The 56,011-nt window shown below is 71.6% G+C and carries 55 protein-coding genes (1 of these 55 only partly in view); 38 read left to right on the plus strand and 17 right to left on the minus strand.

What is annotated here, in order from left to right; all coding sequences use genetic code 11:
• The 7 genes from A6P39_RS30310 to A6P39_RS30340 all read left to right on the plus strand — a co-directional run.
• Window positions 1-793, plus strand: the 3' portion of a protein-coding gene (locus A6P39_RS30310; RefSeq protein WP_067042983.1) for a cell division protein FtsQ/DivIB. The gene continues 2 nt to the left of window position 1, outside the view; the window shows 793 of its 795 coding nt (coding positions 3-795); the start codon is cut by the window's left edge — 1 of its three bases falls inside, at window position 1; it ends in the stop codon at window positions 791-793.
• A 279-nt stretch (window positions 794-1,072) separates the two neighbouring features.
• On the plus strand, window positions 1,073-2,281 hold the full coding sequence (ftsZ, locus tag A6P39_RS30315) for a cell division protein FtsZ (RefSeq protein ID WP_067042588.1): 1,209 nt from the start codon (window positions 1,073-1,075) through the stop codon (window positions 2,279-2,281).
• Window positions 2,278-3,006 (plus strand): peptidoglycan editing factor PgeF, encoded by a 729-nt coding sequence (gene pgeF / locus A6P39_RS30320; protein ID WP_067042591.1) that lies wholly within the window; start codon window positions 2,278-2,280, stop codon window positions 3,004-3,006. Before ftsZ ends, pgeF begins: the two co-directional genes overlap by 4 nt.
• Before the next feature lie 5 nt (window positions 3,007-3,011).
• A complete protein-coding gene (locus A6P39_RS30325) occupies window positions 3,012-3,731 on the plus strand; it encodes a YggS family pyridoxal phosphate-dependent enzyme (protein ID WP_067042987.1) in 720 nt (239 codons plus the stop codon).
• Window positions 3,732-3,859: 128 nt separating this feature from the next.
• Complete coding sequence (locus tag A6P39_RS30330; protein ID WP_023551436.1) at window positions 3,860-4,501, plus strand: cell division protein SepF; 642 nt, start codon at window positions 3,860-3,862, stop codon at window positions 4,499-4,501.
• 60 nt (window positions 4,502-4,561) lie between these two features.
• Window positions 4,562-4,849, plus strand: coding sequence for a YggT family protein (locus A6P39_RS30335; protein WP_067042594.1), 288 nt, complete (start codon window positions 4,562-4,564; stop codon window positions 4,847-4,849).
• Between the two features lie 55 nt (window positions 4,850-4,904).
• Window positions 4,905-6,077: a DivIVA domain-containing protein gene (locus tag A6P39_RS30340; RefSeq protein ID WP_067042597.1), complete on the plus strand. Its 1,173-nt coding sequence runs from the start codon at window positions 4,905-4,907 to the stop codon at window positions 6,075-6,077.
• 180 nt (window positions 6,078-6,257) lie between these two features.
• Here the strand turns inward: A6P39_RS30340 and ileS are convergent, their stop codons facing one another.
• On the minus strand, window positions 6,258-9,401 hold the full coding sequence (gene ileS / locus A6P39_RS30345) for an isoleucine--tRNA ligase (RefSeq protein ID WP_067042599.1): 3,144 nt from the start codon (window positions 9,399-9,401) through the stop codon (window positions 6,258-6,260).
• A 605-nt stretch (window positions 9,402-10,006) separates the two neighbouring features.
• Here ileS and A6P39_RS30350 point away from each other — a divergent pair.
• From A6P39_RS30350 to A6P39_RS30375, 6 genes are all read left to right on the plus strand, one after another.
• Window positions 10,007-11,122 carry a TraR/DksA family transcriptional regulator gene (locus A6P39_RS30350; protein ID WP_067042602.1) on the plus strand — a complete coding sequence of 372 codons (1,116 nt, stop codon included), beginning with the start codon at window positions 10,007-10,009 and terminating at the stop codon, window positions 11,120-11,122.
• Window positions 11,123-11,189: 67 nt separating this feature from the next.
• Entirely contained in the window at window positions 11,190-11,843 is a 654-nt protein-coding gene (gene lspA, locus A6P39_RS30355) for a signal peptidase II (RefSeq protein ID WP_067042605.1), read from the plus strand.
• A 66-nt stretch (window positions 11,844-11,909) separates the two neighbouring features.
• Entirely contained in the window at window positions 11,910-12,854 is a 945-nt protein-coding gene (locus A6P39_RS30360) for an RluA family pseudouridine synthase (RefSeq protein WP_067042608.1), read from the plus strand.
• Window positions 12,851-13,321 carry a GNAT family N-acetyltransferase gene (locus A6P39_RS30365; protein WP_067042611.1) on the plus strand — a complete coding sequence of 157 codons (471 nt, stop codon included), beginning with the start codon at window positions 12,851-12,853 and terminating at the stop codon, window positions 13,319-13,321. The genes A6P39_RS30360 and A6P39_RS30365 overlap by 4 nt, the downstream gene beginning before the upstream one ends.
• A 74-nt stretch (window positions 13,322-13,395) precedes the next feature.
• On the plus strand, window positions 13,396-14,982 hold the full coding sequence (locus A6P39_RS30370; protein ID WP_067042613.1) for a Na+/H+ antiporter: 1,587 nt from the start codon (window positions 13,396-13,398) through the stop codon (window positions 14,980-14,982).
• A gap of 168 nt (window positions 14,983-15,150) precedes the next feature.
• Window positions 15,151-15,891 (plus strand): SDR family NAD(P)-dependent oxidoreductase, encoded by a 741-nt coding sequence (locus A6P39_RS30375; protein WP_067042617.1) that lies wholly within the window; start codon window positions 15,151-15,153, stop codon window positions 15,889-15,891.
• A 66-nt stretch (window positions 15,892-15,957) separates the two neighbouring features.
• Here the strand turns inward: A6P39_RS30375 and A6P39_RS30380 are convergent, their stop codons facing one another.
• Entirely contained in the window at window positions 15,958-17,064 is a 1,107-nt protein-coding gene (locus A6P39_RS30380; protein ID WP_067042620.1) for a mechanosensitive ion channel family protein, read from the minus strand.
• 104 nt (window positions 17,065-17,168) lie between these two features.
• Between A6P39_RS30380 and A6P39_RS30385 the strand changes: the two genes are divergently transcribed.
• A complete protein-coding gene (locus A6P39_RS30385) occupies window positions 17,169-17,747 on the plus strand; it encodes a dienelactone hydrolase family protein (RefSeq protein ID WP_067042623.1) in 579 nt (192 codons plus the stop codon).
• A gap of 9 nt (window positions 17,748-17,756) precedes the next feature.
• Here A6P39_RS30385 and A6P39_RS30390 read toward each other — a convergent pair whose 3' ends face one another.
• The 4 genes from A6P39_RS30390 to A6P39_RS30405 form a co-directional block, all read right to left on the minus strand.
• The gene (locus tag A6P39_RS30390) at window positions 17,757-19,427 is read right to left on the minus strand and encodes an alkaline phosphatase D family protein (RefSeq protein WP_067042627.1); all 1,671 of its coding nucleotides are present in this window, start codon (window positions 19,425-19,427) and stop codon (window positions 17,757-17,759) included.
• Window positions 19,428-19,521: 94 nt separating this feature from the next.
• Window positions 19,522-20,331, minus strand: a complete 810-nt coding sequence (locus A6P39_RS30395) for a thioredoxin domain-containing protein (protein ID WP_067042630.1) — start codon at window positions 20,329-20,331, stop codon at window positions 19,522-19,524.
• Window positions 20,332-20,397: 66 nt separating this feature from the next.
• Entirely contained in the window at window positions 20,398-21,087 is a 690-nt protein-coding gene (locus A6P39_RS30400) for a hypothetical protein (protein ID WP_067042632.1), read from the minus strand.
• A 68-nt stretch (window positions 21,088-21,155) separates the two neighbouring features.
• Window positions 21,156-22,496 carry a DUF2252 domain-containing protein gene (locus A6P39_RS30405; RefSeq protein ID WP_067042636.1) on the minus strand — a complete coding sequence of 447 codons (1,341 nt, stop codon included), beginning with the start codon at window positions 22,494-22,496 and terminating at the stop codon, window positions 21,156-21,158.
• Between the two features lie 217 nt (window positions 22,497-22,713).
• Between A6P39_RS30405 and dnaE the strand changes: the two genes are divergently transcribed.
• On the plus strand, window positions 22,714-26,253 hold the full coding sequence (gene dnaE, locus A6P39_RS30410) for a DNA polymerase III subunit alpha (protein WP_067042640.1): 3,540 nt from the start codon (window positions 22,714-22,716) through the stop codon (window positions 26,251-26,253).
• A 132-nt stretch (window positions 26,254-26,385) separates the two neighbouring features.
• Here the strand turns inward: dnaE and A6P39_RS30415 are convergent, their stop codons facing one another.
• Complete coding sequence (locus A6P39_RS30415; protein ID WP_199840741.1) at window positions 26,386-26,562, minus strand: hypothetical protein; 177 nt, start codon at window positions 26,560-26,562, stop codon at window positions 26,386-26,388.
• 226 nt (window positions 26,563-26,788) lie between these two features.
• On the opposite strand from A6P39_RS30415, the gene A6P39_RS30420 reads away from it, so the two are divergent.
• The 4 genes from A6P39_RS30420 to A6P39_RS30435 all read left to right on the plus strand — a co-directional run bounded on the left by A6P39_RS30420 (window position 26,789) and on the right by A6P39_RS30435 (window position 30,650).
• Window positions 26,789-28,045, plus strand: a complete 1,257-nt coding sequence (locus tag A6P39_RS30420) for an NYN domain-containing protein (RefSeq protein ID WP_067042643.1) — start codon at window positions 26,789-26,791, stop codon at window positions 28,043-28,045.
• Between the two features lie 29 nt (window positions 28,046-28,074).
• On the plus strand, window positions 28,075-29,088 hold the full coding sequence (locus tag A6P39_RS30425; RefSeq protein WP_079133244.1) for an ABC transporter ATP-binding protein: 1,014 nt from the start codon (window positions 28,075-28,077) through the stop codon (window positions 29,086-29,088).
• Window positions 29,089-29,152: 64 nt separating this feature from the next.
• Window positions 29,153-29,974, plus strand: a complete 822-nt coding sequence (locus A6P39_RS30430) for an ABC transporter permease (protein WP_067042649.1) — start codon at window positions 29,153-29,155, stop codon at window positions 29,972-29,974.
• A gap of 34 nt (window positions 29,975-30,008) precedes the next feature.
• Complete coding sequence (locus A6P39_RS30435) at window positions 30,009-30,650, plus strand: AAA family ATPase (RefSeq protein ID WP_067042652.1); 642 nt, start codon at window positions 30,009-30,011, stop codon at window positions 30,648-30,650.
• 403 nt (window positions 30,651-31,053) lie between these two features.
• Here the strand turns inward: A6P39_RS30435 and ybaK are convergent, their stop codons facing one another.
• The 4 genes from ybaK to A6P39_RS30455 form a co-directional block, all read right to left on the minus strand.
• Complete coding sequence (ybaK, locus tag A6P39_RS30440) at window positions 31,054-31,557, minus strand: Cys-tRNA(Pro) deacylase (protein ID WP_067042655.1); 504 nt, start codon at window positions 31,555-31,557, stop codon at window positions 31,054-31,056.
• 9 nt (window positions 31,558-31,566) lie between these two features.
• Window positions 31,567-32,307, minus strand: a complete 741-nt coding sequence (locus A6P39_RS30445) for an LON peptidase substrate-binding domain-containing protein (RefSeq protein ID WP_067042657.1) — start codon at window positions 32,305-32,307, stop codon at window positions 31,567-31,569.
• 11 nt (window positions 32,308-32,318) lie between these two features.
• Window positions 32,319-33,371, minus strand: a complete 1,053-nt coding sequence (locus A6P39_RS30450) for a hypothetical protein (protein ID WP_199840742.1) — start codon at window positions 33,369-33,371, stop codon at window positions 32,319-32,321.
• A gap of 122 nt (window positions 33,372-33,493) precedes the next feature.
• On the minus strand, window positions 33,494-35,071 hold the full coding sequence (locus A6P39_RS30455; RefSeq protein WP_067042660.1) for an oxidoreductase: 1,578 nt from the start codon (window positions 35,069-35,071) through the stop codon (window positions 33,494-33,496).
• Window positions 35,072-35,234: 163 nt separating this feature from the next.
• Here A6P39_RS30455 and hisD point away from each other — a divergent pair, with 163 nt between their 5' ends.
• The 8 genes from hisD to hisF are packed head-to-tail and all read left to right on the plus strand — an operon-like array spanning window position 35,235 to window position 40,953.
• On the plus strand, window positions 35,235-36,560 hold the full coding sequence (hisD, locus tag A6P39_RS30460; protein ID WP_067042662.1) for a histidinol dehydrogenase: 1,326 nt from the start codon (window positions 35,235-35,237) through the stop codon (window positions 36,558-36,560).
• On the plus strand, window positions 36,557-37,669 hold the full coding sequence (locus tag A6P39_RS30465; protein ID WP_067042665.1) for a histidinol-phosphate transaminase: 1,113 nt from the start codon (window positions 36,557-36,559) through the stop codon (window positions 37,667-37,669). The genes hisD and A6P39_RS30465 overlap by 4 nt, the downstream gene beginning before the upstream one ends.
• A complete protein-coding gene (gene hisB / locus A6P39_RS30470) occupies window positions 37,666-38,259 on the plus strand; it encodes an imidazoleglycerol-phosphate dehydratase HisB (RefSeq protein WP_067042668.1) in 594 nt (197 codons plus the stop codon). The genes A6P39_RS30465 and hisB overlap by 4 nt, the downstream gene beginning before the upstream one ends.
• A 4-nt stretch (window positions 38,260-38,263) precedes the next feature.
• Window positions 38,264-38,428, plus strand: coding sequence for a hypothetical protein (locus tag A6P39_RS30475; protein WP_199840743.1), 165 nt, complete (start codon window positions 38,264-38,266; stop codon window positions 38,426-38,428).
• The gene (gene hisH / locus A6P39_RS30480) at window positions 38,425-39,069 is read left to right on the plus strand and encodes an imidazole glycerol phosphate synthase subunit HisH (RefSeq protein WP_079133245.1); all 645 of its coding nucleotides are present in this window, start codon (window positions 38,425-38,427) and stop codon (window positions 39,067-39,069) included. Before A6P39_RS30475 ends, hisH begins: the two co-directional genes overlap by 4 nt.
• A 4-nt stretch (window positions 39,070-39,073) precedes the next feature.
• Window positions 39,074-39,799 (plus strand): bifunctional 1-(5-phosphoribosyl)-5-((5-phosphoribosylamino)methylideneamino)imidazole-4-carboxamide isomerase/phosphoribosylanthranilate isomerase PriA, encoded by a 726-nt coding sequence (gene priA / locus A6P39_RS30485; protein ID WP_067042674.1) that lies wholly within the window; start codon window positions 39,074-39,076, stop codon window positions 39,797-39,799.
• The gene (locus A6P39_RS30490; protein ID WP_067042677.1) at window positions 39,796-40,191 is read left to right on the plus strand and encodes a RidA family protein; all 396 of its coding nucleotides are present in this window, start codon (window positions 39,796-39,798) and stop codon (window positions 40,189-40,191) included. The genes priA and A6P39_RS30490 overlap by 4 nt, the downstream gene beginning before the upstream one ends.
• A 6-nt stretch (window positions 40,192-40,197) precedes the next feature.
• Window positions 40,198-40,953 (plus strand): imidazole glycerol phosphate synthase subunit HisF, encoded by a 756-nt coding sequence (gene hisF / locus A6P39_RS30495; RefSeq protein WP_067042680.1) that lies wholly within the window; start codon window positions 40,198-40,200, stop codon window positions 40,951-40,953.
• 108 nt (window positions 40,954-41,061) lie between these two features.
• On the opposite strand, the gene A6P39_RS30500 is transcribed toward hisF, so the two are convergent.
• Both A6P39_RS30500 and A6P39_RS30505 read right to left on the minus strand, forming a co-directional pair.
• Entirely contained in the window at window positions 41,062-41,460 is a 399-nt protein-coding gene (locus A6P39_RS30500) for a glyoxalase/bleomycin resistance/extradiol dioxygenase family protein (RefSeq protein ID WP_067042683.1), read from the minus strand.
• Window positions 41,461-41,480: 20 nt separating this feature from the next.
• Entirely contained in the window at window positions 41,481-42,116 is a 636-nt protein-coding gene (locus A6P39_RS30505; RefSeq protein ID WP_067042686.1) for a TIGR03085 family metal-binding protein, read from the minus strand.
• 84 nt (window positions 42,117-42,200) lie between these two features.
• Between A6P39_RS30505 and hisI the strand changes: the two genes are divergently transcribed.
• From hisI to lgt, 11 genes are all read left to right on the plus strand, one after another.
• Window positions 42,201-42,617 carry a phosphoribosyl-AMP cyclohydrolase gene (gene hisI / locus A6P39_RS30510; protein WP_067042993.1) on the plus strand — a complete coding sequence of 139 codons (417 nt, stop codon included), beginning with the start codon at window positions 42,201-42,203 and terminating at the stop codon, window positions 42,615-42,617.
• Between the two features lie 11 nt (window positions 42,618-42,628).
• A complete protein-coding gene (locus tag A6P39_RS30515; protein ID WP_067042689.1) occupies window positions 42,629-44,122 on the plus strand; it encodes an anthranilate synthase component I in 1,494 nt (497 codons plus the stop codon).
• Window positions 44,123-44,192: 70 nt separating this feature from the next.
• Window positions 44,193-44,831 carry a TIGR02234 family membrane protein gene (locus A6P39_RS30520; RefSeq protein WP_067042693.1) on the plus strand — a complete coding sequence of 213 codons (639 nt, stop codon included), beginning with the start codon at window positions 44,193-44,195 and terminating at the stop codon, window positions 44,829-44,831.
• Between the two features lie 236 nt (window positions 44,832-45,067).
• Window positions 45,068-45,328 (plus strand): HGxxPAAW family protein, encoded by a 261-nt coding sequence (locus A6P39_RS30525; RefSeq protein WP_067042696.1) that lies wholly within the window; start codon window positions 45,068-45,070, stop codon window positions 45,326-45,328.
• Between the two features lie 179 nt (window positions 45,329-45,507).
• Window positions 45,508-45,951, plus strand: coding sequence for a DUF2752 domain-containing protein (locus A6P39_RS30530; RefSeq protein ID WP_234378801.1), 444 nt, complete (start codon window positions 45,508-45,510; stop codon window positions 45,949-45,951).
• A gap of 135 nt (window positions 45,952-46,086) precedes the next feature.
• Window positions 46,087-46,896, plus strand: coding sequence for an indole-3-glycerol phosphate synthase TrpC (trpC, locus tag A6P39_RS30535; protein WP_067042702.1), 810 nt, complete (start codon window positions 46,087-46,089; stop codon window positions 46,894-46,896).
• 21 nt (window positions 46,897-46,917) lie between these two features.
• A complete protein-coding gene (gene trpM, locus A6P39_RS45585) occupies window positions 46,918-47,085 on the plus strand; it encodes a tryptophan biosynthesis modulator TrpM (RefSeq protein ID WP_443052998.1) in 168 nt (55 codons plus the stop codon).
• A gap of 138 nt (window positions 47,086-47,223) precedes the next feature.
• On the plus strand, window positions 47,224-48,507 hold the full coding sequence (gene trpB, locus A6P39_RS30540) for a tryptophan synthase subunit beta (RefSeq protein ID WP_067042705.1): 1,284 nt from the start codon (window positions 47,224-47,226) through the stop codon (window positions 48,505-48,507).
• Window positions 48,504-49,322, plus strand: coding sequence for a tryptophan synthase subunit alpha (trpA, locus tag A6P39_RS30545; RefSeq protein ID WP_067042707.1), 819 nt, complete (start codon window positions 48,504-48,506; stop codon window positions 49,320-49,322). The genes trpB and trpA overlap by 4 nt, the downstream gene beginning before the upstream one ends.
• Window positions 49,323-49,441: 119 nt before the next feature.
• Window positions 49,442-50,215, plus strand: a complete 774-nt coding sequence (locus A6P39_RS30550; protein WP_067042710.1) for a DsbA family protein — start codon at window positions 49,442-49,444, stop codon at window positions 50,213-50,215.
• 86 nt (window positions 50,216-50,301) lie between these two features.
• Window positions 50,302-51,312, plus strand: coding sequence for a prolipoprotein diacylglyceryl transferase (gene lgt / locus A6P39_RS30555; RefSeq protein ID WP_067042713.1), 1,011 nt, complete (start codon window positions 50,302-50,304; stop codon window positions 51,310-51,312).
• Window positions 51,313-51,483: 171 nt separating this feature from the next.
• On the opposite strand, the gene rbsK is transcribed toward lgt, so the two are convergent.
• The 4 genes from rbsK to A6P39_RS30575 are packed head-to-tail and all read right to left on the minus strand — an operon-like array spanning window position 51,484 to window position 55,815.
• Window positions 51,484-52,377 (minus strand): ribokinase, encoded by an 894-nt coding sequence (gene rbsK, locus A6P39_RS30560; protein WP_067042716.1) that lies wholly within the window; start codon window positions 52,375-52,377, stop codon window positions 51,484-51,486.
• Entirely contained in the window at window positions 52,374-53,732 is a 1,359-nt protein-coding gene (locus A6P39_RS30565; RefSeq protein ID WP_067042719.1) for an ADP-ribosylglycohydrolase family protein, read from the minus strand. Before A6P39_RS30565 ends, rbsK begins: the two co-directional genes overlap by 4 nt.
• A complete protein-coding gene (locus A6P39_RS30570) occupies window positions 53,720-54,688 on the minus strand; it encodes an ADP-ribosylglycohydrolase family protein (protein ID WP_067042722.1) in 969 nt (322 codons plus the stop codon). The genes A6P39_RS30565 and A6P39_RS30570 overlap by 13 nt, the downstream gene beginning before the upstream one ends.
• A gap of 8 nt (window positions 54,689-54,696) precedes the next feature.
• Window positions 54,697-55,815: an ADP-ribosylglycohydrolase family protein gene (locus A6P39_RS30575; RefSeq protein ID WP_067042725.1), complete on the minus strand. Its 1,119-nt coding sequence runs from the start codon at window positions 55,813-55,815 to the stop codon at window positions 54,697-54,699.
• Window positions 55,816-56,011 lie beyond the last annotated feature (196 nt).

Here is a 56,011-nt window from a genome sequence, read left to right on the forward strand (position 1 = left end):
GGCCGGACCGACGACCGCCGAGCGCGGGGAACGCCAGCAGGAGTCGTCCGGCCCGCCGTCCGCCCGGCGGTTCGGAAGAGCGCGCCTTCGTACGATCGTCATCCTGGCCGTCACCGCCCTGCTCCTCGGGGCCGGTGTCACTTGGGTGTTGTACGGCTCGAGCTGGCTGCGCGTCGAGCACGTCTCGGTGTCCGGCACGCGCGTGCTGACCCCCGCCGAGGTGCGCGACGTGGCCGACGTACCGGTCGGGGTGCCGATGGTGTCCGTCGACACCGACGGCATCCAAGCCCGACTTCGCCAAAAATTGCCCCGAATTGACACGGTTGACGTGGTTCGCTCCTGGCCGCATGGAATCGGCCTGAAAGTGACCGAGCGCACTCCGGTTCTGCTGCTGGGAAACGACGGGAAGTTCGTCGAAGTCGACGGCGAAGGTGTCCGGTTCGCTACGGTTTCGCAGGCACCGAAAGGCATTCCGGCCCTGGAATTGTCCGTCTCCCGCAAGGGTTCCGCGGCCGCGAGCCTGAGGCGCTTCGGCATCGACCGGCTGGTGCGCGAGGCGGTCCGGGTCGCCGGTGACCTGCCGGCCGCGGTCGCCGCGGACACCCGGACCGTCCAAGTCCGTTCCTACGACGACATCTCGCTGAAGTTGGGCGACGGCCGCGTGGTGGCATGGGGCAGCAGCGAGAGCGGCCGTGCCAAGGCACGGGCCCTCACAGCTCTCATGAAAGCAGCTCCCGGCGCACGGCACTTCGATGTCAGTGTCCCCACCGCCCCTGCGTCATCGGGGAGTTGACGCACATCAGCGCAGGCCAGCACCCTGGTTGGGCACTGCTATGGCTGATCACATAGGGTGAAAAGAAAAACGGGAGGTTCGGCGTGTTCGTTGAACGGGCGCCACTTGTCGACTTAGTGTCCTGTTCAGAAGACTTCAGGGAACAGACACACTGGTAACCCTAAACTTCAGGGTTAGGGTTCGGGTCGGCGCTACGGACCGTCCCATTCGGCATCTGCCGTCCCGGCGCGGGGCACCGCGCGGCGACGGCAACGTAATTCGAGGCGAGAGGCCTTCGACGTGGCAGCACCGCAGAACTACCTCGCAGTCATCAAGGTCATCGGTGTCGGCGGCGGTGGTGTCAATGCCATCAACCGGATGATCGAGGTCGGTCTCAAGGGTGTCGAGTTCATCGCCATCAACACCGACGCACAGGCGCTGTTGATGAGCGACGCCGACGTCAAGCTGGACGTAGGCCGTGAACTCACCCGCGGACTCGGCGCCGGTGCCAATCCGGCAGTCGGCCGCAAGGCCGCGGAGGACCACCGCGAGGAGATCGAGGAGGTCCTCAAGGGGGCCGACATGGTCTTCGTGACGGCCGGTGAAGGCGGCGGCACCGGCACCGGCGGCGCGCCCGTCGTGGCCAACATCGCGCGCTCGCTCGGCGCCCTCACCATCGGCGTGGTCACGCGCCCGTTCACCTTCGAGGGACGGCGCCGCGCGAACCAGGCCGAGGACGGCATCGCCGAACTGCGCGAAGAGGTCGACACCCTCATCGTCATCCCCAACGACCGGCTGCTGTCCATCTCGGACCGCCAGGTCTCGGTCCTGGACGCCTTCAAGTCCGCCGACCAGGTCCTGCTCTCCGGTGTCCAGGGCATCACCGACCTCATCACCACCCCCGGCCTGATCAACCTCGACTTCGCCGACGTCAAGTCGGTCATGTCGGAGGCCGGTTCGGCCCTCATGGGCATCGGCTCGGCCCGCGGCGACGACCGCGCGGTGGCCGCGGCCGAGATGGCGATCTCCTCGCCGCTGCTCGAGGCGTCCATCGACGGCGCCCGCGGCGTCCTCCTGTCCATCTCCGGCGGCTCCGACCTCGGCCTGTTCGAGATCAACGAGGCCGCCCAGCTGGTCAGCGAGGCCGCCCACCCGGAGGCCAACATCATCTTCGGCGCGGTCATCGACGACGCCCTCGGCGACGAGGTCCGGGTCACCGTGATCGCGGCCGGTTTCGACGGCGGCCAGCCGCCGGCCCGCCGGGACAACGTCATCGGCTCGGCCTCGGCGTCGGCGTCCACCCGCCGCGAGGAGCCCGCTCCGGTACGGCAGTCCGAGCCCAGCCGGCCGACCTTCGGCTCGCTCGGCAGCGTGACGCCGAAGGAGGAGCCCGAGCCGGCGCCCGAGCCGGTGGCCGACCTCCCGGCCGCTCCGGCGATGCCCCCGGCCCCGCGCAGCTACGCGGACAGCGCCGCCGAGGAGCTGGACGTGCCGGATTTCCTGAAGTGATAGGACGGCGCGAGAGCGTGAGCGGCGCGCACTTCGCCTTCACCGACCGGTGGGGCGGGGTGAGCGCCGCTCCGTATGAGGAGCTGAACCTCGGCGGCGCGGTCGGCGACGACCCCGGGGCCGTACGGGCCAACCGGGACATCGCCGCCAAGTCACTCGGCCTCGAACCGGGCCGGGTCGTCTGGATGAACCAGGTGCACGGCGCCGACGTGGCCGTCGTGGACGAACCGTGGGGCGAGCGTCCCGTGCCGGAGGTCGACGCGATCGTCACCGTCCGCCGCGGGCTCGCCCTCGCCGTCCTCACCGCCGACTGCGTGCCGGTGCTGCTGGCCGACCCGGTCGCCGGGATCGCCGCCGCGGCCCACGCGGGCCGGCCCGGCATGGTCAAGGGGATCGTCCCCGCCGCCGTACGGGCCATGGCCGAACTCGGCGCCGAGCCCGGCCGGATCGTCGCCCGCACCGGACCCGCGGTGTGCGGCCGGTGCTACGAGGTGCCGGAGGCGATGCGCGCCGAGGTGGGCGCCGTCGAGCCGGCGGCGTACGCCGAGACGAGCTGGGGCACGCCCGCGGTCGACGTGAGCGCCGGCGTGCTCGCGCAGCTCGACCGGCTCGGGGTGTGCGACCGGGCGCAATCGCCGGTGTGCACGCTGGAGTCGGAGGACCACTTCTCGTACCGCCGTGACCGCACCACCGGGCGGCTCGCGGGCTATGTCTGGCTGGACTGATGGGCATGACGGACCGTAAGACCGAACTCGCCGCAAATCTGGCGAAAGTGGAGGAGCGCATCGCCGCCGCGTGCATCGCGGCCGGGCGCGAGCGGGAGGAGGTGACCCTCATCGTGGTCACCAAGACCTACCCGGCGAGCGATGTGCGGATCCTGTCGGAACTCGGTGTGCGCCATGTCGCCGAGAACCGCGACCAGGATGCCGCGCCGAAGGCCGCCGCGTGTGCGGATCTGCCGCTTAAGTGGCATTTTGTCGGCCAGTTGCAGACCAACAAGGTGCGTTCCGTGGTCGGTTACGCCGATGTCGTGCAGTCCGTGGACCGTTCCCGTCTCGTCACGGCCCTGTCGAAGGAGGCGGTGCGGGCCGGGCGTGAGGTGGGCTGCCTGGTCCAGGTCGCGCTCGACGCGGGGGCCGGCGGCCGGGGCGAGCGCGGTGGCGTCGGACCGGACGGAATCGAAGAGTTGGCCGACCTCGTCGGTGCGGCGCCGGGACTGCGGCTCGACGGTCTGATGACCGTCGCGCCGCTCGCCGGGGAGTACGCGGGGCGCGAACAGGCGGCGTTCGAGCGGCTCATGGATTTGTCGACTGACCTGCGCCGAGCCCATCCGGCTGCAACCATGGTGTCGGCAGGGATGAGTGCGGACCTCGAACAGGCCGTGGCCGCCGGGGCGACACATGTGCGCGTCGGCACCGCGGTACTCGGAGTCCGCCCCAGGCTCGGGTAACGTCGCCAGGAAGTCGGACCACAGCAGAAAATATGGTCAATGCGCGCGAAGGCGAGCACAACGACCACGTGGATCGCGGGCACTTGGCAGTCGTCAGCCGATCCACCACAGAGCGGAGGACTCAGAGAATGGCCGGCGCGATGCGCAAGATGGCGGTCTACCTCGGCCTCGTGGAGGACGATGGGTACGACGGCCGCGGATTCGATCCCGACGACGACTTCGAACCCGAGTTGGACCCGGAGCCGGAGCGGGACCACCGGCGGCACGAATCGTCACACCAGTCGCACAGCGCACACCAGTCCCAAAGGGACGAAGAGGTGCGAATCGTGCAACCGCCCGCGCCGCGCGAGCCGGTGGCCCGTTCGACTTCGCTCGCCGCGGAATCCGGACGTCCGGCGCGGATCGCGCCCGTGGCATCCATCACACAAGAACGTCAGTCCCTCGAGAAGAACGCACCGGTGATCATGCCCAAGGTTGTGTCCGAGCGAGAGCCTTACCGGATCACCACGCTTCACCCCCGGACCTACAACGAGGCCCGTACCATCGGGGAACACTTCCGTGAGGGCACCCCGGTGATCATGAATCTGACTGAGATGGACGACACAGACGCGAAGCGACTTGTCGACTTTGCGGCCGGTTTGGTGTTTGGTCTTCACGGCAGCATCGAGCGGGTGACGCAGAAGGTGTTCCTGTTGTCTCCTGCTAACGTCGATGTCACGGCGGAGGACAAGGCCCGCATCGCAGAGGGCGGGTTCTTCAACCAGAGCTGAGACGCACGACCAGATCGACGTTCGGAAGAGCACGGAGCAGGGGAGAGGGAAGCGCAGGCCATGAGCGTGTTCGCACAGGTGGTCCACATCGCGCTGTTGGCGTTCCTCGCCGTGCTCATTTTCCGGCTCGTCATGGATTATGTGTTCCAGTTCGCCCGCTCGTGGCAACCCGGCAAGGCGATGGTGGTCGTACTGGAGGCCACCTACACTGTCACCGATCCACCGTTGAAGCTTCTGCGGCGGTTCATCCCGCCGCTGCGTCTCGGGGGCGTGGCGCTCGACCTGTCCTTCTTCGTACTGATGATCATCGTCTACATCCTCCTCTCCATCACGGGGAGCTTCGTGTGATGAGGGTGGACGATACGGTCTTGCCGACTGCCGATGACTACGTTGAGGTGAAGAGATGCCGTTGACCCCCGAGGACGTGCGGAACAAGCAGTTCACGACCGTCCGCCTCCGAGAAGGCTATGACGAGGACGAGGTCGATGCCTTCCTCGACGAGGTCGAAGCCGAGCTGACCCGTCTGCTCCGCGAGAACGAGGACCTGCGCGCCAAGCTGGCCGCGGCCACCCGTGCGGCCGCGCAGAACCAGCAGAACATGCGCAAGGGCCCGCCGGAGCAGGACCAGCAGCAGCACCCTCAGCAGCAGGGCATGCGAGGTCCCGGCGCGCCGGTGCCCGCCGGGATATCGGGCCCGCCGCAGCAGCAGATGGGCGGCCCCATGGGTGGCCCGCCCCAGCTGCCGAGCGGTGCCCCGCAGCTGCCCGCCGGTCCCGGCGGTGGTCAGGGTGGTCCGCAGGGTCCCGGTCCGATGGGCCAGGGGCCGATGGGCCAGGGCCCCATGGGTCAGGGTCCGATGGGTCAGGGACCCATGGGCCAGGGCCCGATGGGCGGTCAGCCCCCCATGCAGCAGCAGATGGGTGGTCCGATGGGCGGCCCCATGGGCGGTCCGATGGGCGGCCCCGGTCAGGGCCCCGGTGGCGACAGCGCCGCCCGAGTCCTCTCGCTGGCCCAGCAGACCGCCGACCAGGCGATCGCCGAGGCCCGCTCCGAGGCCAACAAGATCGTCGGCGAGGCCCGCAGCCGCGCCGAGGGTCTGGAGCGTGACGCCCGTGCCAAGGCCGACGCCCTGGAGCGGGACGCGCAGGAGAAGCACCGCGTCGCGATGGGCTCCCTGGAGTCCGCCCGCGCCACGCTGGAGCGCAAGGTCGAGGACCTGCGCGGCTTCGAGCGCGAGTACCGCACGCGCCTGAAGTCGTACCTCGAGTCCCAGCTGCGCCAGCTGGAGACCCAGGCCGACGACTCCCTGGCTCCGCCGCGCACCCCGGCCACCGCGTCCCTGCCGCCGTCCCCGGCGCCTTCCATGGCTCCGGCCGGCGCGAGCGCCCCGTCCTACGGCGGCAACCAGACGATGGGCGGCAACCCCGCTCCGTCCGCCCCGTCCTACGGCGGTCAGCAGCAGATGACCCCGGCCATGACCCAGCCCATGGCTCCGGTCCGCCCGCAGGGCCCGTCCCCGATGGGTCAGGCACCCTCGCCGATGCGCGGGTTCCTGATCGACGAGGACGACAACTGAGCACCGGGCACGGTGAGTAGTACGCCTTAGGCGTCGGCAGCGTTCAAAGGGGCGGGGCCCCGGACTTCGGTCCGGGGCCCCGCCCCTTTTACGCGGGTTGACTGCAGTAACCCCAGGCGGTGCATGAGAAAGGCCCGGCCTGCGCAGCGCAGACCGGGCCCTTCCCGAACCACCCGGCGCTTACACCTTCCGCAGCCGGAACGTGAGGGACAGCCCCTCGTCGGTGAACGGCTCACCGAAGCTGTCGTCGGCCGCACCCTGCTGGAAGTCCGTCGACAAGACCTCGTCGGCGATCAGTCCGGCATGCTCGGCCAGCGCGGCGGCCACCGCAGGGTCGGTCGACGCCCAGCGCAGCGCGATCCGGTCGGCCACGTCCAGGCCGCTGTTCTTGCGTGCCTCCTGGATCAGCCGGATCGCGTCACGGGCCAGGCCCGCCTGCCGCAGCTCCTCGGTGATCTCCAGGTCCAGCGCCACCGTGGCACCGGAGTCGGACGCCACCGACCAGCCCTCGCGCGGGGTCTCGGTGATGATCACCTCGTCCGGGGCGAGGGCGACCGTCTCACCGTCGACCTCCACCGACGCCCTGCCCTCACGCAGCGCGAGGGACAGCGCGGCGGCATCCGCGTTCGCGATCGCCTTCGCCACGTCCTGCACCCGCTTGCCGAACCGCTTGCCGAGCGCACGGAAGTTGGCCTTGGCGGTGGTGTCCACCAGCGAGCCGCCCACCTCGGCGAGTGAGGCCAGCGAGGAGACGTTCAGCTCCTCGGTGATCTGGGTGTGCAGCTCCGGGTCCAGGGACTCGAAACCGGCCGCGGCGATCAGCGCGCGGGACAGCGGCTGACGCGTCTTGACGCCCGACTCCGCGCGTGTGGCACGGCCCAGCTCCACCAGCCGGCGGACCAGGACCATCTGCTTCGACAGCTCCGGGTCGATCGCCGACAGGTCCGCCTGCGGCCAGGCGGCCAGGTGCACCGACTCCGGCGCGCCCGGGGTCACCGGCACGATCAGGTCCTGCCACACTCGCTCGGTGATGAACGGGGTGATCGGCGCCATCAGCTTGGTGACCGTCTCCAGCACCTCGTGCAGCGTGCGCAGCGCGGCCTTGTCGCCCTGCCAGAAGCGGCGGCGCGAGCGGCGGACGTACCAGTTGGACAGGTCGTCGACGAACGCGGACAGCAGCTTGCCGGCACGCTGGGTGTCGTACGCCTCCATCGCCTGGGTCACCTGGTCGGTGAGGGCGTGCAGTTCGGACAGCAGCCAGCGGTCGATCAGCGGGCGCTCGGCCGGGGCCGGGTCCGCCGTGCTGGGCGCCCACTGCGACGTCCGGGCGTACAGCGCCTGGAAGGCGACCGTGTTCCAGTACGTCAGCAGGGTCTTGCGGACGACCTCCTGGATGGTGCCGTGGCCCACCCGGCGGGCCGCCCACGGGGAACCGCCGGCCGCCATGAACCAGCGCACCGCGTCGGCGCCGTTGGCGTCCATGAGCGGGATCGGCTGCAGGATGTTGCCCAGGTGCTTGGACATCTTGCGGCCGTCCTCGGCCAGGATGTGGCCGAGGCAGACGACGTTCTCGTACGACGACTTGTCGAAGACCAGCGTGCCGATGGCCATCAGCGTGTAGAACCAGCCGCGGGTCTGGTCGATCGCCTCGGAGATGAACTGCGCCGGGTACCGGCTCTCGAACAGCTCCCTGTTCTTGTACGGGTAGCCCCACTGCGCGAACGGCATCGAACCCGAGTCGTACCAGGCGTCGATGACCTCCGGCACGCGCGTGGCCGTCTTGCCGCAGCCGTCGTGGCGGCAGGCGAAGGTGACCTCGTCGATGTACGGCCGGTGCGGGTCCAGGTTCGACTGGTCGGTGCCGGTCAGTTCGGTCAGCTCCGCGCGGGAGCCGACACAGGTGAGGTGGTCGTCCTCGCAGCGCCAGACCGGCAGCGGGGTGCCCCAGTAGCGGTTGCGGGACAGCGCCCAGTCGATGTTGTTGTTCAGCCAGTCGCCGTACCGGCCGTGCTTGACCGTGTCCGGGAACCAGTTGGTCTTCTCGTTCTCCTGGATGAGACGGTCCTTGATCGCCGTCGTGCGGATGTACCAGGAGGGCTGTGCGTAGTAGAGCAGCGCGGTGTGGCAGCGCCAGCAGTGCGGGTAGCTGTGCTCGTACGGGATGTGCTTGAAGAGCAGACCGCGCTGCTGGAGGTCCTCGGTGAGCTTCTCGTCCGCCTTCTTGAAGAAGACGCCGCCGACCAGCGGGACGTCCTCCTCGAAGGTGCCGTCCGGGCGGACCGGGTTGACCACGGGCAGGCCGTAGGAGCGGCAGACCTTGAGGTCGTCCTCACCGAAGGCGGGGGACTGGTGGACCAGACCCGTGCCGTCCTCGGTGGTGACGTACTCGGCGTTCACCACGTAGTGCGCCGGCTCCGGGAACTCCACGAGTTCGAACGGACGCCGGTACGTCCAGCGCTCCATCTCGGCGCCGGTGAAGGTCTGGCCCGTGGTCTCCCAGCCCTCGCCGAGCGCCTTGGCGACGAGCGGCTCGGCGACGACGAGCTTCTCCGCACCGTTGGCCGCGACGACGTAGGTGACCTCCGGGTGCGCGGCGACCGCCGTGTTGGACACCAGGGTCCAGGGGGTCGTCGTCCACACCAGGAGCGCGGCCTCGCCGGCGAGCGGACCGGAGGTGAGCGGGAAACGGACGTACACGGACGGGTCGACGACCGTCTCGTAGCCCTGCGCCAGCTCGTGGTCGGACAGGCCGGTGCCGCAGCGCGGGCACCAGGGCGCGACCCGGTGGTCCTGGACGAGGAGCCCCTTGCCGAAGATCTCCTTCAGCGACCACCAGACGGACTCCACGTACTCGGGGTCCATGGTGCGGTAGGCGTCGTCCAGGTCGACCCAGTAGCCCATGCGGGTCGTCAGCTCGGCGAAGGCGTCGGTGTGCCGCAGGACCGACTCGCGGCACTTGGCGTTGAACTCGGCGATGCCGTACGCCTCGATGTCCTGCTTGCCGGAGAAGCCCAGCTCCTTCTCGACGGTCAGCTCCACGGGCAGGCCGTGGCAGTCCCAGCCGGCCTTCCGGGCCACGTGGTAGCCGCGCATGGTGCGGAAGCGGGGGAAGACGTCCTTGAAGACGCGTGCCTCGATGTGGTGGGCGCCGGGCATGCCGTTCGCGGTGGGCGGGCCCTCGTAGAACACCCACTCGGGGCGGCCCTCGGACTGCTCCAGGCTCTTGGCGAAGATCTTCTGCTCGCGCCAGAAGTCGAGCACGGCGTGCTCAAGAGCGGGCAGGTCGACCTGTGCGGGCACCTGGCGGTACGTCGGCGCTGTCATCTGCGAGCATCCTCCAACGGACTTGCTGCCTTCCGTCGGAGGGACGAGAGCCTTCGTTCCTGTCTACGCCGTGTGCGGCGCGCTCCCGCGGTACCACCCTCCTTGGCCCGCCGGCGCTGCCTACGCTCCGGTGAGCCCCCTCATTGGGGTCGCGAAGCCGGTTCTACTCGCCCTGGCCCGGTGGCTGTGGCTTTCTTCCGGCGGCTCCGGGGTGATCTTCACGTCGCGCTCGCCCCCGGGCTCACACCGTCCCCGGGTCGCTCTGGGCTGCGTACGCCGCTACTCGTCCCCATCCACGCTTCTCGCTCCGCCCAGTGTACGGCGCCGGGCGGACAGCGGCTGACCGGATTTCCGCCGAGCGGGGCCGTACGCCTCGTGACCGGGCGGGATGACCCGAATGGCGAGGGCAGGCGTGTGCGCCTGCGGCCCGGACCGTCCTGGCGGATTACCCGGCGGGGAGCTGGGCACAACGGATGCAGGCCCGCTGCTCGGGGGGTGCGGGCGGGCGAATCGGGCGGTGTGCCCCGTTGCCGCGGGACTCAAGTCGATTTATCGTCCCAGCACGATTCGCGAGCAAGATCACAATATGTGAAGGGGCCGCGGCCATGGTGGCGAAAAAGACCGCCGTACAGCAGCCGTCGACCGGCCGGGCCAGCGGCACGGCCGCGGGGGAGGCGGCCGCGAAGGGCACGGCCGCCAAGAAGACGGCTGCGCGGAAAACGGCTGCGAGGAAGGCGCCGGTCAACAGCGCACCGGCCAAGAAGGCACCGGCCGAGAAGGCGGCTGCCAAGAAGGCTCCGGCCGGGAAGGCCGCTGCGAAGAAGGTCATCGCGAAGACCGCGGCGGAATCCGCGACGGAACCCGCGACGAAGACTGCCGAGGCCGCGCAGGCCGTGAAGGCCGCGAAGGGCGCGGAGGCCGTCGACGCCACGGAGGTCGTGGACGCCACGGAGGTCGCGACGGCGGCGAAAGCCTCGAAGAGGAAGACCGCGAAGAAGACGGCCGCGAAGCAGACGGCGGTCGAGGAGCCGGCGGCCGAGAGGGCTGCCGGGAAGAGAGCCGGGAAGAAGGCTTCGGTGAAGGGGGTGGCGGTGGAGGAGACGGCCGTCGAGGAGCGGGCCGGGAAGAAGGCCGGCGCGAGGAAGAAGGCGGCCGCCGCGGGCGTCTCCACGGAGGCGGCCGGGAAGAGCACGGCCAAGAAAGCGGGCGCGGCGCGGGCCGCGAAGCAGACGGGAGCCACGACAGTGGTTGCGAAGAAGACTCCTGGCACGGCCACGGCCGAACAGAGCGCCGTTCCCAAGGCACGGATCGCCGCGGCGGAGCCCGGTGAGCTGGCGGTGCGCCCCGGCGAGGCCCCCTGGACCCCGGAAGAGGTCGCGGAGGCCCGTGCCGAGCTGCAGTCCGAGGTGGAGCGGCTGCGCGCCGAGATCAGCTCCTCCGAGGCGTCCCTCGTCGGACTGATGCGGGACTCCGGGGACGGCGCGGGCGACGACCAGGCCGACACCGGGACCAAGAACATCACGCGCGAACACGAGCTGGCGCTCGCCGCCAACGCGCGCGAGATGCTGATCCAGAACGAGCACGCCCTGGAACGGCTGGACGCGGGCACCTACGGGCTGTGCGAGAACTGCGGCAACCCCATCGGCAAGGCCCGGATGCTGGCCTTCCCCCGGGCCACCCTGTGCGTGGAGTGCAAGCAGAAGCAGGAACGTCGCTCCTGAGCGTGAGGGGCCGGGCGGGCGTGCCGTACCCTCGTCCTCAGTCAGGCACCTAGGTTGAGGGACTCACGTGGCAGAGGCGGAGCGCATCATCGGTACGCCAAAGACCCCGGACGACAGCGGCGAGCGGACGGCGGCGGCCGGAGCGCCGGCGGGCTCCGGTGCGTCCGCCGCGACCGGTGCGACCGGTGCGACCGGCGAGGACCGGCCGAAGGCCCCGGCGCAGGTGCGGGACGGCCGCGGGCGCCGGATCGCGGTGCTGTTCGCGGTGGCCGCGTTCGCGTACGCCCTCGATCTGATCAGCAAGACGCTCGTGGTCGCCAAGCTGGAGGGCCACGAGCCGATCAAGCTGGTGGGAGAGCTGCTGGAGCTGCACGCCATCCGCAATCCGGGCGCCGCTTTCGGTTTCGGGGCCGCGTTCACGGTGATCTTCACGCTGATCGCCGCGGCGGTGATCGTGGTGATCATCCGCCTCGCCCGCAAGCTGTACAGCTTCCCCTGGGCGATCGCCCTCGGCCTGCTGCTCGGCGGCGCGCTCGGCAACCTCACCGACCGGATCTTCCGCTCGCCCGGGATCTTCGAGGGCGAGGTCGTGGACTTCATCGCCCCGAAGGGCTTCGCGGTGTTCAACCTGGCCGACTCGGCGATCGTGTGCGGCGGCATCCTGATCGTGCTGCTGTCCTTCCGCGGCCTGGACCCGGACGGCACGATCCACAAGGACTGACGGCGCCGCCCGGAGTTGTCCACAGGCACGTTCGGGGCGGTCCGGGCCGTCCGGCATACTCGACGGGTGAGCACGATTCCCGAGATCCGTACCCTGCCCGTGCCCGACGGCCTGGAGGGCGAGCGTGTCGACGCCGCCATCTCCCGCATGTTCGGCTTCTCCCGCACGAAGGCGGCCGAGCTGGCCGCAGCCGGCAAGGTGCAGGTCGACGGCGCGGTGGTCGGCAAGTCCGAGCGCGTGCACGGCGGCGCCTGGCTCGAGGTCGAGATGCCGCAGGCGCCCGCGCCGGTGCAGGTGGTCGCCGAGCCGGTCGAGGGCATGGAGATCGTGTACGACGACGGTGACGTGGTCGTGATCGTCAAGCCGGTCGGCGTGGCCGCGCACCCCTCGCCCGGCTGGAGCGGCCCCACCGTCATCGGCGGCCTTGCCGCGGCGGGCTACCGGATCTCCACCTCCGGGGCCGCCGAGCGCCAGGGCATCGTGCACCGTCTGGACGTCGGCACCTCCGGCCTGATGGTGGTCGCCAAGTCGGAGCGGGCGTACACCTCGCTCAAGCGCCAGTTCAAGGAGCGCACGGTCGACAAGCGCTACCACACCCTGGTCCAGGGCCACCCGGACCCGACGAGCGGCACCATCGACGCCCCCATCGGCCGCCACCCGAACCACGACTACAAGTGGGCGGTCACGGCCGACGGCAAGCCCTCCGTGACCCACTACGACCTCCTCGAGGCGTTCCGCGCCGCCTCGCTGCTCGACGTGAAGCTGGAGACCGGCCGCACCCACCAGATCCGCGTCCACATGTCCGCCCACCGCCACCCCTGCGTCGGCGACCTCACCTACGGCGCCGACCCGACCCTCGCAAAGCGGCTGCGCCTTTCCCGCCAGTGGCTGCACGCCGTGCGGCTCGGCTTCGAGCACCCCGCGGACGGGCAGTGGGTGGAGTTCGGGAGCGACTACCCCGAGGACCTGCAGAAGGCCCTCGACCAGGTCCGCGAGGAGACGTACGCGTGAGCGTGCCGTCGTACGCCGTCAGGGTCGCCGAGGACCTCGCCGACCGCGAGGCCTGCTTCGCGGTCCGCAAGGAGGTGTTCGTGCGCGAGCAGGGCGTCGCCGAGGACCTCGAGTACGACTCCTACGACGCCGGCGCCGTGCACGTGCTGGCGGTCCGCGAGGACGGTGTGCCGCTCGGCACCGGGCGGCTGCTGCACGGCGGGCCGGCCGTCGCGAAGACCGGAGCGGACGCGTCGGTGGGCTCCCTGGGGCGGCTCGCCGTGTCCCGGGCGGCGCGCGGGCTCGGGGTCGGCGCGGCCCTGGTGCGGGCCATCGAGGACGCGGCACGCGCGCGTGGCCTCACCGCGGTGGACCTGCACGCCCAGACCCAGGCACTGGGCTTCTACGAGCGCCTCGGCTACGTGGCCTACGGCCTCGAGTTCCCGGACGCGGGCATGCCGCACCGGGCGATGCGCCGGGCCCTGTAGCGGCGCGCGCTCCCGGTGCGCCGATGGCAGGCTTGAGACCTGCCGTGTGATCGTCGACCCCCGGAGCGCCGGCCGTGGATCAGTTGGCCCTGTTGTTCATCCTGCTGCTCGGGGCCCTGGTGAGCGTTCCGGTGGGGGACCGGTTCGGGGTGCCGTCGCCGGTGCTGATGACGCTGTTCGGTGGGGCCCTCGCGGTGGCCGACTTCGTCCCCAACGTGAACATCCCGCCCGAGCTGATCCTGCCCGGGCTGCTGCCGCCGCTGCTCTACGCCGCCGTACGCCGCACCTCCTGGCGGCAGTTCGCGGCCAACATCCGGCCGATCTTCCTGCTGGCCGTGGCCCTGGTGTTCGTGACGACGGTGAGCGTGGCGTACGTCGCCAACGCGATCGTGCCCGGCCTGCCGATCGCCGCGGCCGTCGCCCTCGGCGCGCTCATCGCCCCGCCCGATCCGGTCGCGGCGACCAGCGTCGCCGGACAGCTCGGGCTGCCGCGCCGCCTGGTGTCGATCCTGGAGGGCGAGGGCCTCTTCAACGACGTCACGGCCATCGTGCTGTACCACGTGGCGATCGCCGCGGTCGTGAGCGGCACCTTCTCGCCGTGGCGGGCCGGCCTGGACCTCGTGCTGTCCGCCGTCGTCGCGGTTGCCGTGGGCCTGGTCCTCGGCTGGGGCGCGAACAAGCTGATGGACCTGCTGGGCGATCCGACACTGCAGATCGGCATGACCCTGCTGGTGCCGTACGCCTCCTACGTCCTGGCGGAGAAGCTGCACGGCTCCGGGGTGCTGGCGGTGCTCACCACGGCGCTCTTCCTCGCCGAGTACGCCACCGACGCCGACGACGTGATGACCCGGCTGGCCGGGCACACCTTCTGGGACATCATCGACACCCTCGTCACCGGTGTGGCCTTCGGGCTCATCGGTCTCGAGCTGCACAACGCCATCCGTACGGCCCAGGGCCGCTGGGGCGAGCTGCTCGGCTGGGCCGCGGCCGTCGTGGGTGTGGTGATCATCGTACGGCTGGTCTGGCTGCTGCCCGCGACCTGGCTGACCAAACGGCTGCACGCGCGGCGCGACTACGACGAGGAGATCCCGGTCAGCTGGCGGGAGACCGTCGTGATGTGGTGGTCCGGGATGCGCGGCGTGGCCTCGGTGGCGCTGGCGCTGGCCGTCCCGCTGAAGACCGAGGACGGCTCCCCCTTCCCCGACCGGGACGAGATCGTCTTCATCGCCTTCGGGGTCATCATCGTCACACTGGTGCTCCAGGGACTCACCCTGCCGTGGCTGGTCAAGCGGCTCGGGGTGCGGGCCGATTCCGAACGGGAGAAGGAGTTCGAGAAGGAGCTGGCGGTGCGCGCGGCGAGGGCGGCCAAGCGCAGGCTGCGGGAGATCGAGCAGGTGGAGGACCTGCCCGAGGACCTGGCGGAGCAGATGCTGCGGCGCGCCTTCGACATCGGCATCCGGATCAGCCCGGACATGGGGGAGGAGGAGCGCCGGGAGGCTCAGCACCAGCGGGCCAGGCGGCTCAGGCGCATCCGGCGCATCCAGAACGAGATGATGAGCGCGGCACGGCACGAGGTGCTGGCGGCGCGGAGCGAGCCGGGGTCGGACCCGGAGATCGTGGACCGGGTGCTGCGCCATCTCGACGTGCGCAGCCTGCGGTGAGGTGTGCCGAGCCCGCGGTGCGGTGTGCCGAGCCTGCGGTGCGGTGTGCGGGGCGTGCGGCCGGCGGGGCAGGCACTTGCGCACAGGGGCGGCCTATCAGTCGTACAAATGTGTCGTAGCTGTGGAAAACTCCGGCACCGTCCGGCGGTCCGTGCCTACTCTCGGATCATGACGCGCAACATCGTGATCAGTGGAGGCGGTACGGGCATCGGGCTGGCGACCGCGCAGGCGTTCGCGGCGGACGGGGACCGGGTGCTGCTGCTCGGGCGGCGGGCCGAGGTGCTGGAGAAGGCCGGTGTGCCCGGGGCGCTCACCTGTGCGGCAGACCTCTCAGAGCCCGATCAGGTCCGCGGGGTGGCCCGCATCGTCGCCGAGGAGTTCGGCACGGTCGACGTGCTCGTGCACAGCGCGGGCGGCGCCGGACATCTGGAGGCGCCGTCCGGCAGCGAGGACCCCCTGGAGCGGGTGGCCCACGACTGGACGGTCAATTTCAGACAGAACGCGCTGACGGCCGCGCTCCTCACCGAAGCGCTGAAGAGCCGGCTCGCCGAGCCCGGCGGGCGGGTGCTCTTCATCAGTTCCATCGCCGCCTACCGGGGTTCGGGCACCGGCGCCTACGCGGCGGCCAAGGCGGGCCTGCACCCCTACGCGCACGACCTGGCCCGGCAGCTGGGGCCGCGCGGTATCACCGTGAACGTGGTCGCGCCGGGGTTCGTCGAGGACACCGAGTTCTTCGGGGACACCATGGACGAGGCCCGGCGGGCGAGACTCGTCGGCGACACACTGACCGGCCGCGCCGGGACCCCGGGCGATGTGGCGGCGACGCTGCACTGGCTGGCCTCGCCCGCCGCCGGGCACGTCACCTCCCAGGTGATCCAGGTCAACGGCGGCGCGGAACGCGGGCAATGACGCCCTGACCGGCGCCACGCCGAGCCCGGCCGGCGGACCTGACCGGACCCGACCCGACCGGACCGGTCAGGCCCGGCCGGTGCGCGGGTGCTCGCGGTCCTTGCGCAGAGAGGTGCCGTCGGGGGAGGGGAGGCGTTGCGGCGGGAGCACCGCGGCGGAGGTGTTGACCCGGGGGAGCGCATAGCGGTGTTCCCGCACCAGCCAGGTGATCATCTGCTCGCGGACCGCGACCCGTACCGTCCAGATGTCGGCGGAGTCCTTGGCGGTCATCAGGGCGCGCACCTGGAGGGTGTTCGGCGTGCTGTCCGTCACCACCAGGCTGTAGGCACGGCCGTCCCACGCCGGGCACTCGCGCAGGATGTCGCGCAGCTTCTCGCGCATCTCCTCGACGGGCGCACTGTGGTCGAGGTGCCAGAAGACGGTGCCGGTCATCTCCGGGGTGCCCCGCGACCAGTTCTCGAAGGGTTTGGAGGTGAAGTACGACACCGGCATGGTGATCCGGCGCTCGTCCCAGGTCCGTACCGTCAGAAAGGTCAGGGTGATCTCCTCGACCGTGCCCCACTCGCCGTCCACGACGACCGTGTCGCCGATGCGCACCATGTCACCGAAGGCGATCTGCAGCCCGGCGAACATGTTGGACAGCGTCGACTGGGCGGCGACACCGGCGACGATGCCGAGGATGCCCGCCGAGGCCAGCAGCGAGGCCCCGGCCGCACGCATCGCCGGGAACGTGAGCAGCATGGAGGCGATCGCCACGACGATGACGATCGCCGAGACCACCCGCATGATCAGCTCCACCTGGGTACGCACCCGGCGGACCCGGGCCGCGTCCTGGTGGACGCGCGCATAGCGGCTGTAGGTGGTCTCGACGACCGCGGCGGCGATCCGGATCACCAGCCAGGCGGTGGAGCCGATCAGCACCAGGGTCAGGGCGCGGGCGATGCCGGCCTGGTGCCGTTCCAGCATCTTCGCCTGGTCGTACGATCCGCGGAGCAGGGCGGTGCACAGCACGAGCTGGTAAGGGATGCGAGCGCGGCGCAGCAGCTCCCACAGCGGAGAGTCGTGGTCGCGTTCGTCGGCCTTGCGCAGCAGCCGGTCGGTGGCCCACCCGATGGCCACGGTGATCAGTACCGAGGCGCCTATCACGATCACAGGGCGGAGTGCGTCTTCCATGCCTGCGCTCCTAACCGGTGCCCGGCGGGCATGAACATGTGAGTTCGTGCCGTCCCAGGACACGGCGGCTCCGGTGGCGTCGCACCGGCTGGCACCATGGCCTCATGAACATCATGCTCATTCATTCGACCTACGGCCTCAGGCCCGCGGTGCGCGATGCCGCGGACCGGCTGCGCGGGGCGGGCCACGAGGTGTGGACGCCCGACCTCTTCGAGGGCCGCACGTTCGACACCGTCGAGGAGGGCATGGAGTACACGGAGGACACCGGCAAGGACGAACTGCTGAAGCGGGCCGTGCTGGCGGCGGCGCCGTACTCGGACCGGGGGCTGGTCTACGCCGGGTTCTCCTTCGGTGCCTCCATAGCCCAGACCCTCGCCCTCGGCGACGACAAGGCGCGCGGGCTGCTGCTTCTGCACGGCACGTCGGACATCGCGCCGAACGCGCGGGCGGACGACCTGCCGGTGCAGCTGCACGTGGCCGAGCCGGACCCGTTCGAGACGGACGACTGGCTGAGCGCCTGGTATCTCCAGATGGGCCGGACGGGCGCCGACGTGGAGGTCTACCGCTACGCGGGGGCCGGACACCTGTACACCGACCCCGCACTGCCGGACTACGACGCCGAGGCCGCCGAGACCACCTGGCGGGTGGCGCTCGGCTTCCTCGACGGCCTGGAGAACGCGTAGCCGTACGCCCTACACAGGGTCGTAGGTCCGCTCGACCTTCTGCGTGCCGCTGCGGGTGCGGTACGAGCGCTCCCACTTCGAGGTCGCGTTCGCGTCGGTGCGGTCGGACAGGACGTAGTAGTCCATCTGCGCGCGGTCGGCGGTGATGTCCAGCACGCCGTAGCCGTGCCGGTCGGTGTCGACCCAGTGGACGTGCCGGTTGGCGGCCTCGATGAGCGGCGCGGCGACGGCGGAGACCGTGCCCTCGGGGACCTTGACGATGTCATCGAGGTTGTCGGAGGTCACCGAGGTGATCACGAACTCGGTGGCCGCCGACGGCGACAGCGGGTAGGTGCCCGCGTCCACCGGCACGTCGTTGGCCCAGGACATGTGGATGTCGCCGGTCAGGAAGAGGGTGTTGCCGATGGCGTTCGAGCGCAGGTGGTCGAGCAGCTCGCGGCGGTCGTGGGTGTAGCCGTCCCACTGGTCGGTGTTGACGCCGATGCCGTCCTGCGGCAGGTCGAGCAGCTTGGCGAGCGGCTTCAGCAGGTCGGCGGTGAGGGAGCCGATGACGAACGGGGCGATCATCACCGAGTTGCCGACCAGCCGCCACTTGGTGTCGGAGGCCTTGAGCCCGGCCTTCAGCCAGTTGAGCTGGGCGCGGCCGGTCATGGTCCGGGTGGGGTCGTCCACCGAGCCGCTGCCGGCGGACGCCTGCTGGGAGCGGAAGGAGCGCAGGTCCAGCAGGGAGAGATCGGCGAGCTTGCCGAAGCGCAGCCGGCGGTAGGTCGTGCCCTCGATGGCGGGGCGGACCGGCATCCACTCGAAGTAGGCCTGCTTGGCGGCCGCCTTGCGGGCGGTCCAGGTGCCCTCGGCGCCCTCGGTGTGGTTGACCGCGCCGCCCGACCAGGCGTTGTCGGCGAACTCGTGGTCGTCCCAGATCGCCACGACCGGCGCCTTCAGGTGCAGGGCCTGGAGGTCGGGGTCGGTCTTGTACTTGCCGTGCCGGGTCCGGTAGTCGGCGAGCGTGATGATCTCGCGTGCGGGCGCGTGCGGGCGCACGACCGTGCCGCGGGCCGCGTACTCGCCGGACTTGTACTCGTAGATGTAGTCGCCGAGGTGCAGCCAGGCGTCCAGGTCGTTGCGGCTCGCGAGGTGACGGTAGGCGGCGAAGTAACCGGCCTCCCAGTTGGCGCAGGTGACGACGCCGAAGCGCAGGCCGGACACGGCGGCGTCCGCCGCCGGTGCGGTGCGGGTGCGGGCCACCGGGGAGTCGGCGGCGCCGGCCGAGAAGCGGAACCAGTAGTCGGTGGCCGGCTCCAGGCCGCGGATGTCGGCCTTGACGGTGTGGTCGGAGGCGGCGGTCGCGGTGGTGGAGCCCTTGGCGACGACGTCCGTCAGCGCCTTGTCCTTGGCGACGACCCAGCTCACCTCGGTGTCCGGGCCGAGCCCGGAGCCCGGTACGGCCTCCGGGACCGGGGTCACCCGGGTCCACAGCAGGATGCCGTCGGGCAGCGGGTCGCCGGAGGCGACACCGTGCAGGAAGGCGGGGGCCTGGCCGGTCGCGCGCGCCGGAAGGGCGGCGGCGAGCGGACCCGCGAGAACAGCGGTCGCCGCCGCGGCCTTGACGACCGTGCGGCGGCGGGGAGAGAGGGAGCCGAGGCCACGTCGCGCCTCGGATGATCGGTTTCGACTGGTCACGACCGAAGATGTTACTGATCAGTACAAACGAGAGAGCGGGCGAACCTGGAAAGTTCGCCCGCTCTTCACTCGACGGCCGGTTCCTGACGGGGCGTCAGCCCTTCATGGCCGAGGCGATCGCGTTGTTGAAGTCGGGCACGGTCAGGATCACCTTGCCCCCGTTGAGCTGCTTGCCGTCCACGACGAAGCCCGGGGTGCCGGTCACGCCGTCCTTGTTGTCGTCGAAGGTCTTCGACATCGCCATGGCCCAGGCGTCGTAGGTGCCCTTCTTGACCGCGTTCTGGAACTGCGTGTTGTTCTTCAGCGCGGGGACGGTGTCGGCGACCTGGATGAGGTAGTTGTCGTCCTTGAACTTGTCGTCCGTCTCGTCCGGGTGCCACTTCGCGGAGTAGAGCGCGGACTTGTACTCGAGGAACGCCTCGTCGCTGACGTTCAGCGCGGCGCCCAGGGCGCTCAGCGCGTTCTTGGAGCCCTGGCCGTTGTCATGGCTGTCGATGAACGTGGCGCCGACGTACTGGTACTTGAACTTGCCGTCGTCGATGTCCTTCTTCAGGGTCGAGCCGACGTTCTGCTCGAACTGGGCGCACACGGGGCAGCGCGGGTCCTCGTACATCTTGAGGGTCTTCTTGGCGCTGTCCTTGCCGATGACGACGGTGGTGCCCTTCGTGCCCGTCGTGTGGGCCGGCGCGACGACCTTGGCGGTCTTCATGCTCTCCCAGTAGCTGGGCTTGTTGGCCTGGACGACGGCGTAGCCTATGCCGCCGGCCGCGGCCAGCACAGCCACGGCCGAGGCGGCCACGACGACCTGCCGCTTGGCCTTGTCGCGCTTGGCCTGCCGCTCGCGCTCCTGGCGCAGCCGCTCCCGGGCCGCCGTCTTCGCCGCCTGGCTGTTCCGCTTGCTCATAGTGTGATCTCCATGTGGGACGCGCACGTGCCGTACGCGGGATACGTGTGGGGGAGTTGGTCGTGCTCAGGCGAATGCCGGTGAGCACGGCGGTCCACGCCGTCCCAGGGAGTGCACGAGGAGCCGGTCGCGGGCCACGACCGGTCGCGGGGCGGGGCGGGGCAGCCGGCGGACCGGCCGGCGCCGCACGCCCACCGCGGCGACCGCCAGCAGCAGCGGCCGGACCGCTGTCGAAGCGGTGGCGCCGACCGCGCGCAGCAGCTGGGCCAGCGCCCGCTCGCCCCGGCGCAGCCAGGCCGCGGCCAGCAGGCCCACGCCGACGTGCACGGCGAGCAGCAGCCAGGCGGCGGCCGGGGTGGCGTGCGCGAGCAGCGCGGCCGAGCGGCCCGGGCCGCCGGTCATCTGCGCGAGCGGGGTGCCCACCCGCCCGTCGCACAGCACGTCGAAGCCGAACGCGTGCAGCGGCCCCGCGACCGGGCCGCCCGCCCGGCCGTAGCAGGCGTGCTGGCCGGTGGTGAACACCGTGTCGGCGGTCAGCTCCAGCGGGACCAGCAGGGCCGCGATCCGGCCGAAGCCCCGCTCACGGCCCGCCAGCGCGTACGCGGTGACGAAGACCCCGGCGGCCACCGCCGCCACCGTCGCGGCCGGCAGCGGGGCCCGGGACAGCAGTACGTGCGACGCGGTGCTGAGCGTCACGACGAAGGCCGTGAACAGCGCCGCGCGCACGGCTCTGAGCTGGGTCCCGGATATGTCCATAGCGAAACAAGAGTGTGGCACGTACGCGAGTAAGGGACTCCTAAAGAGTGCCTGTGAGTCCGGGAAGGTTACAGCCCCGGAATCCGGCCGTTGCGGAACAGGTCGACGAAGATCTGGTGGTCCGCACGCGCGCGTGCGCCGTACCTGTGCGCGAAGTCCACCAGGACGGGCGCGAAGCCCTCCTCGTCGGCCGCGATCGCCGCGTCGATGGCCCGCTCGGTGGAGAACGGCACCAGGGACTCGCCGGACTGGTCGTCCGCCGCCGCGTGCATCGCCGCCGTGGCCCGGCCGAGGTCGGCGACGACCTGCGCGATCTGTTCGGGCTCGTCGATGTCGCTCCAGTCCAGGTCGACGGCGTACGGCGAGACCTCGGCGACCAGCTGGCCCGCGCCGTCCAGCTCGGTCCAGCCCAGCCACGGGTCGGCGTGCGCCTGCAGCGCGCGCTGGGAGATCACCGTGCGGTGGCCCTCGTGCTGGAAGTACCCGGCGATGGCCGGATCCGTGATGTGCCGGGAGACGGCCGGGGTCTGGGCCTGCTTGATGTAGATCACGACATCGTTCTCCAGGGCGTCGCTGTGGCCCTCCAGAAGGATGTTGTACGACGGCAGGCCCGCCGAGCCGATGCCGATGCCCCGGCGGCCGACGACGTCCTTCACCCGGTAGGAGTCCGGCCGGGAGAGCGAGGAGTCGGGGAGGGTCTCCAGATAGCCGTCGAAGGCGGCCAGGACCTTGTAGCGGGTCGCGGCGTCCAGCTCGATGGCGCCGCCGTCCGGCGCGAAGCGGCGCTCGTACTCGCGGATCTCGGTCATCGACTCCAGCAGTTCGAAACGGGTCAGCGAACGGGCGGCGCGCAGGGCGCCCAGCAGCGGGCCCTCCGCGGTGTCCAGCGTGAACGGCGGCACCTCGTCGCTCTTCGCGCCCGTGGCCAGGGCGTGGATGCGCTCCCGGTAGGCGAGCGCGTAGATCCGCACCAGCTCGGTGATCTGCTCGTCGCTGAGCGCCTTCGCGTACCCGATGAGCGCGATCGAGGCCGAAAAGCGCTCGAGGTCCCAGGTGAACGGGCCGACGTAGGCCTCGTCGAAGTCGTTGACGTTGAAGACCAGGCGGCCGCCCGCGTCCATGTACGTGCCGAAGTTCTCCGCGTGCAGGTCGCCGTGGATCCACACGCGCGAGGTGCGGTCGTCCAGGAACGGGCCGCCCCGCTTCGAACCGAACTCATGGTTCGCGCTCAGGTCGTGGTAGAAGAGGCACGCCGTGCCGCGGTAGAACGCGAACGCCGAGGCCGCCATCTTCCGGAACTTCACCCGGAACGCGGCCGGGTCGGCGGCCAGGAGCCGGCCGAAGGCGGTGTCGAAGACGGCGAGGATCTCCTCGCCGCGCTGCTCGTCGCTGAGCTGGGGGACCGACATCGCTGGGTGCCTCCTGGTGCGGTGCATGAATGTGCATGAACGGGTACGACAGCGCTTCCGCCGTCTCCAACGGGCGACGCCACGCGGGAGTGCCCGGTTCCCGCACGAAGGTACGCAGAGACTCGCCGCGAGTGTCAGTCCCGGGGCATAGACTTCGACGCTGACCCCAGAACCGTCCGCCCGCCCGTCCCCCAGTGTTTCCGTTGGAGGCCATACCGTGTCAAAGCCGCCCTTCACGCACCTGCACGTCCACACCCAGTACTCGCTGCTGGACGGTGCCGCGCGGCTCAAGGACATGTTCAACGCCTGCAACGAGATGGGCATGACGCACATCGCCATGTCCGACCACGGCAACCTCCACGGGGCGTACGACTTCTTCCACTCCGCGAAGAAGGCCGGAATCACCCCGATCATCGGGATCGAGGCGTATGTCGCCCCCGAGTCCCGGCGCAACAAGCGCAAGATCCAGTGGGGCCAGCCGCACCAGAAGCGGGACGACGTCTCCGGCTCCGGCGGTTACACCCACAAGACGATGTGGGCGGTGAACAAGACCGGTCTGCACAACCTCTTCCGCCTCTCCTCGGACGCCTACGCCGAGGGCTGGCTGCAGAAGTGGCCCCGGATGGACAAGGAGACCATCGCCCAGTGGTCCGAGGGCATCGTCGCCTCCACCGGCTGCCCCTCGGGCGAGGTCCAGACCCGGCTGCGCCTCGGCCAGGAGGAGGAGGCGCTCAAGGCGGCCGCCGACTACCAGGACATCTTCGGCAAGGACCGGTACTTCCTGGAGCTGATGGACCACGGCATCGACATCGAGCACCGGGTGCGCGAGGGCCTCCTGGAGATCGGCAGGAAGCTCGGCATCCCCCCGCTGGTCACCAACGACTCGCACTACACGTACGCGCACGAGGCCGGCGCCCACGACGCCCTGCTGTGCATCCAGACCGGCAAGAACCTCTCCGACCCCGACCGCTTCAAGTTCGACGGCACCGGCTACTACCTGAAGTCCACGGACGAGATGTACGCCATCGACTCCTCGGACGCCTGGCAGCAGGGCTGCGCCAACACGCTCCTGGTCGCCGAGATGGTCGACACCGAGGGCATGTTCGAGAAGCGCGACCTCATGCCCAAGTTCGACATCCCCGAGGGCTACACCGAGGTCACCTGGTTCAAGGAGGAGGTCCGCCGCGGCATGGAGCGCCGCTTCCCCGGCGGCATCCCCGAGGACCGCCAGAAGCAGGCCGACTACGAGATGGACGTCATCATCTCGATGGGCTTCCCGGGCTACTTCCTCGTCGTCGCCGACTTCATCATGTGGGCCAAGAACAACGGCATCGCCGTCGGCCCCGGCCGGGGCTCCGCGGCAGGCTCGATCGTCGCCTACGCCATGGGCATCACCGACCTCGACCCGATCCCGCACGGCCTGATCTTCGAGCGGTTCCTCAACCCCGAGCGCATCTCGATGCCCGATGTCGACATCGACTTCGACGAGCGCCGGCGCGTCGAGGTGATCCGGTACGTGACCGAGAAGTACGGCGCCGACAAGGTCGCCATGATCGGTACCTACGGCACCATCAAGGCCAAGAACGCGATCAAGGACTCCGCGCGCGTGCTGGGCTACCCGTACGCGATGGGCGACCGCATCACCAAGGCCATGCCCGCCGACGTCCTCGGCAAGGGCATCCCGCTGTCCGGCATCACCGACCCCTCCCATCCCCGCTACAGCGAGGCCGGCGAGGTCCGCGGGATGTACGAGAACGAGCCGGACGTGAAGAAGGTCATCGACACCGCGCGCGGTGTGGAGGGCCTGGTCCGGCAGATGGGCGTGCACGCCGCCGGCGTGATCATGTCCAGCGAGACCATCACCGAGCACGTCCCGGTGTGGGTGAGGCACACCGACGGCGTGACCATCACGCAGTGGGACTACCCGAGCTGCGAGTCGCTCGGCCTGCTGAAGATGGACTTCCTGGGCCTGCGCAACCTCACGATCATGGACGACGCCGTCAAGATGGTGAAGGCCAACAAGGGGATCGACATCGACCTCCTGGCCCTCCCGCTCGACGACCCGCAGACCTTCGATCTGCTCCAGCGCGGCGACACCCTCGGTGTCTTCCAGTTCGACGGCGGCCCCATGCGCTCGCTGCTGCGCCTGATGAAGCCGGACAACTTCGAAGACATCTCCGCCGTGTCTGCCCTGTACCGTCCGGGCCCGATGGGCATGAACTCCCACACGAACTACGCGCTGCGCAAGAACAAGCAGCAGGAGATCACGCCGATCCACAAGGAGCTGGAGGAGCCCCTCGAAGAGGTCCTGGCGGTCACCTACGGCCTGATCGTCTACCAGGAGCAGGTGCAGAAGGCCGCCCAGATCATCGCGGGCTACTCGCTCGGCGAGGCCGACATCCTCCGACGGGTGATGGGCAAGAAGAAGCCCGACGAGCTGGCCAAGAACTTCACCATCTTCCAGGCCGGCGCACGCAAGAACGGCTACAGCGACGAAGCCATCCAGGCCCTGTGGGACGTGCTGGTCCCCTTCGCCGGCTACGCGTTCAACAAGGCGCACTCCGCCGCGTACGGCCTGGTGTCGTACTGGACCGCCTACCTCAAGGCGAACCACCCCGCCGAGTACATGGCCGCCCTCCTCACGTCCGTCAAGGACGACAAGGACAAGTCGGCGATCTACCTCAACGAGTGCCGCCGCATGGGCATCAAGGTGCTCCCGCCGAACGTCAACGAGTCGGTGCACAACTTCGCCGCGCAGGGCGACGACGTGATCCTGTTCGGCCTGGAGGCCGTGCGCAACGTCGGTACGAACGTGGTCGAGTCGATCATCAAGAGCCGCAAGGCCAAGGGCAAGTACGCCTCCTTCCCCGACTACCTCGACAAGGTCGAGGCGGTCGCGTGCAACAAGCGCACCACGGAGTCGCTGATCAAGGCGGGGGCCTTCGACACCCTGGGACACACCCGCAAGGGACTCACGGCCCAGTACGAGCCGATGATCGACAACGTGGTCGCGGTCAAGCGCAAGGAGGCCGAGGGGCAGTTCGACCTGTTCGGCGGCATGGGCGAGGAGACCAGCAGCGAGCCCGGCTTCGGACTCGACGTGCAGTTCACCGACGAGGAGTGGGACAAGACCTATCTGCTCGCCCAGGAGCGCGAGATGCTCGGTCTGTACGTCTCCGACCACCCGCTCTTCGGTCTGGAGCACGTGCTGTCCGACAAGGCGGACGCGGGCATCGCCCAGCTCACCGGCGGCGAGCACGCGGACGGCGCGGTCGTCACCATCGGCGGCATCATCTCCGGCCTGCAGCGCAAGATGACCAAGCAGGGCAACGCCTGGGCGATCGCCACGGTCGAGGACCTCGCCGGCTCCATCGAGTGCATGTTCTTCCCTGCGACCTACCAGCTGGTGTCGACCCAACTCGTCGAGGACGCCGTGGTGTTCGTCAAGGGCCGCCTCGACAAGCGCGAGGACGTGCCCCGGCTCGTCGCCATGGAGCTGATGGTCCCGGACCTGTCCAACGCGGGCACCAACGCGCCCGTGATCCTCACGATTCCGGCCACCAGGGTCACCCCGCCCATGGTCAGCCGCCTCGGCGAGATCCTCAGCCACCACAAGGGCGACAGCGAGGTCCGCATCAAGCTGCAGGGCCCGCGCAAGACCACCGTGCTGCGCCTGGACCGGCACCGGGTCAAGCCCGACCCGGCGCTGTTCGGCGACCTGAAGGTCCTCCTCGGCCCGTCCTGCCTGGCGGGCTAGCGAAGCCCACTGCCCGGCGGTCAGGGAGAGCCCCCTGCCCGGCGGTCAGGGAGCGGAGGCACGCGAGGGGCGCACCCGCGGCGGGTGCGCCCCTCGTCATGTGCCTGGGCTCAAGTGCCCTTTATGCAGATGTCAGTTGTGGCCGAAGCGCTTCTGCCGGCCCTTGCGCGCCACGTCCGCGGGCGTCATCTGGGAGAGGTGCTGCTCGCTCCGCGCCTCCGCCGAGGACTTGTGGACCTGCTCCTGCCCGTGCTCGGCCTGCGAGGCGCGCTGCTGCTGGCTTCGGTCCTGTTTCTTGTTCTTGGCCATGGTGATCTGCCTCCTGTGGGGGATCTGGGGGCCAGAGCCGGGACCAGATTCACATACGCTTACATCCAGCGCATTTCGGATAATTACCGTGCGTGACAGGGTGGGTGGGCGCTCGCGCACCGCAAACGCCACGCCGAAGATCGAGTTCGGGCCGTTAACCCCCGCGAGGTCGGGCAGACTCGAAGGAAGTCCTTGAGCAAAGCCTCCCGGGAAGAGGGTGAGTCGCGTGGACCGCTGCATCGTCCTGGTGGACGCCGGGTATCTGCTGGGCGCAGCCGCCAGCCTCCTCGCCGGTGAGCCCTCGCGGTCCCGGATCACCGTCGACCACACCGCGCTGATCCAGGCGCTGCGCGAACGGGCGGAGTCGGACACCGAGCGTCCGCTGCTGCGCATCTACTGGTTCGACGGCGCCCCCGACCGCGTCCCCCAGCCGGAGCACCGCCGGCTGCGGGTGATGCCCCGGGTCACCGTCCGGCTCGGCGCCCTCACCCGCAGCGACGGACGCTGGGCACAGAAGGGCGTGGACGCGGCCATGCACGCCGAGCTGACCGAGCTGGCCCGCAACCGTGCCTGCTCCGACATCGTCCTCGTCACCGGCGACGGCGATCTGCTGCCCGGCATGATGGCCGCCAAGGAGCACGGCGTCGCTGTCCACCTGTGGGCCGTCCAGGCCGCCGACGGCGACTACAACCAGTCCGAGGACCTGGTCGCCGAGGCCGACGAGCGGCGGGTGCTGGACCGGGCCTGGATCACCCATGCCGTCCGCGCCAAGGAACTGAGCGGCGTCTGCGCCCCGCCGCCCGCCCCCCGCCCCGAGATCGCCGCGATCCTCTCCGCGCCCCTGCCCGAGTCCGCCCTCGCCGCGGCGGCCGAACGCCCCGTCGAGCAGGCCGCGCCGCCGGCCGCCGCGACCGAGAACGGCACCCAGGAGCGGGCCGCCGCACCCAAGGGCGTACCCACCCCGAAGGACCTCGCCGCCCTGCGCGCCCCCGGCACCCAGCCCGTCCAGCACCCCGCGACCGCGACCCTGCGCTGGTCCTCCGACAAGGGCTGGGTGGACCGCCCGGGCGTGGTCCCCGAGCCGCCCGAGGCCGCCGCCATGCCGACGCTGGCCCAGCTCACCACGGCCGAGCAGCGCTGGGCGGACCGGGAGGAGGACATCACCACGGTCGGCGGCGACCCGTACGAGGTGGGCCAGGTCTTCGCCCGGCGCTGGATCGCCCGGCTCGGCGAGCAGAGCCAGCTGCAGAAGCTGTCGCAGATGTACCCGCGCATCCCGCACCGCATCGACGGCGAGCTGCTGCGCTACGCGGCCCGGTTCGGGCTGCTCGCCCACAAGGACGACCAGATCGACGAGCACGACCGTTACGCCATCCGGGCGGGCTTCTGGCGGGAGATCGACGTACCCGCGGCGCCGGAGTCCGCGCCCGCCGGGGGACTGAACCCGGGCGGAACCCCCGTAGGCGGCCCCAAAGGCGAGTAAAGGCCCCGGACCCCGTACCCTCGTCCTTTGTGAATACGCGCGCGGTACAGGCCCCTCGGTATGACGAGGTCGTACGCGTGCGCGGGCTCGCCAAGACGTATCCGGCCGTCAAAGGACGGCGCGGCACCCCCGGCACGCCCGAGGTGCGGGCCACCGACGGGGTCGAGCTGGCCGTGCGGCGCGGCGAGGTCTTCGGGCTGCTCGGGCCGAACGGCGCCGGCAAGTCCACCCTCGTACGGCAGCTCACCGGCCTGCTGCGGCCGGACGCCGGCAGCGTCGAGATCCTCGGCCACGACATCGTGAAACACCCCGAGCGGGCCGCGCGCCTGCTCGCGTACCTCGGTCAGGAGTCCTCCGCGCTCGACGAGCTGACCGTCTCCCTCGCCGCCGAGACCACCGGACGCCTGCGCGGCCTCGACGTACGGGCCGCACGGGCCGAGCGGGACGCCGTGCTGGAGGAGCTGGGGCTCACGCCGATCGCCGGGCGGGCGCTGAAGAAGCTGTCCGGCGGGCAGCGGCGGCTCGCCTGCCTCGCCGCCGCCCTCGTCGGCGAGCGGCCGCTGCTCGTGCTGGACGAGCCGACCACCGGCATGGACCCGGTGGCCCGGCGCGCGGTCTGGGCGGCCGTGGACCGGCGGCGCGCCGAGCACGGTACGACCGTGCTGCTGGTCACCCACAACGTCATCGAGGCCGAGACCGTCCTGGACCGGGTCGCCGTCATCGACCAGGGCCGGGTCATCGCCTGCGACACCCCCGCCGGGCTGAAGGAACAGGTCGCCGACGAGGTGCGGGTCGAGCTGGTGTGGCGGGAGCGGGCGCCGCTGGAGGTGCCCGAGGTCGCAGCCCTGCGCGAGCGCGCGGCGGAGTCCGGCCGGCGCTGGACGCTCCGGCTCGCGCCCGAGGAGGCCCGCGCCGTCGTGGCCACGGTGACCGGTGGCGCCGCCTTCGCCGCCCTGGACGACTTCACGCTCGCCACGCCCAGCCTGGAGGACGTCTACCTGGCGCTCGGCGGCGCGGCCCGGCAGGGGCTGGTGAAGGCATGAGCGCACGGGCCGCGGAATGCGTATGGGTGTACGCGACTGCCGTAGGGAAGAGGAGCAGCTCGACGTGAGTGTCGTACCCGCCCAGGTGCTGCCGGGCAGCGCCCGGGCCGTGCCCGAGACGGCACCGCAGGCGGCGCAGCTGGGACCGTCCGCACGGCTGTGGCCGGCGCTGGCGGCCGTCTACCGGGCGCAGCTGTCCCGGGCCCGGGTGGCACGGATCCCGCTGCTGTTCGTGGCCACCTTCCAGTCCGTCGGCATCACGGTGATGATGCGCGGCGTCGTCGACAGCGGCGCCGAGGCGCGGTCCGTGGTCGCCGGGTCGTCGGTGCTGGTCGTCGCGTACGTCGCGCTGAACCTGCTCGCGCAGTACTTCGGGCAGCTGCGGGCCAGCGGCGGGCTCGACCACTACGCCACGCTGCCGGTCCCGCCGGCCGCGGTGGTGCTGGGCGCGGCGGCCGCCTACGCCTCTTTCACGGTGCCGGGAACCCTGGTGACGGCCGTCTTCGGATGCGTGCTGTTCGGGCTGCCGCTGTCCAACCTGTGGATCCTGCTGGCCGTGATCCCGCTCGCCGGGGCCGCGCTGTCCGGGCTCGGCGCCGCCTGCGGGCTGCTCGCGCCGCGGCCCGAACTGGCCACGCTCCTCGGCCAGCTGGGCATGTCCGCGGCGCTGCTGCTCGGGGTGCTGCCGGCCGACCGGATGCCGGAGATCGTCCGGCTGGCGCGGGACCTGCTGCCGTCGACGTACGGCGTGGAGGCGTACGCCCGGACCTTCGGGGCGCACCCGGACTGGGCCGTGGTCCTCGTCGACCTGGGCGTGTGCGCAGGTGTCGGGGTGGTCTCGCTGGCCGTGGCGGCCCGGGCGTACCGCCGGGCCGCCGTCCGGTGACGCGGGGCACAACGCGACCTGGCACGATGTCAGGGTGACCGCACCGCTGACTCCGCCACCGCCACCGCACGACAACACCCCGCACCAGGTCTGGCAGGCACCGCCTGCGCAGGCGCCGGGCGCGGGCACGTACGAACAGGACGGCCCCGGCATGAAGACGGAAGTGCGTGACGCCGCCGTGATCACGGTGGCGATGGTGCTGGGCGGGGTGCTGCTGGGGCTGCTGTGGTGGTGGCTGGCACCGCATGTGCCGCTGATCGGCGACGAGGTCGACAAGAGCTGGGTCGTCTACCTCAAGGACAGCGAGGGGGAGCAGGCGATCGGGGTGGACGGCACGTTCACCCTGCTGGGGCTGGGCTTCGGACTGGTCAGCGGGCTGGCGGCGTTTCTGCTGCGACGGTGCGGGGGTGTGCCGCTCGTGGTGGCACTGGGCATAGGCGGGCTGCTCGGGTCGCTGCTGGCGTGGCGGCTCGGGATGTGGCTCGGGCCCGGCTCCGACGTGATAGCGCACGCGAAGGCCGTGGGCAAGGGGGTCACCTTCTCCGCGCCGCTGAAGCTCGGGGCGAAGGGGGCGCTGCTGGCCTGGCCGTTCGCCGCGCTGGTCGTGCACCTCGGGCTGACCGCGGCGTTCGGACCCCGGGACCCCGAGCCGGACTACGGGGCGCCCCTGCCGTAGGCCAGTCCGCGACCGTCGCCGCGGGCCGAACCCGGCGCGCCGACCGGGAACCTCTGTCGGCCGGGTACGTCTGTCGGCTGGGGGAGACCTGTTGGCCGGAAAGCCCCGCCGGCCGGTAAGCGGGCCCGTCGGCCGAGAGCACGCGTCGGCCGGGAACAGCTGCCGCCCGAGATGGCGCCCGCAGGCCACGATGGTGCTCGCCAGCCGAGATGGTGCTCGTCGGCCAGGAAAGGCGTCCGTCGGCCGAGAGGGCGCCCGTCTGTCGGGAACGTCACGCCTGTCGGTCAGGAACGCCCGTAGGCCGAGATGGCGCCCGCCAGCCGAGATGGTGCTCGTCGGCTAGGAAGGCGCCCGCCAGCCGAGATGGTGCCCCTCGGCCGGGAACGCCCCCCCCGGTGGCGTCTCAGGCTCGGCCCACTGGGGCCAGTACCGCGTTCGTGAGCTTTGCCAGGTCGCCTGGGGTCAGCTCCACCTCCAGGCCCCGCCTGCCTGCCGACACGCAGATCGTCTCGTGCGCCTCGGCCGAGTCGTCCAGCACCGTCGGCAGCCGCTTGCGCTGGCCGAGCGGGGAGATGCCGCCGCGGACGTAGCCCGTCGTCCGCTCCGCGAGGGCCGGGTCGGCCATGGCCGCGCGCTTGCCGCCGACCGCCGCCGCGAGGGCCTTGAGGTCCAGGGAGCCGGAGACCGGGACCACGGCCACCGTCAGGGCGCCGTCGACGTCGGCGAGCAGCGTCTTGAAGACACGGTCGGGGGAGACACCCATCGCCTCGGCCGCCTCCTCGCCGTAGGACGGGTGGGCCGGGTCGTGGTCGTAGGAGTGGACCGTGAAGTCCACCCCGGCCGCCGTCAGGGCGACGGTCGCGGGAGTCCCCCCGGACTGCTGCTGCTTCTTCTGCTTCTTCGCCATCAGGCTTCCTCAGTTCAGACTCGTCGGCGTCCGCGTCAGCTCGAACGCGGGCAGCGACGGCAGGCTACGGATGATGGCGGTCTCGGCGCGAAGGAGTTTCAGCTCGTCCCGCAGGCGCGAGGCGGTGTCCGGCGCCTGCAGCAACCGTTGCTTGGTCGGCGTGTCGTGCACCATCGCGGCGGCCACCAGGTACGACACCACGCTCGGGTCGTCCGGCAGCTCGGCGCCCGAGGACAGCGAGCGCTCACGGGCCCCGGCCAGCCGCTTCTGGTACTGCCGGAAGGAGCGCAGCACCCCCTCGGCCAGCGCGCCCGCCTCGTCGCCCGGTTCCTCCGGCAGTTCCTCGAGTTCCGCCGTGAGGAAGGGACCCGACGCGTCCACGGACTGCAGCCGTACCCGGCTCGTCCCCGTCGCGAGCACCTCGAAGCCGCCGTCGGCCCGCTCCCGGATCGTCGCCGCGTCCGCCACACAGCCCACCCCGTGGAAGGCCTTGAGCGGATCCGGGCCGAAGCCGGCGGCCGGCCCCCGGTCGGGCTGGGCCGTGGGGTCCGGCATGCCTGGGGCGCTCGGCGCCACCTCGTAGCCGTCGCGGATCGCCACGACGGCGAACCGGCGCGGCTCGTCCTCGGGGGCCTTGAGCAACTCGCGCATCATGGCGCGGTAGCGCTCCTCGAAGACGTTCAGCGGCAGCACGAGTCCCGGGAACAGCACGGTGTTCAGCGGGAACAGCGGGAGACGGACGGTGGTCACGGCGCCCCAGCCTAGTGGTCGACGGCGCGAACGTGTCCGCCGTGCTTGCCGAGCAGGGCCCCGGACCAGGCCGCGGGCCCCGCGGGCAGCGGCTGCGGAAGGGGCGACAGCAGGTGTGCGCGCAGCCGCAGGAAGTGGCCGAGCGGGTCGTCGGAGCACCGGTCCCATGGGAAGGACGTGGCGTACGGGCCGATCAGGGCGAGCTGGGCGCGGGCGTCCTGCCAGCGCTCCAGGCGCACGAGGACGTACAGCAGCTTGTTGCGGATCCCGGCGGACCAGGGGTCGTCCGCCGGGAAGCGGGCGGACAGTGCGACCGCGCTGTCCGCGGCGGCCTCCAGCCGGGCGCGCGGCACCTGGGGACCGCAGCCGTCGGTCAGATAGCCGAAGGCCGCGCGGGCCGGCAGCGCCTGGACGAACGAGTCGGCCGGGGCGTCCTGCGCGGCCCGGTCGGCGAAGTCGAGGCACTCGCCGTGCGCGCCGTGCCAGGAGGCGGCCAGGTAGCGCAGCGCGGCCACATGGCAGCCGTGATGGTGCGGGGCGCGCCGGACGGCCGCCTCCCACAGCTCCTCGACATAGCGGTGCCCGGCCCGGGAGCCGCGCGCGTGGTCCAGCGCGATCCGCCAGGGCACCGGATCACGGTCGTCGGCCCGGGCGGCGGCGGTGATCAGCGGGCTCACCTCGCGCAGCAGCTCGGCGCGGGCCGGCGAGGGCCAGGCACGGTCCACCGCCAGCTGGGCCCCGACCAGCAGCGCGCCGGGGTCCCGCGGGGCGGTCGTGCACCAGGCCTCGAACCACTCGGGGCGTGAGCGGGCGAAGGCGGCCAGGTGCCGTACGTACCGGTCGTGGTTCTCCCAGGCGGCCGCGGCACGGGTGGCGGCCAGCAGGGCGGCCGCCGTGTCGTACTCGCCCCGGGCGGCCGCGACCAGCGCGGGGGAGAGGCGGTTGTCGGGCGCGTCGAGCACGGCCTCGTCCCCGGCCGCGGGCAGGCCGGCCGGGTGCGCGGAGCGTTTGGTCATCCGGGCCCAGCGGATGAACGAAGGCAGCGGAGCCATGGTGTCGACCATTGAAAGTCCGCAGGTCGGGGGCGCGCCAGAGGGTTCGGGCAAGTCCGGAAAAGTTGTACGGCGCAGGGTCAAGGAGGGGTAAAGGTGACGGCCCGGTCGCCGTCCCGCAAGCGCACTCGCGTTCAGTTCCGTCGCAGCAGCCGCGTCGCTCCCGCGGCCACCGTCGTCGCGAGTATCCAGCCGAGCAGGATCATCGCGCTCGCCAGCCACGCCCAGCCGCCGTGCAGCTGCCAGTCGCCGGCCTGGCCCAGGTCGATCACCGGCAGCAGCAGGTCCAGGGTGAACAGGGCCGGGCTCCAGAACGGATGCTCGTCGCGGCTCCGCGGCGCATGGCCGGCGTGCGCGAAGGCCAGCGTGCCCGCTGCCCACAGCACCGCCATCCACACCGCGGCCCGGCCCGGCCGGTAGCCGTAGGCGACCGTCCAGTCCTGGACATAGCCCAGCACCTTGGCGGCGAGCGGCAGCGTCTCGCGGCGCCGGCGCTGCTTGGCGAGCAGCACCTCGCGCGCGTCCTCGTCCTCCCCGGCCGCGCGCAGCACCGTCGCCAGCCGCTCGTACGGCTCCGGGGCGTACTCCGCGGTGGCCGCCGCCACCCAGTCCAGGCGCCGGGTCAGCGGGAAGGGGCCCTGCGGCACCAGGTTCTCGTAGGTGAACCCGGCCATGTGCAGGTTGCCGGCCCCCGGCCAGGCGCCCGCGCGGTCCACCAGGTTGACGATCCGCGCCCCGGACAGCACGACCTTGCCGTGCTGCGGCCTGTCCCCGAGGAAGCGCAGCTCGGGCGAGTGCACCCGGCGCAGCGACAGCTCCTGGTCGTCGCCGAAGGCGAACCGCGCCCGCTCCAGGTCGACCGCGTCCCCGAACCGCCCGTCGTCCAGCCGTATCCCGCCCCGGCACTCGAAGCGCTGGATCCGCGTCCCGCGCGCGGGTGTCGTGCCGCTCAGCAGCGGGCTGCCCACGCCGGCCGGGGTCAGGTACAGGGTGCGCTCGACGGTCAGCTGGGGGGCGTTCAGGGCCAGCCGGCCGTACGCGTTGGAGAGTCTCGCGCCCCGCAGGCTGAGCGACACGCCGACCTTGGCGCCGCGCAGACTCAGCTCGCCGTGCGACTCCAGCATCTCCGCCTGGAGGTCCTGGCCCACGGTCAGACCGTCCGCCGTGATCGACCGGCCGCTGCGGCCGCGGTACACGACGGCCTCGTTGAGCAGCAGATCGGTGCCGATGTGCGCGTCGGTCAGCCGGATCCCGTTCTGGAAGCGGCAGCGCGGCAGGTGCAGGTCGCCCTCGGTGTGCACCCGGGCCGCCTCCAGCCGCGGCACCGCGCAGCCCACCAGGCGCAGGGTCGTGAACCGGGCCTCCGGCAGCAACACCTCGCCGTCGAAGCGGCAGTCGCGCAGCTCCACGTACGGCAGGACCGTGCCGCCCGCCAGGTCCAGCGAGCCGGTGACCCGGACGCCGACGAGCTTCAGGGAGGACACCCGGCCCGCGAGCGCCGGCGGTCCGTCCAGCAGCAGCCAGCACACGATCCGCGCCCGCACGCTCCGCTCGGGCCCCCAGGGATGCCCGCCGTGCGGATCGTCCACGACGGCGTCCCCGCTGCTCAGGTCGTACACGCTGCCGTTGCGGAAGGCCTGCCACATGCCCGCCTCGGCCGCCGTCAGCTCCTCCGGCACGTCCCCGGCACGGAAGCCGGCCCCCTCGGTCACCGCTGGTCCTTCTCCCTCCACAGCGTTCGTACAGCCGTTCATGCCCGCTGAGTGACTGCCGGAACACTAGAGGTGAAGGTGATCTTCCGAGTTCGGCCACGTTCTGTATCAGCCATTGATACGCGCGCACGACTCGCGACCCCGGTCTGAGAGAATTGAGTCCGTGATCTCCCGAATCGATCTGCGCGGCGACGCCCTTCCCGAGGGCCCCGCCCTGCGCGACCTGCTGCCCCGAGCCGACTTCGACGTTCAGGCCGCCCTGGAGAAGGTGCGTCCGATCTGCGAGGCCGTGCATCATCGTGGCGACGCGGCGCTGATCGACTTCGCCGAGAAGTTCGACGGAGTACGGCTGGAATCCGTCCGTGTGCCGGCCCAGGCGCTCGCCGACGCGCTGGCCGCCCTCGACCCGGCCGTGCGCGCCGCGCTCGAGGAGTCCATCCGCCGCGCCCGCCTGGTCCACCGCGAGCAGCGCCGCGCGACGCACACCACCCAGGTGGTGCCCGGCGGCTCGGTGACCGAGAAGTGGGTGCCGGTCGAGCGTGTCGGTCTGTACGCGCCCGGTGGCCGCTCGGTGTACCCGTCCTCCGTGGTCATGAACGTCGTACCGGCCCAGGAGGCCGGGGTCGGGTCCATCGCGCTCGCCTCCCCGCCGCAGGCCGGCTTCGGCGGCCTGCCGCACCCGACGATCCTCGCCGCGTGCGCCCTGCTCGGCGTGGACGAGGTCTACGCCGCCGGCGGCGCCACCGCCGTCGCGATGTTCGCCTACGGCACCGAGTCCTGCGCCCCGGCGAACATGGTCACCGGCCCCGGCAACATCTGGGTCGCCGCCGCCAAGCGCTTCTTCACCGGCAAGATCGGTATCGACGCCGAGGCCGGCCCGACCGAGATCGCGATCCTCGCCGACGACAGCGCCGACCCGGTGCACGTGGCCGCGGACCTGATCAGCCAGGCCGAGCACGACCCGCTCGCGGCGGCCGTCCTCGTCACCGACTCCGTCGAGCTGGCGGACGCGGTGGACAAGGAGCTGGCGCCGCAGGTCGCGGCCACCAGGCACGTCGAGGACCGGATCGTGCCCGCGCTGGAGGGCCGGCAGTCCGCGATCGTCCTCGTGGACGGCCTCGAGGAGGGCCTGCGCGTGGTCGACGCGTACGGCGCCGAGCACCTGGAGATCCAGACGGCGGACGCCGCCGCGGTGGCCGACCGGGTGAAGAACGCGGGCGCGATCTTCATCGGCCCCTGGGCCCCCGTCTCGCTCGGCGACTACGCGGCCGGCTCCAACCACGTCCTGCCCACCGGCGGCTGCGCCTGTCACTCCTCGGGCCTGTCCGTCCAGTCCTTCCTGCGCGGTATCCACATCGTGGACTACACGAAGGACGCGCTGGCCGAGGTCGCGCACCACGTGGTGACGCTGGCCGAGGCGGAGGACCTGCCCGCGCACGGTGCGGCGATCAAGGCGAGGTTCGGCTGGAAGGTACCCGAGAGCAAGTGAGCGACGTGAGGATCGACGATCTTCCCGTACGGGACGAACTGCGCGGCAAGACCCCCTACGGCGCGCCCCAGTTGGACGTCCCTGTACGGCTGAACACCAACGAGAACCCCTACCCGCTGCCCGAGCCGCTGGTCGAGCGGATCACGGAGCGGGTGCGCGAGGCCGCCCGTGACCTGAACCGCTACCCGGACCGGGACGCGGTCCAGCTGCGCACCGAGCTGGCCAAGTACCTGACGAGGACCGGCAAGTACCCCCTCGGCATCGAGAACGTCTGGGCGGCCAACGGCTCCAACGAGGTCATCCAGCAGCTGCTGCAGACCTTCGGCGGACCGGGCCGCAGCGCGATCGGCTTCGAGCCGTCGTACTCGATGCACGCGCTCATCGCGCGCGGCACGGGCACCGGCTGGATCTCCGGGCCCCGGAACGAGGACTTCACGATCGACCTCGCCGCGGCCGAGCGTGCGATCGCCGCGCACCAGCCGGACGTCGTCTTCATCACGACCCCCAACAACCCCACCGGCAACGCGGTTCCGCCCGAGACCGTCCTCGCGCTGTACGAGGCGGCCCAGGCGGCCAAGCCGTCGATGGTGGTCGTGGACGAGGCGTACATCGAGTTCAGCCACGGCGACTCGCTGCTGCCGCTGCTGGAAGGCCGGCCGCACCTCGTCGTCTCCCGCACGATGTCGAAGGCGTTCGGCGCCGCGGGCCTGCGCCTCGGCTACCTCGCCGCCGACCCGGCGGTCGTGGACGCGGTCCAGCTCGTGCGGCTGCCGTACCACCTGTCGGCCGTCACCCAGGCGACCGCCCTGGCCGCCCTGGAGCACACCGACACCCTGCTGAAGTACGTCGAGCAGCTGAAGTCGGAGCGGGACCGGCTGGTCACCGAACTGCGCGCGATCGGCTTCGAAGTCATCGAATCCGACGCGAACTTCGTCCAGTTCGGCCGGTTCACGGACTCCCACGAGGCCTGGCGGAAGATCCTCGACCGGGGCGTCCTGGTCCGGGACAACGGCGTACCGGGGTGGCTGCGGGTGTCCGCCGGAACCCCGCAGGAGAACGACGCGTTCCTCGGCGCGGTCCGTGAAGTCAAGAAGGAGCCCCAGGCATGAGCCGCGTAGGCCGCACAGAACGTACGACGAAGGAGACGTCCGTCCTGGTCGAGATCGACCTCGACGGCACCGGGAAGACCGACATCGCCACCGGCGTCGGCTTCTACGACCACATGCTCGACCAGCTCGGCCGGCACGGTCTGTTCGACCTGACCGTGAAGACCGACGGCGACCTGCACATCGACTCCCACCACACCATCGAGGACACCGCCCTCGCGCTGGGCGCCGCCTTCAAGCAGGCCCTCGGAGACAAGGTGGGCATCTACCGCTTCGGCAACTGCACGGTCCCGCTGGACGAGTCCCTCGCCCAGGTGACGGTCGACCTGTCCGGCCGCCCGTACCTCGTGCACACCGAGCCCGAGAACATGGCGCCGATGATCGGCGAGTACGACACGACGATGACCCGGCACATACTGGAGTCCTTCGTCGCCCAGGCGCAGATCGCGCTGCACGTGCACGTGCCGTACGGGCGCAACGCGCACCACATCGTGGAGTGCCAGTTCAAGGCGCTGGCCCGGGCGCTGCGCTACGCCTCCGAGCGCGACCCGCGCGCGGCCGGCATCCTCCCCTCCACGAAGGGCGCGCTGTAAACCCATGAACGGCCTCTCCACCCTGCTGATCGTCGTCGGCCTCTTCCTGGTCGGCGGGATCATCTCCTTCGCCAAGCAGCAGATGCCCAAGAGCCTCATCGTGCTGCTCTCGATCGGCGCCGCCATGTGTCTCGTCGCCGGCGTCATGCGGCTGGAGGTGTGGAATTGACCGCGCCCGCGAAGAAGGTCGTCGTCTTCGACTACGGCTTCGGCAACGTCCGTTCCGCGGAACGCGCCCTCGCGCGCGTGGGCGCGGATGTCGAGATCACCCGTGACTTCGACAAGGCCATGAACGCCGACGGCCTGCTCGTGCCGGGCGTCGGCGCCTTCGCCGCCTGTATGCGGGGACTGCGTGACGCCCGCGGCGACTGGGTGATCGACCGCCGGCTGTCCGGAGGCCGGCCCGTGATGGGCATCTGCGTCGGCATGCAGATCCTGTTCGCGCGCGGCATCGAGCACGGTGTGGAGGCCGAGGGACTGGACGAGTGGCCCGGCACGGTCGCGCCGCTCGAGGCCGACGTCGTGCCCCACATGGGCTGGAACACCGTCGACGCCCCCGCCGACTCGGAGCTGTTCGCCGGCCTCGACGCCGACGCCCGCTTCTACTTCGTGCACTCCTACGCCGTCCACGACTGGGCCCTGGAGACGCACAACCCGGTGATCACGGCTCCCAAGGTCACCTGGTCGACGCACGGCAGGCCGTTCGTGGCCGCCGTGGAGAACGGTGCCCTGTGGGCCACCCAGTTCCACCCCGAGAAGTCCGGCGACGCCGGCGCCCAGCTCCTCACCAACTGGATCGGAACCCTGTAGAGACATGGCCAAGCTCGAACTCCTCCCCGCCGTCGACGTCCGCGACGGCCAGGCCGTCCGCCTCGTGCACGGCGAGTCCGGCACGGAGACCTCGTACGGCTCCCCGCTGGAGGCCGCGCTCGCCTGGCAGCGGTCCGGCGCCGAGTGGCTGCACCTGGTGGACCTCGACGCCGCGTTCGGCACGGGCGACAACCGTGAGCTGATCGCCGAGGTCGCGAAGGCGATGGACATCAAGGTGGAGCTGTCCGGCGGTATCCGCGACGACGCCTCGCTGGCCGCCGCCCTGGCCACCGGCTGCACCCGCGTGAACCTCGGCACCGCCGCCCTGGAGACCCCGGAGTGGGTCGCCAGGGTCATCGCGGAGCACGGCGACAAGATCGCCGTCGGCCTCGACGTGCGCGGCACGACCCTGCGCGGCCGCGGCTGGACCCGCGACGGCGGCGACCTCTACGAGACGCTGGACCGCCTCGACAAGGAGGGCTGCGCCCGCTACGTCGTCACCGACATCGCCAAGGACGGCACCCTCCAGGGCCCGAACCTGGAACTGCTGCGCAATGTGTGTGCCGCCACCGACCGGCCGGTCGTGGCCTCCGGCGGCGTGTCGTCGCTGGACGACCTCCGGGCGATCGCCGAGCTGGTACCCCTCGGTGTCGAGGGCGCCATCGTCGGGAAGGCCCTGTACGCGAAGGCGTTCACCCTGGAAGAGGCCTTGGAGGCTGTGTCGTCATGACGTCCGATGCCGTGCGGCGGGTGCAGAGCGGAAGTCCCTGGGAAGAGAGTTTCGGGTTCGCGCGCGCCGTCGCGGCGGGGGACCGGGTGTCCGTCGGCGGCACCACGTCCTTCAAGGGCAGGGTGCTGTACGGCGAGGGCGACCCGTACGAGCAGACCAAGGTCGCCTTCGGCAACGCCCTCGAGGCGCTGAAGGAGTTCGGGCTCGGCATCGAGTCCGTGATCCGCACCCGTATGTACCTGAGCCATGTGCGCGACGTCGACGAGGTGGGACGGGCCCACAAGGAGCTGTTCGGCTCCGTGCGCCCGTGTACGACCCTTCTCGTGGTCGAGGGTTTCGTCGACCCGCGCATCCTGGTCGAAGTAGAGCTTGAAGCATTCAGAGGAGCCTGAGCACTCATGACCCTGGCGGTCCGAGTCATCCCCTGCCTGGACGTGGACAACGGCCGGGTCGTCAAGGGCGTGAACTTCCAGAACCTGCGCGACGCGGGCGACCCCGTCGAGATGGCCAAGGTGTACGACGCCGAGGGCGCCGACGAGCTGACGTTCCTGGACATCACCGCGTCCTCCGGCAACCGGGAGACCACCTACGACGTGGTGCGCCGCACCGCGGAGCAGGTGTTCATCCCGCTGACCGTGGGCGGTGGCGTCCGTACGGCCGAGGACGTGGACAAGCTGCTGCGGGCGGGCGCCGACAAGGTGGGCGTGAACACGGCCGCGATCGCCCGCCCCGACCTGATCCGTGAGATCGCGGAACGCTTCGGCCGCCAGGTCCTGGTCCTCTCGGTGGACGCCCGCCGTGCCGCGCCGGGCTCCTTCGAGGTCACGACCCACGGCGGCCGGCGCGGTACCGGCATCGACGCGGTGGAGTGGGCGCACCGGGCGGCGGAACTGGGCGCGGGTGAGATCCTGCTCAACTCCATGGACGCCGACGGCACCAAGGACGGCTACGACCTGGAGATGATCGCCGCGGTCCGCAAGCACGTCACCGTCCCGGTGATCGCCTCGGGCGGCGCGGGCAGACTGGCCGACTTCCCGCCGGCCGTCGCCGCCGGCGCGGACGCGGTGCTGGCCGCCTCCGTCTTCCACTTCGGCGACCTGCGGATCGGCGAGGTGAAGCAGACCCTGCGCGAGGCGGGCCACCCCGTCCGCTAGGGCCGTACTCGGGCCCTGGCCGCTGCCGCCGGGGCCGCTTCGCAGGAGAGACCGCCTGCCCGCCGGGCACCAGCTCTCCTCGGGGAGCCTCACCGTGCCCCGCCGAATTCACCCTTTCGACTGAATCAGCTGCACCAGGTTGCCGCAGGTGTCGTCGAACACCGCCGCGAGGACCGGCCCCTGCTGCTGCGGTGGATGCGTGAACCGGACGCCCAGGCCGCGCAGCCGCGCGTACTCCGCCCGGAGGTCGTCCACGGAGAAGACGATGCACGGGATGCCCGCCTCGTGCAGCGCGCTGCGGTACGACTCCGCGATCGGGCCCTGCCCGGGCTCCAGCAGCAGCTGGAGGTCCGGCTGGGCCCCGGCGGGCGCGCCGACCGTGACGAACAGCGTGTCGTCGCCCAGGTCCATGTGGAGCCGCGTCTCGAAGCCGAGGACGTCCGTGTAGAAGGCGTGCGCCCGGGCCACGTCGTCCACGTACACACCGGTCATGGCGACCTTGATCACGGGCCGGCTCCCTTCTCGGATCACAGTCCCAGCTGCCGGGACTGGTGCACCTTCTCGATGGCGTCCGCGTCGCCCTCCAGGTCCACCCGGGCCGCGTTCTGCCGGCCGAACGCGAACATCAGCAATTCCGACGGCTCGCCGGTCACCGTCACCACCGGTGTGCCCCGGTGCGCCACCGCCGTCTGCCCGTCCGGACGCCGCAGCACCAGACCCGTCGGCACACCCCGGCCCATCAGCCGCGCGGTGCGCTCCAGGCGGGACCACAGGGCGTCCTGGAAGACCGGGTCCAGCTCGCGCGGGCTCCAGTCCGGCTGGGCGCGGCGGACGTCCTCGGTGTGGACGTAGAACTCGACGACGTTGGCCGCCTCGTCGACCTGCTTCAGCTGGAACGGCGAGAAGCGCGGCGGGCCGGTGCGGATCAGCTGGATCAGCTCGTCGTACGGCTTCGCGGTGTACTCGGCCATCACCTTCTCCAGGCGCGGGACGAGCTGCTTGATCAGCGTGCCCCCGGCCGCGTCCGGGCGGCGCTCGCGCACGATCACGTGCGCGGCCAGGTCCCGGGTCCGCCAGCCCTCGCAGAGGGTCTCGGCGTCCGGTCCGACGGTCTCCAGCAGGTCAGCGAGCAGCAGCCGTTCACGCTTGGCGAAGGTCGACATGGGAGTCAGCCTACGACCAGTCAGAAAGTCCGCCCAGCGGACGCGCGCTCCGCGCTGTCGGTCCCGCGCGGCACAATGGCACTCATGACCAGCACGACCGCAACGCCCGGGCCCGGCAGCCTCGACCCGGAGATCGCCGCGCGTCTCAAGCGCAGCCCCGACGGACTCGTCCCCGCCATCGCCCAGCAGTACGACACCGGCGAGGTGCTCATGCTCGGCTGGATGGACGACGAGGCGCTGCACCGCACGCTGACCACCGGCCGCTGCACCTACTGGTCGCGCAGCCGCCGGGAGTACTGGGTCAAGGGCGACACCTCGGGGCACTTCCAGTGGGTGAAGTCGGTCGCGCTGGACTGCGACGCCGACACCGTGCTGGTCAAGGTCGACCAGGTCGGCGCCGCCTGCCACACCGGCGCCCGGACCTGCTTCGACGAGGACGTGCTGCTCAAGGACGCCGGTTCCGGCGCCCCGCGGGCGTCCTTGGCGAACACGGATCAGTAAGGTCAGCGGCCATGGACCTCGAGACCTTCCGCAAGCTCGCCGCCGACCGGCGTGTCATCCCGGTCACGCGCAAGCTCCTCGCCGACGGCGACACCCCGGTCGCGCTCTACCGCAAGCTCGCCGCCGAGCGCCCCGGCACCTTCCTTCTGGAGTCCGCGGAGAACGGCCGCTCCTGGTCCCGGTACTCCTTCGTGGGCGTGCGCAGCGCCGCCACCCTCACCACGCGCGGCGGCGAGGCCCACTGGCTGGGCACCCCGCCCGTCGGCGTCCCCGCCGCAGGAGACCCGCTCGAGGTGCTGCGCGCCACGCTGCAGACCCTGCACACCCCGAATCAGGAGGGTCTGCCGCCCTTCACCGGCGGCATGGTCGGCTACCTCGGCTACGACATCGTGCGCCGTCTGGAGAAGATCGGCCCCGGCGAGCGCGACGACCTGCAGCTGCCCGAGCTGACCATGCTCCTGACCAGCGACCTCGCCGTGATGGACCACTGGGAGGGCTCGGTCCTGCTGATCGCCAACGCGATCAACCACAACGACCTCGACACCGGCGTGGACGAGGCCTACGCCGACGCCGTGGCCCGCCTCGACGCCATGGAGGCCGACCTCACGCGCGCGGTGCCCCAGCCGCCCGCCGTGCTGCCGCCCTCGGAGCTGCCCGAGTACACCGCGCTGTGGGGCGGCCCCGACTTCCAGGTGGCCGTCGAGGACATCAAGGAACGCATCCGCGCGGGCGAGGCCTTCCAGGTCGTGCCCTCCCAGCGCTTCGAGACCCCGTGCACGGCGAGCGCCCTGGACGTCTACCGCGTCCTGCGGGCCACCAACCCGTCGCCGTACATGTACCTGTTCCGGTTCCCCCACGGGGAAGGAGCGGCGTTCGACGTCGTCGGCTCCTCCCCCGAGGCCCTGGTGAAGGTCGAGGACGGCCGGGCCATGGTCCACCCCATCGCCGGCACCCGCCCGCGCGGGGCCACCCCGCAGGAGGACCAGGCCCTCGCCGAGGAGCTGATGGCCGACCCCAAGGAGCGCGCCGAGCACCTGATGCTGGTGGATCTCGGGCGCAACGACCTCGGCAGGGTCTGCGAGCCCGGCTCGGTCGAGGTGGTCGACTTCATGTCCGTCGAGCGCTACTCGCACGTGATGCACATCGTCTCGACCGTCACCGGTACGGTCGCCGCGGGCCGCACCGCCTTCGACGTGCTCACCGCCTGCTTCCCGGCGGGCACCCTCTCCGGCGCCCCCAAGCCCCGGGCGATGCAGATCATCGACGAACTGGAGCCGTCCCGCCGCGGCGTGTACGGCGGCTGTGTCGGATACCTGGACTTCGCGGGCGACTCCGACACGGCCATCGCCATCCGCACGGCCCTGCTGCGCGACGGCACGGCCTACGTCCAGGCCGGAGCCGGCATCGTCGCCGACTCCGACCCGGTGGCGGAGGACCAGGAGTGCCGCAACAAGGCGGCGGCGGTCCTGCGCGCCGTTCACACGGCCAACCGGCTGGGAAGGTAGGGCGCTTCGGGCGAGTGGGGCGCTTCTCATACGAACCCCGGGTGACGTATCGCCCGGGGTTCGGGCGATAGTGGAGTACGTGACTGCTGTTCCTCACCCCCGTTCCGAAGCCGCCGCGCCCGTCCGGTCCGGCCGGCGGAGCCTCGCCCTGGCCCTTCTGTGCGGCGCGCTCGGCGCGGCCGTGACGCTGCTCTCGACCCGGCAGCGCTGGGCGGAGGGCACCGCGACGGTGGCCGGCGGCGCCTTCCCGCTCACCGCGAAGGGCAGCGACGTCACGGGCGTCCCCGCGGCCCTCGCCATAGTGGGCCTCGCCGCGCTCGTCGCCGTCTTCGCCGTCCGCAGGGCCGGCCGCCTCGTCGTGTCCGGTCTGCTCGCGCTGTCCGGCGCCGGGATCGTGGCCGCCGCCCTCGTCTCCGCCTCCGACACCTCCGCGCTGGACGACAAGGCCGCCCAGGCCAGCGGCGACACCTCCGCCACGGTCGCCGCGCTCAGCCACACCGGCTGGCCGTACGTCGCGGCCGCCGGCGGCGCGCTGATCCTGCTGGCCGGCCTGCTCGCCCTGCGCTACGGAAACCTGTGGCCCGCCATGTCCGGCCGCTACGAGCGCGGCGCCGAGCGCCCGCGCCGCAAGGCCACCCCGGCCGATCCCGAGCGGCCCGAGGAGATCTGGAAGGCCCTGGACCGCGGCGAGGACCCGACCGGGGCCTGAGCCGCCGGCCGAGCGCCCGTCGAGCGCTGGTTCAAGCGCCGATCAAGGGACGATCAAGCGCCGATCAGGGGGAGGCGAGTGTGGCGTACCAGACGCCACCCCCGCGTCCGCGGCGCGCGTGCGTACGGGACAATGGGCGGTGAGCGTCCGGCTCGGACACTGAACGGGCGGGCTCGGAGCCGTACGAACGTACGCCGCTCTCACGGGACACGTACACAGCAACGAGGAGCACAGACATGGCGGGCAGCAGCCACGGCCACGGTCACACCCCGGCCGCCTGGACCGGCGTCATCATTTCCTTCATCGGCTTCCTGGTCGCCGGCGCCTTCATGGTGATGGCCAACACCGTCGGCTTCTGGGCCGGAATGGTGCTCATCCTCGGCGGTGCGGTGGTCGGCGGCATCATGCGCGCCATGGGCCTCGGCGCCGACACGAAGCCCCTGAAGATGGTCGGCGGCGCCCTCGCGACCTCCGAGCCGGTGGCCGCGGAGAGCTGAGTTCCCGCACTGCCTTCGAGGGGCGGTCCGGCACCCGGAGAGGTGCGGGGCCGCCTCTTGGGTTTTCGCCGCCCGGACGTGTGGTTGTCCCGGCCGGGGCGCGATAGGCCGCGGGCCCGTGGCTGCCCGTACCCCCGCGGCGCCGCGCGTGCGGCACAGGCGCGCGGCACAATGCCAGGGTGAACGCCCACCGCCGCGTGGCCCCGCCGGCGACAGCGCCCGCGGCACCGCTGCGCCACCGGCTCGCCGTCCCCGGCGGGCTGCTCGCGGCCGTCGCCGGCGCCTTCGCGTACGTCGGCGCCGTCGACCCGAACGAGCCCGGCCACTACCCCGTCTGCCCGCTGTACCGGCTCACGGGCCTGTACTGCCCCGGGTGCGGCGGACTGCGCAGCGCACACGCCTTCGTCCACGGCGACCTGCTCACCGCCCTGCACGACAACGCGCTGGGCGTGGCCGGCTACCTGGGCTTCGCGGTGCTGTGGACCGTCTGGGCGATCCGCGCGGTGCGCGGCCGGCCGCTGCGCCCGGCCCTCGGGCCGGTGCACCTGTGGGCGGCCGGCGTGCTGCTGCTGGTGTTCACGGCTGTCCGGAACCTGCCCCCGGGCGGCTGGTTGCATCCTTGATCGAACGGTGAAGGTCCAGGTAGTGGGACCGGCGTCCACCAGATGCGGAGGCATCGGCCTCCTGCGGATACCATCGCAAGTGACCACGGGTTTTCAAAACCTGAAGGAACAACCGTCAGGAAGGGGGCCGCTCGCGTGAGTGTGCTCGACGAGATCATCGACGGAGTCCGTGCCGACCTCGCGGAGCGGCAGGCACGCGTCAGCCTCGACGAGCTCAAGGAGCGCGCGGCCAAGGCACCCGCCGCCAAGGACGGGGTGGCCGCGCTCAAGGGCGACGGCGTCAAGGTGATCTGCGAGGTCAAGCGCTCCAGCCCCTCCAAGGGCGCGCTGGCCGCCATCGCCGACCCGGCGGGGCTCGCCGCGGACTACGAGGCCGGTGGCGCGGCCGTCATCTCCGTCCTGACCGAACAGCGCCGCTTCGGCGGCTCGCTGGCCGACCTGGAGGCCGTCCGCGCGCGCGTGGACATCCCGGTCCTGCGCAAGGACTTCATCGTCACCTCGTACCAGCTGTGGGAGGCCCGGGCCTACGGTGCCGACCTCGCGCTGCTGATCGTGGCCGCGCTCGACCAGCCGGCCCTGGAGTCGCTGATCGAGCGTGCGGTGTCGATCGGTCTGACCCCGCTCGTCGAGGTGCACGACGAGGACGAGGTCGAACGCGCCGTCGACGCGGGTGCCAAGGTCATCGGCGTCAACGCGCGCAACCTGAAGACTCTGGAGGTCGACCGCGGCACGTTCGAGCGGGTCGCCCCGGAGATCCCGGACCACATCGTCAAGGTCGCCGAGTCCGGCGTCCGCGGCCCGCACGACCTCATCGCGTACGCCAACGCCGGCGCCGACGCGGTGCTGGTCGGCGAGTCCCTCGTCACCGGGCGCGACCCGAAGGCCGCCGTCTCCGACCTGGTCGCCGCGGGCGAGCACCCCGCGCTGCGGCACGGCCGGAGCTGATCACCCGGTAGGCTGAAACCGATGACTCTCACCGTGACGACCGTGGACCGGTACGCCCGCCTGGCGCGCGGCTGCCGCCCGAGGGGCTGCCGCGCCCCGGCGAGGCGCGTTCACGGTCGTCGCGTGCGTTACGTCATCGGCGATGAGCCCGGGCAGGTAAACGGCATGCGATGGCAGCGGCCAACCTGAGGGGCGCGGGGCTCCGTTCTCTTTGCGGCTACCGCCGCGCGGGCGCGAAAAACCACTGACGGCTCGCAGTCAACGGACAAAACCCCGCCCCCACGGCGAATAGTGTCATTTCACACGCACTCACCGTGAGGTTTCGGCATGCCCAGCCACTTCTTCTTCCCCGACCCGGAGGGCCAAGTCCCCTCCGCCGAAGGCTACTTCGGCACATTCGGCGGCAAGTTCATCCCGGAGGCCCTCGTCGCCGCCGTGGACGAGGTCGCCGTCGAGTACGACAAGGCCAAGGCCGACCCCGAGTTCGCCCGCGAACTCGACGACCTGATGGTCAACTACACCGGCCGGCCCAGCTCCCTGACCGAAGTCCCCCGCTTCGCCGAACACGCCGGCGGCGCCCGGGTGTTCCTCAAGCGCGAGGACCTCAACCACACCGGCTCCCACAAGATCAACAACGTGCTCGGCCAGGCCCTGCTCACCAAGCGGATGGGCAAGACCCGGGTCATCGCCGAGACGGGCGCCGGCCAGCACGGCGTCGCGACCGCCACCGCGTGCGCGCTCTTCGGCCTCGACTGCACCATCTACATGGGCGAGATCGACACCAGGCGCCAGGCCCTGAACGTGGCCCGCATGCGCATGCTCGGCGCCGAGGTCGTCGCCGTGAAGTCCGGCAGCCGCACCCTGAAGGACGCCATCAACGAGGCCTTCCGGGACTGGGTCGCCAACGTCGATCACACCCACTACCTCTTCGGTACGGTCGCCGGTCCGCACCCGTTCCCGGCCATGGTCCGCGACTTCCACCGGGTCATCGGCGTCGAGGCCCGCCGCCAGCTGCTCGAGCGCGCCGGCCGCCTCCCCGACGCCGCCGTCGCCTGCGTCGGCGGCGGCTCCAACGCCATCGGCCTCTTCCACGCCTTCATCCCCGACCCGGGCGTCCGCCTCATCGGCTGCGAACCGGCGGGGCACGGCATCGAGACCGGCGAGCACGCGGCCACCCTGACCGCCGGCGAGCCCGGCATCCTGCACGGCTCCCGGTCCTACGTCCTGCAGGACGAGGAGGGCCAGATCACCGAGCCGTACTCGATCTCGGCCGGTCTGGACTACCCGGGCATCGGCCCCGAGCACTCCTACCTGAAGGACTCGGGCCGCGGCGAGTACCGCGCGGTCACCGACGACGCGGCCATGCAGGCCCTGCGCCTGCTGTCGCGCACCGAGGGCATCATCCCGGCCATCGAGAGCGCTCACGCCCTCGCCGGCGCCCTCGAGGTCGGCAAGGAGCTGGGCAAGGACGGCCTGATCGTCGTCAACCTCTCCGGCCGCGGCGACAAGGACATGGACACCGCCGCCCGCTACTTCGGCCTCTACGACACCGACGCCGAGGTCGCCGCCGACGCCACCGACACCGCCGAGATCGAGGGGGACGCCAAGTGAGCGGGAAGATCCAGCTGCTGTCGGACACCCTCGCCGCCGCCGAGGCCGAGGGCCGCTCCGCGCTCATCGCCTACCTCCCGGCCGGATTCCCGACCGTGGACGGCGGCATCGAGGCGATCAAGGCCGTCTTCGACGGCGGGGCGGACGTCGTGGAGGTCGGTCTGCCGCACAGCGACCCCGTCCTCGACGGCCCCGTCATCCAGACCGCCGACGACATCGCCCTGCGCGGCGGCGTCAGGATCGCGGACGTCATGCGGACGGTCAGGGAGGCCCACGCGGCCACCGGCAAGCCCGTCCTCGTCATGACGTACTGGAACCCCATCGACCGCTATGGCGTCGAGCGGTTCACCGCCGAGCTGGCCGAGGCGGGCGGCGCGGGCTGCATCCTGCCCGACCTGCCCGTGCAGGAGTCGGCCCTGTGGCGGGAGCATGCCGACAAGCACGGCCTCGCCACCGTGTTCGTCGTCGCCCCCAGCAGCAAGGACGAGCGGCTCGCGCAGATCACCGCGGCGGGCAGCGGCTTCGTCTACGCGGCCTCGCTGATGGGTGTCACCGGCACCCGCGAGTCCGTCGGCGCCCAGGCCCAGGACCTGGTCGAGCGGACCCGGGCCACCGGCACCGGGCTGCCCGTCTGCGTCGGCCTCGGCGTCTCCAACGGCACCCAGGCGGCCGAGGTCGCCGGCTTCGCCGACGGCGTCATCGTCGGTTCGGCGTTCGTGAAGCGGATGCTGGAGGCACCCGACCACGCCTCGGGCCTCGAGGCGGTCCGTGAGCTGGCCGGGGAACTGGCGAAGGGCGTGCGCGGACAGGCGTAGCCGCCGGTCGCTTTCCCCGCTTTACCTATAAGAAAAAACCGTCAGAACACGCGGTCACTCGAACGGGTGGACCTCGGGCCGGGGAGGCGCGCTGCGCCTCCCCGGTTCGTTCTGGGGGTGTGAGCGAGAAGAACCGTGACGGAAAGCGCACCGCCCGGGAGCGGCTGGCGGTCGAGCGCGACAAGCAGAAGGCCGCCGAGAAGCGACGGCGCACGCTGATCGTGGGCGCGAGCGTCGTCTGCATCCTCGGCCTCGCGGCAGTGATCGGCGTGATCGCCGCGAACAGCGGCAAGAGCAAGAGCAGCGCCAAGGCGGGCCCGGTCGTGGCGCCCTCGGGCGCGCAGGGCAAGGACAGCCTCGCGATCCCGGTCGGCAAGGACGGCGCCAAGTCGACGCTCACCATCTGGGAGGACATGCGCTGCCCGGCCTGCCAGGCCTTCGAGGTCGCCTACCGCCCGACGCTCCACCAACTGGCCGACGCGGGCAAGCTCAGAATCGAGTACCACCTGGTCCGGCTGATCGACGGCAATCTCGGCGGCACCGGCTCCCTGCGCGGGGCCAACGCCGTGGCCTGCGCCCAGGACGCCGGAAAGTTCCGTGACTACCACGACGTGCTGTACATGAACCAGCCCAAGGAGACCGACGACGCCTTCGCGGACAACGCCAAGCTGATCGGGCTGGCGGGCAAGGTCAGCGGTCTCGTCACCCCTGCCTTCCAGAAGTGCGTCAACGACGGCACCCACGACAGCTGGGTGAACAAGTCCAACAAGGCCTTCCAGGCCGGCGGCTTCACCGGCACCCCCACGGTCCTGCTCGGCGGGAAGAACATCTACGAGGACCAGACCATGACCCCGGCCAAGCTCAAGCAGATGGTGGAGGCGGCCAACCACTGACAGGCGTTTTCTCCCGTCCCCGTTATGGACCCGTAGCCGGGCTGCTTGCCGTCCCCACGGCCCGGCACGGTAGCGTCGGACCTGCCATGGAACTTGCCTACATTCCCAGCCCGTCGCGCGGGGTGCTGTACCTCGGCCCCATCCCGCTGCGCGGCTACGCCTTCTGCATCATCATCGGCGTCTTCGTCGCCGTCTGGCTCGGCAACAAGCGCTGGGTCGCCCGGGGCGGCCGGGCCGGCACGGTCGCGGACATCGCCGTCTGGGCGGTGCCGTTCGGCCTGGTCGGCGGCCGGCTGTACCACGTGATCACGGACTACGAGCTGTACTTCAGCCCGGGCCGTGACTGGGTGGACGCCTTCAAGGTGTGGCAGGGCGGTCTGGGAATCTGGGGCGCGATCGCGCTCGGCGCGCTCGGCGCGTGGATCGGCGCTCGGCGCCGGGGCATCCCGATGCCTGCCTACGCCGACGCCGTCGCGCCCGGCATCGCGTTCGCGCAGGCCATCGGCCGCTGGGGCAACTGGTTCAACCAGGAGCTGTACGGCCGTGAGACGCATGTTCCGTGGGCACTGCACATCACCTCCTCCGAGGGCGGCCGGGTCCCGGGCTACTACCACCCGACCTTCCTCTACGAGTCCCTGTGGTGCATCGGCGTGGGCTTCCTGGTGATCTGGGCCGACCGCCGCTTCAAGCTGGGCCATGGCCGGGCGTTCGCCCTGTACGTCGCCGCGTACTGCGTGGGCCGCGGCTGGATCGAGTACATGCGCGTGGACGACGCGCACCACATCCTGGGCCTCCGCCTGAACGACTGGACCGCGCTCATCGTGTTCCTGCTGGCGGTGACGTACATGGTGGTGTCGGCGAAGACGCGGCCGGGACGTGAGGCCGTGGTCGAGCCGGGCGCCTCGGACGGTCCGGGTGACGGTACGGAAGCGGCCGCCGAGCCCGAGGCCGAGGCCGCTGCCGAGACCGAGGCCGACACCGAGGCCAAGGCCGAGGTCGAGGGCAAGGGCAAGGACAAAGCGGAGCCGGATGCCCTGGAGGCGAAGGCAGCGGCGGACGAGAAGGACGAGGCGGAGTCGGCCACGAAGAAGAGCTGACCGCCGTTGTACGACACCGAGGGCGCCCGGAGATCTTCCGGGCGCCCTCGGCGTGTGCCGGCAGGTCGGCCGCGGCGGCGGCCCGCCCGACCTCCTCCAGGTCGATCACCACCACACCGGCGCCCGCGACCGGCGCCCCGGCCACTACAGCCGGTGAGCGGCGTACGGGGCTCATGCGTTGTACTGGGCCTCGATCTCCGGGCGGTACGGCATCGACGCCGACGCCCCTTCCCGCTGGACGGAGATCGCCGCGGCGGCGGCCGCCCAGGACAGCGCCTCCCGCACCGGTTTCTCCTCGGCGAGGGCCACCGCGAGCGCGCCGACGAAGGTGTCTCCGGCGCCCGTGGAGTCGACGGCGGTCACCTGGGGAGCGGGGACCACGAGCGGCTCGGTGCCCCGGGCCCGGTACAGGCTGCCGGTCGCACCCAGGGTGACGGTGACCTCCGGCACCAGCTCCAGCAGGGCGGCGGCGGCCTCGCGCGGGTCGGTGCGGCCGGTGAGGGTGACCGCCTCGTACTCGTTGGGCACCAACAGGTCGGTGGCGGCGAGGAGTTCGGGCGGCAGCGGCTGGGCGGGGGACGGGGTGAGGACCGTACGGACCCCGTGCCGGCGGGCCGCCTGCGCGCCCGCGACGACCGCGGCAAGCGGGATCTCCAGCTGCAGCAGCAGCGCGTCGGCGGAGGCGATCAGCCCCTCGTCGCCGGGGGAGAGGTGGTCGACGGTGCCGTTCGCGCCGGGGATGACGACGATCGCGTTGCCGCCCTCGTCGTCCACCACGATGTGTGCGGTGCCGGAGGGACCCTCGACCGTGCGCAGGAAGTCGGTGTCCACGCCGGAGTGTTCGAGGGTGTCGCGCATCCGCAGGCCGAAGGCGTCATTGCCGACCGCGCCGATCATCGAGACGGTGGCGCCGGCACGGGCGGCGGCGATCGCCTGGTTGGCGCCCTTGCCGCCGGGGATCGTCCGGAACTCCCGGCCCGTCACGGTCTCGCCGCGCTGCGGGGCCTTGGTGACGTAGGTGACGAGGTCCATGTTCGTGCTGCCGAGGACGACGATGTGGGTCATGAGCGGGCCGTCTCCAGGTGGGTGAGGTGGGCGAGGGTGTCGAAGCCGGTGCCGTCGAAGTCGGCGACGGTGCTGGCGAGCCGGTTCTTCAGCGGGGCCCGCCAGTGCTCGGGGAGCGCCGCCGGGGTGCCCGCGAGGAGACCGGCGACGCTGCCGGCCGTGGCGCCGTTCGAGTCGGTGTCCCAGCCCCCGGACACCGCACGGCAGATGGAGCCGGTGAAGTCGCCGTCGGCGTGGGTGAGCGCGGCGGCGGTCAGGGCGGTGTTGGGGATGGCGTGCACCCAGTGGTGGGCGGGGGCGTGGACGGCGTGGAGTTCGTCCACGACGGCGGCGAAGTCCGCGTGGGACCTGGCGAGCCGGACGGCGTGGTCGATCGCGCGCGCGAGCCGGGAGCGAGGCGGGATCACGCGGCGGCCGGTGCGCAGGCAGGCGTGTACGTCGTGGGTGCCGGTGGCGGCGGTGGCGATGACGGCGGCCGTGAACATGGCCGCGTAGACGCCGTTGGCGGTGTGGGTCAGGACGGCGTCGCGGTGCGCCTGTTCGGCCGCGGCGGCCGGGTCGCCGGGATTGGTCCAGCCGTGCACGTCGGCGCGGATCAGGGCGCCGACCCACTCGCGGAAGGGGTTGCGGTGGCGGGCCGTGTGCGGGGGTTCGATGCCGCTGAGGAGGTTGCGGTAGGCGATGCGTTCGGCGGTGAACGTGCGGCCGGGCGGGAGTTCGTCCAGCCAGAGCCGGGCCACGTCCGTGGTCGTGAAGCTCCTGCCGTGGCGCTGGAGCAACAGGAGGTTCAGCAGGGGGTAGTTGAGGTCGTCGTCCTCGGGCGTGCCGTCGATGTTCTCGGCGAGGCAGGTGGAGGCCGAGCGACGGTTCCAGGGGTGTGCGGCGAGGAGGTCCTCGGGGACGCCGACGGCGGTGAAGTAGGTGCTGAGGGGCCAGTTGCCGGCGGCCTGGGCGAGGGTGCGGATGGCGTCGAGGGGGAGTTGCTCGACGGGTTTGCCGAGGAGACAGCCGATGGCCCGGCCGAGCCAGGCGGCTTCCAGGGCGGACGGACCGCAGGCGTCGCCGACCGGGGCGGGCCAGGCCGGGCACAGGCACTTGATCCGCTCCAGCTCGGTCGGCTCGTCCTCCGCCAGCCTGCTCGGCAGATCGGCCAGTTCGTCCAGCAGGTCCTCGGCCAGCAGCCGCAGGTAGCGCGAGGCGCGGTGGGGTGAGGCCCCCGCCCGTTCCGGGGCGTCCGGGCCGCCCGCCGCGCGCCAGCGGGCCTCGATCGCCCACGGCTCGCGCCCGTCCAGCCGGGCCTGCCGGAGTTCGTGGCCCAGCAGGTCCTCCGGCTGGACCCAGGTCAGTCGGAGCATGCGGGGCCTCCGAGTGCCGCGAAGGCCCGCTCGTGGGCGCGGCGGCGGTGGCCGTCCGCCGCGAAGATCTCGCGCGTGACCTCGGTGCGGGTGCGGGCCGGTGCCCACAGGTCGAGGCGGCCGGCCTCCGCCACCGCCTTCGCCCACTCGTCCGGGACGGGCGAGCCGAGGGCGCCCGCGAGGGCACCGGCCATCGTGGCGGTCGAGTCGCCGTCGCGGCCGTGGTTGACCGCACCGAGCACGGCGTGCCGGTACTCGCCGCCCGAGACCAGCAACATGCCGAGGGCGACGGGCGGTTCCTCGATCGCGTGCAGCCGGGAGGGGCGGCGGGCGGCGAGGGAGGGGGCGCGGTGGTCCGGGCCGACGGTGTCGTACGGGGCGACCGCCGCGCGCAGCGGGCCGAGCGCCGTCTCGAAGTCCCGGTGGTGCACGGCGACTTCGCAGACCTTCTCGATCGCCTCGCGCGTTCCGTCCTTCGCCAGGGCGAGACAGGCGGTGACGACCGAGTCGGGGGTCGCGCCCGGGGTCATGGCGGCGGCCATGGCCGCGGCGAGGACACCGGCGGCCTCCCGGCCGTACGACGACTGGTGCGCACCGGCGATGTCCAGCGCCTCGGCGTAGGCGGCGGCCGGGTCGGCCGCGTTGACCAGGCCGACGGGGGCCATGGACATCGCGGCACCGCAGTCGACGATGTTGCCGACGCCCGCCTCGCGGGGGTCGGCGTGGCCGTGGGCGAGCCGGGCCACCGGATCGCCGAGCGCCACGGCGGCCGCGTTCACGGCATCGTCGGTCCCTGGCTCGGGGGAGTACCCCTCGACCGGGCCGCCGAGGGCGTCGCCGACGGCGGCTCCGACGAGGACGCCGGTGATCCGTTCGGCGAGGCCGTCCGGGCGTGTCCCGTGGATCGGTTCGGTTGTGGAGGTGTTTGTGGGTGGATGGAGACCCTTGGGCGTCATGCCCCGAATCATCCTCCTGGGCGGGCCGGTTGTGCGGCTTCCAGGAGTCCGGCGAGTTCCACCAGGTCGGTGCCGGTGAGCCGGGGCAGGGCGCAGCCGGACAGGGTGCGGCAGGTGTCCCGCCAGGTCTGCGGGACGGACGCGGCACCGCCGAGCGCTCCGGTGAGGGCACCCGCGAGGGCGGGGGCGGAGCCGGCGACGCGGGACAGGCAGGCGGCGGCGGGTACGGCTTCCGCGATACGGCCGTGGGCCGCGGTGGCGAGGGCGAGGGCGACCGGGACGGTCTCGGCGGCGGCGATGCCGTAGATGTTGACGTGGTCGACGATCTGGTGCTCCAGGAGCGGGACCAGGGCGAAGGCGGACTCGCCGCCCTGGGTCAGGGCGAGGACGTGGCGGGCGTTGCGGCCGATCTCGGAGTCGGCGGGGAGTTCCGCGAGCGCGGCGCTCACGCAGGTGTCCGGGCCGGCGCCGGTGAGGGCGAGCGCGAGTGCCGCGGCCATCGCCCGGGCGCCGTGCACACCGTCGCCGTCCTGGGTGTAGCGGGCGTCGAACTCGGCGAGGGCGGCGGCGCGTTCGGGGTCGCCGGGGTGGGCGACGGCGAGCACGCAGGCGCGGACGCAGGCGGCGTCGTCGAAGTAGTGCGGGTTGTCTTGGCCGGTGGCGGGCGGGCGCAGGCCGGCGGCGAGGTTGCCGAGCCCGGCGTGGACGGAGATACGGGCGCGCAGGGGGAGGACGGCGGACTCGGCCTCGGGCGCGCGGTCGGCCGCCGCGGCGACCTCCGCGGCCACGGCGGTCCAGGTGAGGTCGATGGCGGCGCGGGTACGGCGCTCTCGGCTGAGGTCGCCGAGGACTTCGTCGTCGCCGGCCCGCAGCACCGCCTCCGCGGCGAAGGCCGCCCACTCGGCGTCGTCGGAGGGGCCGAGGCGGAGCGGGCCCGGGGGTTGGCTGAGGGCGATCGGGACCGGGAGGGCGGTGGTGGCGTCCTGTTCGGCGGAGGTGTCCGGCTCCCGGGTGAGGCGGCGGGTCCACTCGGGCACGCCGGCCGCACGGTGCCGCGCGGCCGGCCGGCCGGCGGCGTCGCCCGCTGCCAGGCCCAGCAGAAGTCCCTCGATACGGCGCGTTGTCATGACGACCCCTCGCTGTCCGGATGCCCGAAATCCCCGGCCCCAACCAGCGGGGCGCGCTCCCTGGACCCGCACCCGCCCACGCGGCCGCCCCCACGGCGAGGCCGGGCAGCGCGCCGCGGGCCCGTTCGCGCGGCCCGGCGGCGTCCCCGGACGCGGGGACCGCACTGCACGGATGAGTAAAGAAGGTAAAGGCGCA

The sequence above is a fragment of the Streptomyces sp. FXJ1.172 genome (genome assembly GCF_001636945.3).
Taxonomy (GTDB): Bacteria; Actinomycetota; Actinomycetes; order Streptomycetales; family Streptomycetaceae; genus Streptomyces.

What these genes read in the sequence shown, in the direction of transcription:
- A6P39_RS30325 (WP_067042987.1), top strand. Translation starts at nt 3,012, where the DNA reads ATGACGGACCGTAAGACCGAACTCGCCGCAAATCTGGCGAAAGTGGAG.
- A6P39_RS30330 (WP_023551436.1), top strand. Translation starts at nt 3,860, where the DNA reads ATGGCCGGCGCGATGCGCAAGATGGCGGTCTACCTCGGCCTCGTGGAG.
- A6P39_RS30335 (WP_067042594.1), top strand. Translation starts at nt 4,562, where the DNA reads ATGAGCGTGTTCGCACAGGTGGTCCACATCGCGCTGTTGGCGTTCCTC.
- A6P39_RS30340 (WP_067042597.1), top strand. Translation starts at nt 4,905, where the DNA reads ATGCCGTTGACCCCCGAGGACGTGCGGAACAAGCAGTTCACGACCGTC.
- ileS (WP_067042599.1), bottom strand. Translation starts at nt 9,401, where the DNA reads ATGACAGCGCCGACGTACCGCCAGGTGCCCGCACAGGTCGACCTGCCC.
- A6P39_RS30350 (WP_067042602.1), top strand. Translation starts at nt 10,007, where the DNA reads ATGGTGGCGAAAAAGACCGCCGTACAGCAGCCGTCGACCGGCCGGGCC.
- A6P39_RS30375 (WP_067042617.1), top strand. Translation starts at nt 15,151, where the DNA reads ATGACGCGCAACATCGTGATCAGTGGAGGCGGTACGGGCATCGGGCTG.
- A6P39_RS30380 (WP_067042620.1), bottom strand. Translation starts at nt 17,064, where the DNA reads ATGGAAGACGCACTCCGCCCTGTGATCGTGATAGGCGCCTCGGTACTG.
- A6P39_RS30385 (WP_067042623.1), top strand. Translation starts at nt 17,169, where the DNA reads ATGAACATCATGCTCATTCATTCGACCTACGGCCTCAGGCCCGCGGTG.
- A6P39_RS30395 (WP_067042630.1), bottom strand. Translation starts at nt 20,331, where the DNA reads ATGAGCAAGCGGAACAGCCAGGCGGCGAAGACGGCGGCCCGGGAGCGG.
- A6P39_RS30400 (WP_067042632.1), bottom strand. Translation starts at nt 21,087, where the DNA reads ATGGACATATCCGGGACCCAGCTCAGAGCCGTGCGCGCGGCGCTGTTC.
- A6P39_RS30405 (WP_067042636.1), bottom strand. Translation starts at nt 22,496, where the DNA reads ATGTCGGTCCCCCAGCTCAGCGACGAGCAGCGCGGCGAGGAGATCCTC.
- A6P39_RS30415 (WP_199840741.1), bottom strand. Translation starts at nt 26,562, where the DNA reads ATGGCCAAGAACAAGAAACAGGACCGAAGCCAGCAGCAGCGCGCCTCG.
- ybaK (WP_067042655.1), bottom strand. Translation starts at nt 31,557, where the DNA reads ATGGCGAAGAAGCAGAAGAAGCAGCAGCAGTCCGGGGGGACTCCCGCG.
- A6P39_RS30450 (WP_199840742.1), bottom strand. Translation starts at nt 33,371, where the DNA reads ATGGTCGACACCATGGCTCCGCTGCCTTCGTTCATCCGCTGGGCCCGG.
- hisB (WP_067042668.1), top strand. Translation starts at nt 37,666, where the DNA reads ATGAGCCGCGTAGGCCGCACAGAACGTACGACGAAGGAGACGTCCGTC.
- A6P39_RS30475 (WP_199840743.1), top strand. Translation starts at nt 38,264, where the DNA reads ATGAACGGCCTCTCCACCCTGCTGATCGTCGTCGGCCTCTTCCTGGTC.
- priA (WP_067042674.1), top strand. Translation starts at nt 39,074, where the DNA reads ATGGCCAAGCTCGAACTCCTCCCCGCCGTCGACGTCCGCGACGGCCAG.
- A6P39_RS30490 (WP_067042677.1), top strand. Translation starts at nt 39,796, where the DNA reads ATGACGTCCGATGCCGTGCGGCGGGTGCAGAGCGGAAGTCCCTGGGAA.
- hisF (WP_067042680.1), top strand. Translation starts at nt 40,198, where the DNA reads ATGACCCTGGCGGTCCGAGTCATCCCCTGCCTGGACGTGGACAACGGC.
- A6P39_RS30505 (WP_067042686.1), bottom strand. Translation starts at nt 42,116, where the DNA reads ATGTCGACCTTCGCCAAGCGTGAACGGCTGCTGCTCGCTGACCTGCTG.
- hisI (WP_067042993.1), top strand. Translation starts at nt 42,201, where the DNA reads ATGACCAGCACGACCGCAACGCCCGGGCCCGGCAGCCTCGACCCGGAG.
- A6P39_RS30515 (WP_067042689.1), top strand. Translation starts at nt 42,629, where the DNA reads ATGGACCTCGAGACCTTCCGCAAGCTCGCCGCCGACCGGCGTGTCATC.
- A6P39_RS30525 (WP_067042696.1), top strand. Translation starts at nt 45,068, where the DNA reads ATGGCGGGCAGCAGCCACGGCCACGGTCACACCCCGGCCGCCTGGACC.
- trpM (WP_443052998.1), top strand. Translation starts at nt 46,918, where the DNA reads ATGACTCTCACCGTGACGACCGTGGACCGGTACGCCCGCCTGGCGCGC.
- trpB (WP_067042705.1), top strand. Translation starts at nt 47,224, where the DNA reads ATGCCCAGCCACTTCTTCTTCCCCGACCCGGAGGGCCAAGTCCCCTCC.
- lgt (WP_067042713.1), top strand. Translation starts at nt 50,302, where the DNA reads ATGGAACTTGCCTACATTCCCAGCCCGTCGCGCGGGGTGCTGTACCTC.
- rbsK (WP_067042716.1), bottom strand. Translation starts at nt 52,377, where the DNA reads ATGACCCACATCGTCGTCCTCGGCAGCACGAACATGGACCTCGTCACC.
- A6P39_RS30565 (WP_067042719.1), bottom strand. Translation starts at nt 53,732, where the DNA reads ATGCTCCGACTGACCTGGGTCCAGCCGGAGGACCTGCTGGGCCACGAA.
- A6P39_RS30570 (WP_067042722.1), bottom strand. Translation starts at nt 54,688, where the DNA reads ATGACGCCCAAGGGTCTCCATCCACCCACAAACACCTCCACAACCGAA.
- A6P39_RS30575 (WP_067042725.1), bottom strand. Translation starts at nt 55,815, where the DNA reads ATGACAACGCGCCGTATCGAGGGACTTCTGCTGGGCCTGGCAGCGGGC.